The organism is Pseudarthrobacter sp. TRD_SC_9 (assembly GCF_055361265.1).
Genome location: NZ_CM143956.1, coordinates 170,865 through 228,535, shown reverse-complemented (window position 1 = coordinate 228,535; position 57,671 = coordinate 170,865). Strand labels below are relative to the sequence as shown.

Sequence of the window (57,671 nt, the reverse complement as noted above, 5' to 3'; positions counted from 1 at the left end):
CACGGTGGCCACGGCGCATCGCTGCCCCCGGACCACGGGCTGCCACCCGCCCAGGGACGGCATCAAATCAAGCATTGCTGCACTCCTTTTTCTTGGCCGGGAATGCGCTGCGCAGCCGGACATCCGCAACCGGGATTACCGGTGCGGATGTCCGAAAGCGTCGCGCTTGTCCGGCAGCAGCGGTATCAGGCGCCAAGCAGCACGTTGATCGGACCGCGGGCAAAGTAGACCAGGAAGCCAACCGAGACCACCCACATCAACAGATGCACCTTCCGGGCCCGGCCGGAGGCCGCACTGATCACGGTCCAGGCGATGAAGCCGACGCCGATTCCGTTGGCGATCGAGTACGTCAGCGGCATCGTGACGATGCACAGGAACGCGGGCAGCGCCACGGAGAACCGGCTGAACTTAATCTCGCGGATCTGCGCCATCATCATGGCGCCCACCACCACCAGGGCAGAGGCCGCAACCTCCAGCGGAACCACGCTGGTAAGCGGGGTCAGGAACATGGATCCGAGGAACAGCACGCCCGTCACCACCGACGCCAGGCCGGTGCGCGCACCTTCGCCGATTCCCGCCGCGGAATCAATGTAGACGGTGTTGGAGGACCCCGACGTCGCACCGCCGGCCACCGCGCCAATACCTTCCACAATGAAGGCGGACTTCAAGCGGGGAAACGTGCCGTCCTTGTGGGCGAGTCCGGCGCTCTTGGCGAGTCCGGTCATGGTGCCCATGGCGTCGAAGAAGTTGGTGAACACCAGGGTGAAGACCAGCATGGTGGCGGCCAGCGCCCCGATCCTGCCGAACGAGCCGAACATATCGAACTGGCCCACCAGGGACAGATCCGGGATGGACACCAGGTGGTTGGCCAGCACGGGAGTGTTCAGGTGCCAGCCACCCGGGTTATCCGGACCGCCGGGACCGACTTTGAAGACCGCTTCAACGATGACCGCCAGCACTGTGGAGGCGACGATCCCGATCAGCAGCCCGCCCGGAACCTTCCGGGCCACCAGGATGCCCATCACCAGAAGACCGAGCACAAAGACCAGCGTGGGCAGCGTGGTGATGGAGCCATCGGTGCCCAGCTGAACGGGGGGACCACCCGCCGTCGGACGGACAAAGCCGGAATCCACGAACCCGATGAACGCAATGAACAGGCCGATCCCCACCGTGATGGCGGCCTTGAGTTCCTTGGGCACTGCGCGGAAGATTGCGGTCCGTGCGCCCGTGACACCGAACAGGACAATCAGCAGGCCGTTGATCACCACCAGCCCCATGGCTTCGGGCCACGTGACATCCTGGATCACCGAAACAGCAAGGAACGAGTTGATGCCGAGGCCGGCGGCCAGTCCGAACGGCAGGTTGGCCACCAGTCCGAACACGATGGTCATCACCCCGGCAGTGAGGCCGGTGACGGCTCCCACCTGCGCTGCGGACAACCAGTTGCCTGCCACGTCCGTAGGTGCGTTGTCCGGGCCGAAGCCGCCCAGGATCAGCGGGTTGAGGATGACGATGTACGCCATGGTAAAAAAGGTCACGAGCCCGCCGCGGAACTCCCTGGCAAGGGTGGAGCCGCGGGCGGTGATGTGGAAAAAGCTGTCCAGGAACGAGCCGGACGGAGGGGTGGATCCGGGTGTGGGCTCAACTGCAGCCGGATCAGGCTTCAGGAGTGTCATCCCTGCCACCTTCCCTAGTAATCGATCCTGGAGTCGAGCGTGTTCCAGGTGTTGAAGGGTTCCAGGATTTCCGGCGCGTCCTGCGCCGTAAGGTGCAACCGGCCCACCGGCATGAGGGTGTCGCGGTTGCTGTTCTCGAAGTACTCGTAGAACACGGCGTCGTCGAAACCGACCGACGCGGCGTCATGCCGGTCGGCGGCAAAGACCACGCGCTCCACCCGCGCCCAGAGGGCCGAGGACAGGCACATGGGGCACGGTTCACAGCTGGTGTAGAGCGTCGCTCCACTGAGGTCGAAAGTGCCCAGTTCCCTGCATGCTGTGCGGATGGCGGTAACTTCGGCATGCGCGGTGGGGTCATTGCTGGCAGTGACCCGGTTGACGCCGTCGAACGCTGTGCCGTCTGCGGTGACGACGACGGCGCCGAACGGTCCGCCGCTGTTGTGGACGTTGGCGGTGGCGAGTTGGATTGCCCTTGCGAGATACTGCTGGGCCCCTTGGGTTTCCGGCAGTGCTGGTTGCTGGGACGGAATGTGTTGATCCGTGGCGGTCATGATGCGACTCCCTTGAAGTGCGGAAGCTCAGCAAATCCGGACAGGGGCTCACGGAGGAGAACAAGCGGTACGGCATTTACCAGGCTTCAGCATGTGCATTTGAAGGTTCAGTTGCGCCTGGTAGATAGCTTCCCGAAAGATCCGGGCGCCCGCCTTGGCAATCTCGACATTAGCACTTCGATGTGATCTGCGCCATAGTTTTTGGAAGTTTAATTTCGTGATGTGAAATTCTTGTTTCCACTGGTTCACGGCGCGCCAGGGTGCGGTCCCCAATGGGCCCCGCTCATTCCGCTGTGATGAGATTCACTCGCAACAAACCGCATCCAGCTTGAAGCCGCATCATTGCTCTGGGCACCATGGATTCAGGCGGTTCCGCATAGGCGCGGGGCCCTATTTTCATGAATGGAAGCAAAAACGATGACGTTTGAAACTGAAGCCGTGACCCTCAAAATCTGGGACCGGTCAACCATGAACCACACCATTGACTCCCTGGTGAGCGAGCTCTCCGCCCGCCACAACACGGGCAAAGGCAACATCGCAGTCACCTGCAGCGGCCCGAACACTTACACCTTCAGCCTCAACGGCACCCCGAAGTCCGCCTCGCTGGAGGCGGTTAACAGCTGACCCTGGGTACCAGGCCAGCGCCCAAACCGGATTTGCGTGGCATCGCCTGTTGATCCTCGTGTGCCCGTTCAAGGATGGTCCTGAGGGACTGGGACAGGCCACGCCTTGCGTCGCGACCCTGATCAAGATCCTTTCGCAGGTTGTTGCGAAGGAGGGGCCGCGGGGCGGGCGAATGCTCCGAACCAGACGCCGGCCACAACCAGGACGGCACCGAGGGCTGCCGGAACTGTTACTGGTTCGTCGATGAGCAACGCTGCCAGAACCATGGTGCCTACCGGGAACAGGACGAACATGTACGAGCTCGCGGAGGAGGTCCAGGTCCGCACAACCAGGAGCACCAGGACAAACAGAGTGAACGACCCGAGAATCACCAGGTACAGCAACGCGGCTGCCACATCGGGCCGGGCAGGCACTGCCCAAACTTCGTTAACCGAGGCGGACAGTGTGAGCAGCATTCCGGCGCCGATGGTCATGGCCACCGCGTTGGTCATCACGGGGTGGTTGCCGGACAGCTGCTTGCCCACAATGATGGATTGACCAATGGCCAAGGTTGCGCCAATCATGGCGATGACCGCTTCCGGTGGGACGCTGATTCCCCGTGACCCAATGACCATCCACGCGATACCGCCCAGGGCGAGTACGGAGCCTGCCAACGCCCGCACTGAAAATTGCTCGAGTCCCTGGGCCACTGCCAAAAGCAGCGTCGCCAGCGGGACGCCGGCCATGACTACAGCCGCGGAGCCGGCGGTGGCAATCGTCAGGGCCCAGTACATCAGGGCATAGGGAATTGCGAAGGCGAGGGCACCGTAAGCAGCCGTAAGGGCCAGCAACCGGCCACCCGGCCATCGGAGGCGCAGGACAAGGGCCAGAATGATAAACAGCACCGCAGCCAGGCCAAAGCGCAGGGCGGCGCCCCAGAACGGCGCAAGTTCCTGGTTGCTGATCCGGACCGCGACAAAGTTGGCCGACCCAAGGAGGACCGCAGCGATGAAGGCAACCAATGCCAGCGGCGGGACCCTTCGTAAGGTTGCCATCAGTGAACCTGCCGCTTCCTCGTTAGGACAGCGCCCCGGCAGCCCCCGGGAGCGCCGTTATCCGCAAGATCAGGTTCTTTCAGGGTAGCTTTCCGGGACCTCGTTCGCTTAAGGTAACTGACGGTTCACCTGGCTGCTCGCTTTGACCGGTGGGCTCCAACGCCTCTAGGGTGGTCCCCAAGCCGCTGACAATGCACCGGCACCTGGATCAGCAGACAGGTTCACTGAGCTGGCAAGTACACCGCCAACCTCAGAGCAAGGAACCCGATGAACCAGAATTCCGCCTCCCGTCTTTGGATCAGGAACCCGCAGGCCGTCTTCACTGCCAACCAGCTGGACGCTTCCGGCGGCCTGGTGGTCCACGATGGAATAATCGCCGAAGTCCTGGCCGCCGGGCAACAGCCTTCGGCTCCTTGCGACATGATGTTCGACGCCGGTAACCACGTCCTGCTCCCGGGGCTGATCAACACCCATCACCACTTTTACCAAACCCTCACGCGGGCGTGGGGCCCGGTCGCCAACGCCGCGCTGTTCCCTTGGCTGCAGAACCTCTACCCGGTGTGGGCCAGGCTCACGCCCCGGGACCTCGAGCTGGCGAGCACAGTGGCCCTGGCCGAACTTCTCCTCTCCGGCTGCACCACCGCCGCGGACCACCACTATCTGTTCCCGGATGGCCTCGAGAACGCCATCGATGTGGAAGTTGAGGTAGTCCGTCGGCTGGGCATGCGCGCCACCCTGACCCGGGGTTCGATGACCTTGGGAGCGGACGACGGCGGCCTCCCGCCGCAGTCAACAGTGCAGGCTCCGGAAGTGGTTCTCGAGGACAGTGAACGTCTGGTGGGCCAGTACCACGAACGGGGACCGGGGGCGATGATCCAAATCGCTTTGGCGCCGTGTTCGCCATTCTCCGTGACGAAGGAAATCATGGTCGAGAGCGCCCTCCTGGCCGAGCGGCTGGATGTGCGCCTCCACACCCACCTCGCCGAAACCCTGGACGAGGAGGAGTTCTGCCGGAGGATGTTCGGCCTTCGCACAGTGGATTATCTGGACAGTGTGGGCTGGCTGACCGACCGGACCTGGCTGGGCCACGGCATCCACTTCACGGATTCAGAGATCCGCCGGCTGGGAGCGGCGGGCACCGGCGTCGCGCATTGCCCCACCTCCAACATGCGGCTGGCCTCGGGTACGGCGCGCGTCCTGGAACTGGAGGACGCGGGCGTGCCGGTTGGGCTCGGAGTGGACGGATCGGCGTCGAACGATGCCTCCAACATGATCCTGGAGGCAAGGCAGGCACTGTACTTGCAGCGCTTGCGTTACGGCGCAGAGGTCCCGGTGGAACGCGCCCTGGGTTGGGCCACGCGGGGATCGGCTGCGGTTCTTGGGCGTCCGGATTTGGGACAGCTCGCACCGGGGATACAGGCGGACCTGGCGCTGTTCCGGCTCGATGGCCTGCGCTTCTCCGGCAGTCACGATCCTCTCGCCGCGCTTCTGCTTTGCGGCGCCGACCGGGCAGACCGTGTGATGGTGGCAGGTCACTGGCGGGTGCTGGATGGCCAGATCCCGGGACTGGACATTCCCGAACTCATCGCCAGGCACTCCGCCTCGGCGCACCGGCTAGTGAACGGCTAGGCGTGCGGAGCATGGGCGCGGTCTTGCCGGCAGATGCCAATCCGGATCAATTGATACGCGGCCACCGGTCACAATCGGGTTTTTCAGATAGTGATGCACTTCAGCGCCACCGTGGGCTAGGTTAGTGGCTAATTCGTGGCGTACGTCACGGCACCTGGATCAGCAGACAGGTTCACTGAGCTGGCATCAATGGATGCTGGCTCTTTTTTGTTGGGTCGGCGCCACCGGAAACGCGATTGAAATGCGTTCTTAATTTCGGTGATGGAACCTAGGTTCCACTGACCGGAAGTTGAGAACAGACCATGAGCAAACTTCTGCCAAACCGAAACCACCCACCACCTCATCACAGCCACACCCAGTAGCAAACACTGTTAGCCAGACCCCGTTGGCCGGACAATGACGTCTGCCCTGAACCAAGAAAGTCTGCCATGAACATCATGAAGAAATCGGCCGCGGCCGCCGCCGGCAAGAACCAGCAGTCGACCCGGCCGGAGGATCAACGGCTCCCCCTCGGAAGCACCTTCGCCTATGGGTTCCAGCACGTCCTCACCATGTACGGCGGGATCATCGCTCCACCCCTGATCGTCGGCGCCGCGGCCGGCATGTCCTCGCAGGACATTGGCCTGCTGATTGCCGCCTGCCTTTTCGTCGGCGGCCTGGCAACGATCCTGCAGACCATCGGCATTCCGTTCTTTGGTTCCAAACTGCCCCTGGTACAGGGAGTTTCCTTCGCCGGCGTCTCCACCATGGTGGCCATCGTGCATGGCGGCGGCGGCATCCAGGCCGTCTTTGGATCAGTCATCGCTGCGTCGTTGATCGGGCTGTTGATCACGCCGCTCTTCTCCAAGATCATCCGATTCTTTCCACCGGTAGTCACCGGGGTGGTCATCACCACTATCGGCCTGACCCTGATGCCCGTAGCGGCCAACTGGGCCATGGGTGGCAACAGCACGGCTCCCAATTACGGCAGCACGGCGAACATCGGGCTGGCGGCCGCCACCATGGTGATTGTCCTGCTGCTGAGCAAGGTGGGCAGCGCTGCGATCTCGCGCTTGTCGATTCTCCTGGCCATGGTCCTGGGCACCCTCATCGCCTTCGCTTTCGGCATGGCTGATTTCTCCAAAGTCGGCCAGGGCGACATCGTCGCATTCCCTACCCCGTTCGCCTTCGGCGCCCCGGTGTTCGAGATCGCGTCGATTATTTCCATGCTCATCGTCATCCTGGTAACCCTCACCGAAACTTCCGCGGACATCATTGCCGTGGGCGAGATCGTGGACACCAAAGTGGATTCCAAACGCATTGGCGATGGGCTTCGGGCAGACATGCTCTCCAGCGCCATCTCCCCGCTGTTCAACTCCTTCACCCAGAGCGCCTTCGCCCAGAACGTGGGCCTGGTGGCCATCACGGGCGTCAAGAGCCGCTTTGTGGTCAGCGCCGGCGGCCTGATCCTGGTGATCCTGGGCCTGTTGCCCGTTCTTGGCCGGGTGGTCGCGGCGGTACCGACTCCCGTCCTGGGAGGTGCCGGCGTCGTGCTCTTTGGGACGGTTGCGGCCAGCGGTATCCGTACGCTCTCCAAGGTGGAGTACAAGAACAACATGAACCTGATCATCGTGGCGGCGTCCATCGGCTTTGGCATGATCCCCATCGCCGCTCCGAGCTTCTACGACCAGTTCCCGTCCTGGTTCGGCACCATCTTCCACTCCGGCATCAGCTCAGCGGCCGTGATGGCCATCCTGCTGAACCTGCTGTTCAACCACCTGAAGGCCGGCAACTCAGAGAACCAGTCGGTCTTCGTGGCCGGCACCGAGCGGGTACTCCGGGAAGAAGACCTCAAATGCCTTGCCGACGGCGACCGCTACGAAAACGGCAAGCTGATCGACCGCGACGGCAACGAAGTCCCGGTCGCATCCACCAAACCGGAGCACTGACTGCCCACCGGGAATGACCACGAACTGAACCGGAACTAAAAGGTCCGACGGCGGCACTTCGGTAAGTGCCGCCGTCGGACCCTTTCCTGACAATCGCCCAAGGCGGTCAGCGCCAGGATAGTGGGCTGAATGCCACCCAGGGATGAGGCCCCCGGCCGTCCGCTTAGCACTCCAGATGGATGCCCATCCTGCCGAGGCCGCGTAGCTTCGGAGAATGATGAATTTGATTTCCCGCGAACAGCGCCTGCCCCTGGCGTTGATGGCGTTCCTCATCGCTGTGATCCTTACGGTCCCGGTCCCGGGAAGCCTCAGCGTCTCGCTCACCCGGAGCCTTTCGTCGGCCGCAGGAATAGCCGGTATTGGACTTGTTTCCGAGGGAGTTCTTATCCTGCTGGCCGGTGGAACCCTCGCCGCATTAGTCCATTGCTGGCGGACTCATACCGCGCGGCGTGCGGCGATCATCGCTTGCTCAGCGGGGATTTTTCTGGCGTTCGTTCTCTCCGAACTCCTGAAGCTTCTTTTCGCACAACCCCGCCCCTGCCAGCTATGGAACCTCGCGGGCGACTGTCCTGCCCTGGGTGACTGGTCACTTCCTTCAAATCACGCGGTTCTGGCTTTCGGGGCGGCGCTGGTGATTTCCGTCGCAACCCGTCGCGCTCTGGTTACCTGGCTCGCGCTCGGCGCCGCTTCCCTCGTTGCCATCGGAAGAATCCTGCAGGGCGCCCACTACGTACACGATGTAGCTTTAGGCGCAGCGCTCGGATTGGCCGTACCTGCGCTTATGGCCATGCTGGCCCTCCGCATTTTTCCTCTACGACCCCGCCCGTCTAGGCCTGCGGGCGGCTGAAGCCTGGAAGGCCGTGGATCCAGCGCGAGAAGCGCCCGGGAACGTGGACGCGGTCTGCCGGCAGGTGAAAATCAGGATCAGTGCCGCCTCCCAGCGGCAGGTAGAACTCCTGTGCTGCCGCGGTGGCCGACTGGGCCGGTACAACGGTTGCCTTATCGTGCTGGTCCATCATGTCCTCCTTAGTGGCTTCGCTCCCTCGCATTGTTGATTCCGCAATGCGAGAAATAAGTTTTGTAATATGAAATAAGACTAGAACGCTCGGCCGCGGCAGTCAATGGATGCCCGTCCACCGGTCACAATCGGATTTTCCAAATTGTGATGCACTTCACTGTCATCTTGGGCTACGCTAGTTGCTAATTCGTGGCGCACGTCACGTAACCTGGGAGCAGCAGGCAGGGTTGTAATGAGCTGGCATCAATGGATGCCGGCTCTTTTTTGTTGGGTCGGCGCCACCGAAACGCGCTTGAAACGCGCGCTTAATTTCAGTGATGGAGCCTAGGTTCCACTTACCGGAAGTTGGGAACAGACCATGAGCAGCAAGATCATCCTCGGCGACAACCAGTACGGAAAGGCCGAGGTCCGGGTCGTCAAGATCACCCGCGACACCGACCGCCACGAAATCGAAGACCTCAACGTCACCTCGCAGCTGCGGGGAGACTTCGCGGCCGCGCACCTCGAAGGCAACAATGCCCACGTGGTGGCAACCGACACCCAGAAGAACACCGTGTATGCCTTCGCCCGTGAAGGTGTGGGCTCACCCGAAGCGTTCCTGCTCCGACTCGGCGAGCACTTCACGTCCAGCTTCGACTGGGTCACCGGCGGCCGCTGGGAAGCAGAGTCCTACAGCTGGGACCGTATCCAGGCCCAGGGCGCCGGGCACGACCACTCCTTCGTGCGCAACGGCCAGGAAGTCCGCACCGCGGTCCTGGTCCGCGACGGCGCCACCACGCACCTCATCTCCGGGCTCAAGGACCTGACCGTCCTCAAATCCACCCAATCGGGCTTTGTGGGCTACCCCAAGGACAAGTACACAACGCTGCCGGAAACAACCGACCGCATTCTGGCCACCGACGTTTCCGCGCGCTGGCGCTTCAAGACCGGAACAGATTTCAGCACCCTGGACTTCAACAAGAACTACGACGACGTCAAGGGACTCCTGCTCGAAGGCTTCACGGAGAACTACTCCCACGCCCTCCAGCAGACCCTGTTCGACATGGGCACCAAAGTGCTTGAGGCGCACGCCGAGATTGACGAAATCAAGTTCTCCATGCCGAACAAGCACCACTTCCTGGTGGACCTCACGCCGTTCGGCCTGGACAACCCCAATGAGGTCTTCTTCGCGGCGGACCGCCCCTACGGGCTCATCGAAGCAACAGTCCTGCGCGACGACGCCGCCCCCGCCAGCGCCGCCTGGAACGGCATCGCCGGCTTCTGCTAAATCCAACGGTTTCGACAGGCTCAACCACCAGGACGGTGATTGAGCCTGTCGAACTCACCCGGACGGGGATTGAGCCCGTCGAAATCACACCAGCCACACCTGTTAGCCAGACAACGTTAGCCAGACGAAGGCGTCTGCCATGAACCAAGAAAGTCTGCCATGAACATCAAGAAGAAATCGGCTACGGCCGCTGCCGGCAAAGGCCATCAGTCAACCCGCCCGGAAGACGAGCGGTTGCCGCTCGCAAGCACCTTTGCCTACGGATTCCAGCACGTCCTCACCATGTACGGCGGAATCATCGCCGTACCCCTGATCGTTGGCCAGGCAGCCGGTCTTTCCAGCGCTGACATCGGAATCCTGATCGCGGCGGCCCTGTTCATGGGCGGTCTCGCCACTCTCCTCCAGACTATTGGGATCCCGTTTTTCGGTTCCCAGCTGCCACTGGTGCAGGGCGTTTCCTTTGCCAGCGTCGCCACCATGGTGGCCATTGTGAGCGGTGGTGGAGGACTGCCCGCCGTGTTCGGAGCCGTGATCGCTTCCGCGGCCATCGGCCTGCTGATTGCGCCGGTGTTCTCCAAGATTGTCCGGTTTTTCCCGCCGGTAGTTACGGGCACGGTCATCACCACCATCGGCCTGACGCTGATGCCGGTTGCAGCGAACTGGGCCATGGGCGGCAACCGCACCGCGGAGAACTACGGAAGCCTGGCCAACATCGGCCTTGCGGCAATCACCCTGGCCCTGGTGCTGCTGCTGAGCAAGGTTGGCAGCGCTACCATTTCGCGGCTGTCAATCCTGCTGGCCATGATCGTGGGCACGGTCGTCGCTGTCATCACCGGGATGGCCAACTTCTCCAAGGTAGGCGAAGGGCCGATTGTTGCGTTCCCGACTCCGTTCCACCTGGGCGCGCCAACATTCCACGTCGCCGCCATCATCTCGATGACCATCGTGGTGCTGGTAATCCTGACCGAAACCATGGCCGACATCCTGGCCGTCGGCGAGATCGTTGGAACCAAGGTTGATTCCAAGCGGATAGCCGCCGGCTTGCGCGCGGACATGGGCTCCAGCCTGGTAGCCCCGGTCTTCGGTTCGTTCACCCAGAGCGCCTTCGCCCAGAACGTGGGTCTGGTTGCCGTAACGGGTATCCGCAGCCGCTACGTTGTTGCAGCGGGCGGCGTCATCCTGGTGCTGTTGGGCCTGCTGCCGGTGATGGGCCGCATCGTTGCGGCAGTTCCCACGGCCGTCCTGGGCGGCGCGGGCATCGTCCTGTTCGGTACCGTTGCTGCCAGTGGTATCCGTACCCTGGCCAAGGTTGAGTACAAGAACAACATGAACCTGATCATCGTGGCGGCGTCCATCGGCTTCGGCATGATCCCCATCGCCGCCCCAAGCTTCTACGACAAGTTCCCCGACTGGTTCGCCACCATCTTCCATTCGGGCATCAGCTCCGCCGCGGTGATGGCCATCCTCCTGAACCTCCTGTTCAACCACCTCAAGGCCGGGAACTCGGAGAACCAGTCGGTCTTTGTGGCAGGGACCGGCCGCGCCGTGCGCGAGGAGGACCTCAAGTGGCTCGCCGATGGCGACCGCTACGAAAACGGCAAGCTGATCGACTGCGACGGCAACGAAGTCCCCGTCGAATCCACCACCAAATCGGAGCATTGACGCTCCAAGGAATGTGTACGAACTGAACAGGAACTAAAAGTACGACGGCGGCACTTCGGTAAGTGCCGCCGTCGTACCTTTTCCTGTCAATCGCCCAAGCAGCTCAGCGCCAGAATAGCGAGGCGCTGCCATAGCGCTGCGGCAGGGAGCCGTATTCGAGCTGCCGGCCGTCGACCAGCAGCGGCGGCGGGACAAAGGTGAGGCCACCATAATCGCTTCGGCAATTGCGCAGCGAAACGTCCAGGTCCCTCGGCTCCATGCCGGGCGGCGGCGCAGGAAGGCGCATCAACTCCAGGGCGGTGCGCGCCAGGGAGAGGTGCGCGGACCCGCTGATTCCTTTCGCACGGGCGGATGCGAGTGCCATGGCCGCCGCAGCCATTCCCAGGCCGGTGGCATGGTCCAGGGCCTGGACCGGCAGCGCTCCGGGCCGCCAGTCACCGCCTTCGCCGCTGCCGTAAAACTGCGAGATGCCCGTTGCCGCCTGCACAATGCTGTCGAAGCCGCGCCGTCCTGCCCACGGGCCGCGGTCTCCCCAGGCATCAAGGGAAACCACCGCGAGCCCGGGAAAGTCCGCCCGCAGCGACGCGGCATCGAGCCCGTAGCGTGCCAGCGATCCGCCCCGGTAGGCGGTGACCACCACGTCGGCTTCAGCCAGGAGAGACCGCATCCGCTTGAGGGTATCGGGTTGTTTGAGGTCAGCAACAGCGCTGCGTTTGGCGAATCCGGTGTCCACGTACTGCTCAACCAGCTCGGGCAGCTCCGGGGGATCCACTCGCAGGACATCGGCGCCCAGCGCGCCCAGGATCCGGGTGCCGGACGGGCCGGCAATCACGCGGGTCAGGTCCAGCACGCGAACACCATCCAGGACGCCCTTGCCGGTGCGTCCGTTCCCCGGCCGTTGCGGGGCCGGGCCGGTGTCAATCCGGATCCACGGCTCGTCCAGAAGCGACTGGCCGGGGGCGGATCGTGCCCACTCCTCCGGCGACCTGACCACCGCCGCCAGCCCACCCCGTGCGGTTACTGCCTCTTCCACCGCGATGGCAGGACGATCCCGCAAGGCGGCATCGACGTCGTCCGCCCTTGTCACTTCCAGGGCCTGCAGCAGCGCACGTTCATGATGCGGATAGTTGGCGTGCAGCCTGACCCAGCCGTCTGCGGTGCGCCGGAATCCAGACAGCGGCGCGAATCCCACCGGGGCTGCATCGTCAATCCGGAGGTGCACAAAGGAAGCGAAGGCGGCAGCAACGCCCCCGGACACCAGCGAGATGCGGGGGGCTGTTCCTGCCGAAGGCGCCCCTGCCGACACGACCGTGGCCAGCGCCTGGAGCGAGCCCAAGGCCAGGCCCTCAACATCGAGCGGGCCAGCCCACCACCAGCGCGGTCCGGACCATTGCGCAAGCTCAATCCCTGCCGGCAACAGCGGGGCCAGCTCCCGCCAGAGGGCAGGAACCGGCTCGTTGGGGCTGGGACCGTCGGCAGGGACCATAGTCACATTATGGCGGTTTCTCCTGCCCGGGCCAGCGGGTCAGCCCAGGTGGACCTGCGGGCGGTTATCGCCGTCGCTGAACGCCTTTTTGGAGATAGTAATAAGCAGTAGGCCCAGCGGCGCGATCAGGACAGCAGCCACTGCGGCCCACAGGAACACGGCCGCGTAGCCGGCTGTCAGTGCCTCCAGCCTGGGGCCGGCCGTTGCAGCAGTCGCTGCTGCGGCGATGGTGCTGAACAGGGCGATGCCCAGGGAACCGCCAATCTGCTGCGAAGCGTTCACCAAGGCACTGGCCACGCCGGCGTCGTCCTGTTCCACCCCGAAGAGCGCAAGATTCTGCGTAGGAACAAACACCAGCGCAAGCCCGATACCCATGAGGACCAGGGCCGGCAGCATGATGACCGCGTAGCTGCTGTCCGCCCTGACCTGGGTGAGCCACAGCATGGCTGCCGCCAGGAAGAGCGGCCCCACGGCGAGCGGAATCTTTGCTCCCAGTCTGGGCAGGTTCTTGGCCACCACTCCGGCGGTCACAATCAGCACCGCCGTCATGGGCAGGGAAGCCAGCCCGGCCATGAACGGCGCGAAGCCCAGCACGATCTGGATGAAGTAATTGATGAACAGGATGCCGCCGATCAGCACCGCACCGGACAGGAATGCTGCCAGGAAGCCGGCCGCACGGTTGCGTTCCGTCGCTACCCGCAGCGGCAGCAGGGGGTGCTTCACGCGCTTCTCGACGACGACGAACAGCACCATCAGCACCGTGCCGGCGAGGATGAACCCCCAGGCTTCCGGGGCGTCCCAGCCGTGTTCGGCGTTCGTAAAGCCGTAGACCAGAGAGCCCAGTCCTGAAGCAGCCAGTACGACGCCGGGCCAATCGTACTTGGAGGGACCGTCGGCTTTGCTCTCACGCACCTTCGCCCAGACGCCGGCCAAGGCGATGACCGCGATGGGGATGTTCACAAAGAAGCACCACCGCCAGGACACGTAGTCGGTGAGGAACCCGCCGAGCAGCACGCCGATAGCGGCGCCCACTCCGCTGATGGAACCGAAAATAGCGAAGGCGGTGCCGCGATCCTTACCGCCAGGGAAGGCCACCGTCAGGAGCGCCAGTGCCGCCGGTGCCAGCAATGCCGCAAAGAGGCCCTGCAGGGCCCGGGCGCCAATCAGCTCAGAGGTTTGTTGCGCCACGCCGCCGATCAGGGAAGCGACGGCGAAACCGGCCGAAGCAACTAGGAACGTTCGCTTGCGGCCCCAGAAATCTGCAATCCGGCCGCCGAGCAGCAGCAGGGCGCCGAAAGCCAGGGCGTAAGCCGTTACCACCCAGGACCGGGTTGAGTCGCTGATGCCCAGGTCGATTTGCAGGCGCGGCAAGGCCAAGTTCACGATTGTCCCGTCCAGCACCACCATAAATTGGGCCAGGGCCAGGAACACCAGGGCGGTCCACTTGCCTTTCCCGGCTTTGTTGGCTGTGCCGTTGATTCTTTCGGCTGGCCGGGTCTCGGCACTTGCCAGTTGTGTCTCCACGCAGGTCTCCACTTTCAATAGAATTACTTATAAAAGTATAACTATTGATGATGGGGACGCTGACGTGCTTCTGCTCACTCCGGCTCGGACAGGATGGACGCGAGCCGCTCCAATGCCGGAAGCGCCGCAGCCAACTGCTTGCGCTCCGCCGGCAGGAGCCTGGAACCGGCCGAGACTACCGCGCCTTCCCAGGCACCCTCCAGAACCGACTTGATGCGGATCGCCTCGGGAGCGGGATGCAGGGCAACAAAACGCTTGTCCGACTCGCTGCGGGTCCGCGTCACCAGCCCCCGGTCCACCAGTTCCCGCAACTGGGAACTGGTGTTGCTGAGCTGTCGGCCCAACCTTGCAGCCACCTCGGCGACGGTGATTCCCGGATGGCGTTCAATGACGCGGATGACGTCCAGGACGCTTCCGGACAGTGGAAGCACGCCGGTTTCCTCGTGCGATTTCCGCCGCACTTCGAAGGAAATGTCCATGATCGAAACGGCGAGGGCCCGGTGATCAATTGCCTTTGCCGGCTCGCGCGACGCGCCTTCACTTTCCATTCTTCAAGCATAGGCTTGACCGGCACCCGCCCCTCCGTCTTACCTGGGGGCTAAGGGAGGGAGCTAAATTTTTCGGCCAGACTTTTGGTCCCCTGCACGATGATCTGGTCGTCGTCATAGAGAACTGTCTGGGCGGTGGTGTGCCCCCATTTTCCGCCGGCGCGCTTCACAGCCACGATGGTGATGCCGTACTTGTCGCGCATCCCCAGCACTCCCAGCGGCCTGTCCCGCGCCACTGCAGGTGGGCTGCTCCGGACCATCACGAAGTCGTCCTCAAACTCCACATAGTCCAGGATCGATCCGCGGACCAGGTGGGCCACCCTTTTGCCCATGTCATGCTCAGGCCGGATCACATGTTCGACGCCGAGCTGTACCAGGATCTCCGCATGTGGCTCACTGATTGCTTTGGCCCAGATCTGCGGACCGTTGAATTTGAGCAGCCGGGACGTGGTCAGGATGCTGGCCTCGATGTCGGTGCCGATGCCCACCACGGCGCGGTCGAATTCGTGGACGGACAGTTGGCGCAGCACTTCTTCCTTGGTGGAATCAGCACGGACCACGTGGGTGAGCAGCCCGTTGAAGGACTGCACAATGTCCTCCCGGGCGTCGATACCCAGCACTTCCGTGCCCTGCGACTCCAGTTCCAGGGCAAGAGCGCCGCCGAAACGGCCCAGGCCGATGACGACGACGGAATCCGCCTGGGCACCATGCTCAGCAGTGCGGGTGAAAATGTTCCTAGCCAATGAGCGGCCTTTCCTTCGGGTATTCAAAGAGGACGGGACGGGGACGGAGGGCCAGGGCAACCCCAAGGGTTACCGGGCCCAGCCGGCCGATGAACATCAGGAGGATCAGTACAACCTGGCCGGCAGGTGGCAGCGCCGCCGTGATTCCTGTGGAAAGTCCCACTGTTGCAAAGGCCGAAACAACCTCGAACAGGATCCGCTCCTGGCCGAAGTCCGTAATCAGCATCAGGAACATGGTGGAAACTGTCACCAGCGCGATGGCCAGCAGCACCACGGTGATGGCCTGGCGGTGCACGGCCCGGGACAGCCGCTTGCCGAAGATGTTCACCGCGGTGTCGCCGCGGAGTTCGGTGGCCAGAATGAAGAACAGTACGGCGAAGGTGGTGATTTTCAGGCCGCCAGCCGTTCCCGCGGGTCCGCCACCGATGAACATGAGAATGTCCATGCCCATCCAGGACACGGGGTGCATCTGGGAGATGTCGATGCTGTTGAAGCCAGCGGTGCGGGTAATGACAGACTGGAAGAAACCCGCCAGGATGCGTTCGCCGGGCCGGAGGGCGCCCAGGGTTGCAGGATTACTCCATTCCACCAGCGTGATGAACACAGTTCCGCAAAACAGCAGCACGCCCGAACCGGCGAGTACCAGCTTGGTGTTCATGCTCCAGTGGACCGGTTTCCGGTACTGGCGATGCAGTTCGAACAGGACGGGGAAGCCCAGCCCGCCGATGATCACGGCAGCGGCAATCGGCAGGCAAATCCAGGGATCCGTGGCAAAGCCCATCAAGCTATCCGAGTAGAGCGCGAATCCGGCGTTGTTAAAGGCCGAAATCGAGTGGAAGACGCCTCCCCACAGGGCCCGGCCCAGCGGATAGTCGTAACCGGCTATAAAACGGAGGGTCAGGATTATGGCCAGCGCACCCTCGGTCACCAAGCTGAACTTCAGGACTCCCAGCAGGACCCGGCGGACATCGCCGAACCCGGAGCTTTTAGTCTCGGCGGCAGCAGAAACCTTTGAACGGAGGCCAAGCCGCCGGGCAACCAGCACGCCCAACAGCGCACCGAAGGACATCACGCCAAATCCGCCCACCTGGATCAGGGCCAGGATCACCACATCGCCGAAGCCGGTCCAGAACACCGGAGTATCAACGATAACCAGGCCGGTAACGCAGACGGAGGACGTGGCCGTGAAAAGGGCTTCGAGGAACGTTGCCCCTCCCGGCCCCTGTTTGGCGGCCGGCAGCATCAGCAGCCCGGTTCCCACGCCAATTGCGGTCACGAATCCAAGCACAATGATCTGGGCGGGATGCCGCGGTGACAGCGCCTGGAGCGTCCTGCGGACATTGCGGGAAACGGGGTTCAATACGGAGGTGGAGGTCCGTTGTCCTAAAGCGGTCAATACTCGCTTCGAGTCGGACATGAGGTGCATAGCCGTCACGCTACCACCGGCGGCGACCGCCACCTGACGGATCCCGAATGTAGGTAGCAGTAGTTGCCGTTTAGGACACTCTAAACGGCAACTACTGCTACCTAGTTGGGAAGGGGGATCAGCTTTGGTTGAGCTCCTGCGAGATGGTCCGGGCCGCCTCGCGGAGCAGCGGCACGGCTCGGTCCGCGAAGCCCTGGTCCACACGGGACACGGGGCCGGAAACCGAGATTGCCGTGGGCGTGGGGGCGTTGGGCACAGCCATTGCAAAGCAGCGGACGCCGAGCTCCTGCTCTTCCTCGTCAATGGAGTAGCCGCGCTCGCGGATGAGGTTCAGGTCCGCCAGCAGGGTGTCGACGTCGCCAATGCTCTTGTCGGTAGGTGTAGGCATGCCTGCACGGGTCACGATGCCGCGGACAACGTCGTCTTCCAGCTGCGCCAGGATGGCCTTTCCGACGCCGGTTGCATGGGTGTGTGCGCGACGGCCCACTTCCGTGAACATCCGCATCGAGTGCAGTGACGGAACCTGCGCCACGTAGATCACCATGTCCGAATCCAGCACAGCCATATTGGACGTCTCCCCCAGCCGGTCCACCAGGGACTTCAGCTGCGGGCGCGCCAACGCACCCAGCTGCTTGTTGGCGCCTTCGCCCAGCCGGATCAGCCGGGGCCCCAGCGCGTAGCGCCGGTTGGGCAGCTGGCGGATGTAGCCCAGCGAGACCAGGGTGCGCAGCAGCCGGTGGATGGTAGGCAGCGGCAGCTCCGTGGAGGACGAAAGCTCGCTCAGCGTGACGTCTCCGCCGGCGTCGGTAATCAGCTCCAGCAGTTCGAAGACGCGTTCCACTGACTGAACGCCTCCATTGGCTTTCTCGGCCATAAGCGGTTCTCCTGTGCATCAGCCGGGGACGTGGGACGTGGACTCAGGGCGACAAACAATATCCACATCGTGAAAGTCCGTAGAACCCCAACATACCTCAAAGAAGCATGAGGCAGCTATTGCCGCCTGAGCTTGTAATTCCACTACGTAGATAATAATATCCATAATACGAAAACATTCAGTTTCAGCAGGCCGCCCGGCGACGGGTCCTAACCAGGAGGAACATTCAATGGCGAACCCAAATCCCGGAAATTCCATCACCCTGCGCGTAGAAGCCCCGTCCAGCTTCAGCGCCACCAGCGAACTCGCGGCCGCCGTGGGCCAGGCCGGCGCCGCAATCACCGCCCTTGACGTCACCGAATCCCACCACGACACCCTGGTGGTTGATGTCACCTGCAACACTACTGACGACGCCCACGCCGCCCGCGTCAAGGACGCCCTCAACGCGCTCGACGGCGTCACGGTCCAGCATGTCTCGGACCGCACCTTCCTGATGCACCTCGGCGGGAAGCTTGAGGTCGTCCCCAAAGTAGCCCTGCGCAACCGCGACGATCTCTCCCGTGCCTACACTCCCGGCGTCGCCCGCGTTTGCATGGCCATCGCCGAGGATCCCGCCGCGGCCCGCAACCTGACGGTCAAGCGCAACACCATTGCCGTGGTCACCGACGGCTCCGCCGTGCTGGGCCTGGGAAACATCGGCCCCGCCGCTGCCCTGCCCGTCATGGAAGGCAAGGCTGCGCTGTTCAAGCAGTTCGCCGGCGTTGACGCCTGGCCTGTCTGCCTGGACACCCAGGACACCGAAGAAATCATCCGCACCGTCAAGCTCCTGGCTCCGGTCTACGGTGGCGTGAACCTGGAAGACATCGCTGCTCCCCGCTGCTTCGAGATTGAAGCACGCCTGCGCGAAGAACTGGACATCCCGGTGTTCCACGATGATCAGCACGGCACCGCGATCGTCACGCAGGCAGCCCTGGTAAACGCCCTTCGCGTTGTGGACAAGAAGCTCTCCGAGGTCAGGATCGTCGTCTCCGGCGTCGGTGCCGCGGGTTCGGCCATCATCCAGCTTCTCAAGGCCCAGGGCGCGCAGCACATCGTTGCCGCCGGCCGTTCCGGAGCCATCCACTCCGGCGAAAAGTACGATGACGACCACCGCACCTGGATCGCGGCAAATACCAACGAAGAAGGCTTCTCCGGCACCCTGCACGAGGCCCTGAAGGGAGCTGACGTGTTCATTGGCGTCAGCGCACCGAACATCATCGGCGAGGAACAGCTTGCGTCCATGGCCGAAGACGCTATCGTGTTCGCCATGGCCAACCCCACGCCCGAGGTCGATCCCGTCCTCGCGTCCAAGTACGCGGCCGTCGTTGCTACCGGACGTTCGGACTTCCCCAACCAAATCAACAACGTGCTGGCATTCCCCGGATTCTTCCGCGGCCTGCTGGACGCCGGAGCATCAGACATCACTCCGGACATGCTGGTTGCCGCTGCCGAAGCCATTGCCAGCCGTGTAGCGGATGATGAACTCAACGCCAGCTACATCATCCCCAGCGTCTTCGATCCGCACGTGGCCGCCGATGTCGCCACCGCTGTTGCGAACGCGGCACGCGCCAACGCGGCAGCAGCAACAGCAGTAACCGCCTAGACCGCAGCCCTACGAAAGGACCACATCATGGCTCTTACAGTCACCGATCCGCAGCCGATCGAACGGGCAGGGGAGATTCTGACCGCGGAGGCACTGGCCTTCGTCGAGGAGCTGCACCAGCGCTTCGCAGGCACCCGGGCCGAGCTCCTGAAGGCACGCGTTGCCAAGCGCGATGAGGTGGCCCGCACCGGCCGCCTCGACTTCCTGCCGGAGACCCGGGACGTGCGCGACGGCGACTGGAAGGTTGCGCCTGCCCCCGCGGCCTTGCAGGACCGCCGGGTGGAAATGACCGGTCCGGCGGCGCCAGCCAAGATGGCCATCAACGCCCTGAATTCGGGAGCCAAAGTGTGGCTGGCCGATATGGAGGACGCGAGCACCCCCACCTGGGCCAACGTCGTCGAATCGGTGCTGAACCTGCGTGACGCGGCCGCCGGCACTCTTTCGTTTACCTCCCCGGAGGGCAAGGAGTACCGGCTGCGCACGGACGCACCGCTCGCCGTCGTCGTCACCCGCCCCCGCGGCTGGCACATGGCTGAAAAGCACCTGCTGCTCGACGGCGAAACGACCGTGGGTGCGCTGGTGGACTTTGGCCTGCACTTCTTCCACACCGCCAGGCGGCTGCTGGAGAACGGCCACGGCCCGTACTACTACCTGCCCAAGATGGAGAGCCACCTCGAGGCCAGGCTGTGGAACGACGTGTTCGTCTTCGCACAGGATTACCTGGGCATTCCGCAGGGCACCATCCGCGCTACAGTGCTGATCGAGACCATTCCGGCCGCTTTCGAGATGGACGAGATCCTCTACGAGCTCCGCGACCACGCCTCGGGACTGAACGCAGGCCGCTGGGACTACTTGTTCAGCATCATCAAGTACTTCCGTGACGCCGGGGAGCAGTTCCTGCTGCCGGACCGCGCTTCCGTGGTCATGACGGCGCCGTTCATGCGGGCCTACACCGAACTGCTGGTCAAGACCTGCCACGCCCGCGGTGCCTTCGCCATGGGCGGCATGGCAGCCGTGATCCCCAACCGTAAGCAGCCGGACGTAACCGCCGCGGCCTTCGAGAAGGTCCGGGCGGACAAGACCCGTGAAGCCAACGACGGCTTCGATGGCTCCTGGGTGGCTCACCCGGACCTGGTGCCCACCTGCCGGGAAGTGTTTGATGCGGTGCTGGACGGCAGGCCCAACCAGCTGGACAAGCAGCGCCCCGAGGTCAGCGTCACCGCAGACCAGCTGATCGACGTTACCTCCGCAGGCGGCCAGGTCACCGAAGCGGGCCTGCGCGCCAATCTGTATGTGGCCGTGGCGTACACAGCGGTGTGGCTGTCCGGTAACGGCGCCGTGGCCATCCACAACCTGATGGAAGATGCCGCCACCGCGGAGATTTCCCGGTCGCAGGTGTGGCAGCAGCTCCGGAACAAGGCGGTACTGGCGGACACCGGCGCCACCGTCACGCCGGAACTGGTGGAGCAGATCCTGGCCGAGGAGACCGAACGCCTCCGCGGCGAAGTAGGCGAGGAAGCCTTCACCAGCTTCTACGCTCCTGCCTCCCGCCTGATTGCGGACATCTGCCTCTCCGAGGACTACACGGACTTCCTCACCCTTCCCGCCTACGAACTGTTGGGCTGAGTCGTGGCCGGAACTTCCCTGACGCCCACGGACCTCGCCCGGATCGACGCTGCCCTCGAGGCTACGGACCAGCTCCTGGACCGCAACTACCCGGGCGACGACGGCACCCGGCAGCCCATCCACACCGTCTACGTCCCCGCGGACCGGTTCACGCCGTCGTTCGTGGCCGATTGGAGCGCCACAGCGCTGGCGGCGGCAGACGCCTACGGCGGACTCGAGAAACTCGGCACGCTCTTGGGCCAACCAACGGAGCTGGCCTCCGCCGTCGCTGTCCGCGTGGCCCGGAAGCTCGCCGAGGAGCCCATCGAGGATCTCCGCCTGGACTTCGAGGACGGTTACGGGGACCGCGGTGATGAGGCGGAAGACGCCGACGTCGTGGCTGCCGCCCGGGCCGTTGCCGCTGCGGTCGCAGCCGGGACTGCTCCGCCCTTCATCGGCATCCGTTTCAAGTGCTTCGAGGCCGCCACCCGGGCCCGCGGCCTCCGCACCCTGGACCTGTTTGTGTCCACGCTGGCCCGGCTGGGCGAGTTGCCCGCCGGCTTGATCCTCACCCTGCCGAAGGTCACCACAGTGGCGCAGGTACAGGCAATGGACGACGCCGTGACCCGGCTGGAGGAGGTCCTGGGACTCCCAGCGGGCAGGCTCCGCTTCGAGGTCCAGGTGGAAACCCCGCAGCTAATCCTGGGACCGGATGGAACCTCACCGGTGGCCCAGCTGCCGCACGTAGTTCCGGGCCGGATCAGCGCTTTGCATTACGGCACCTACGACTACTCTGCCTCGCTACAAATCTCCGCGGAGTACCAGTCCATGGAGCACCCTGTGGCCGACTTCGCCAAGGAAGTCATGCAGCTGGCGGTTGCCGGGACGGGCATTCGACTTTCCGACGGCTCCACCAACATCATCCCTGTAGGTGAGAACGTGGAGAACGCCTGGAAGCTGCACGGTAGGTTGGTCCGCCGTTCGTTGGAGCGCGGCTACTACCAGGGCTGGGACCTGCACGCAGCGCAGCTTCCCAGCCGGTTCGCCGCTTCCTACGCGTTCTACCGCGAAGGTTTCCCCGCCGCCGCCACCCGGCTTCGGACCTACGTGGAACGAAACAACGCAGACGGCACTGAAGGCGGCGTCATGGATGAACCCGCCACCGCTCGGGCCCTTGCAGGGTTCATCCTGCGCGGCGTCCAGTGCGGAGCCATCGGTTCCGAAGAGGTCCAGGCGATGGCCGGCGTCGAACTTTCCTCCCTGACCGTCCTGGCGCACCCGCGGCTGGCTCAGTCCACCTCCAAGTAAGGATCCACTGATGGGCAATTACTACTACCCGCAGGGCGGCCTGCCGCCGCAGACCCACCTCACCACCGAACGTGCGATTGTCACGGAGGCCTACACGGTCATTCCCAAGGGTGTGATGACGGACATCGTCACCAGCAACCTGCCGGGGTTCACGAACACGCGCTCCTGGATCATTGCCCGCCCCATTTCCGGGTTCGCCACCACGTTCTCGCAGCTGATCGTGGAGATTGCTGCAGGCGGCGGTGCCCCCAAAGCCGAGTTTGAGGCAGGCGTCGAGGGCGTCGTTTTCGTGACCAAGGGCCGGGTCAACCTGACTTTGGACGGTGAGCTGCACCAACTCGAAGAGGGCGGCTACGCGTACCTTGCCGCCGGTTCGGACTGGGGCGTAGAGAACGTCTCCCAGGACATCGTGTCCTTCCACTGGATCCGCAAAGCCTATGAGCGGCTTGAGGGCTACGAGGCCAAGTCCTTCGTGACCAACGAGAAGGATGTAGAGCCCACCGCGATGCCGGACACCGACGGTGTCTGGAAGACCACCCGCTTCACCGACTCCAACGACCTCGCCCATGACATGCAGGTCAACATTGTCACCTTCCAGCCCGGCGGCGTCATCCCCTTCCCGGAAACCCACGTGATGGAGCACGGCCTGTACGTGCTCGAGGGCAAGGCCATGTACCTGCTCAACAACGACTGGGTGGAGGTGGAGGCCGGCGACTTTATGTGGCTGCGCGCCTTCTGCCCGCAGGCCTGCTACGCCGGCGGCCCGGGCCAGTTCCGCTACTTGCTGTACAAGGACATGAACCGCCAGGTACGCCTCACCGGTTCCCCGCTGCCGGGCTGAGCCCCACCAAGACAGACGGAAACGCACGACGACGGGAGGTTCCGACGTCGTGCGTTTCTGTTTTCAAGCGAGGAGCGTTGGAGAAATTTGCTGAAGTGGCAAGAGTTTTTGCCTTTTCGTATATGCGCAGGAAGGCTTGCTGCAGGAGGTTCTCATGCACAAGAACAAGCAAGCTGACATGACCACTGATGGCGGACACGCCGCTGGTGACACCACCCCTGTAAATTTCTGGGAAAACCGCTATCAGGAAGCCGGGACCATCTGGTCCGGGCGGGTAAACGCCACCACGGCCGATGTGGTCAGCGGACTCCAGCCGGGGAAGGTACTGGATCTGGGCTGCGGTGAAGGTGGAGACGCGATCTGGCTCGCGCGGCAAGGGTGGGACGCGCTCGGCCTCGACCTCTCCCGGACCGCCGTTGCCCGGGCGACCGCCGCAGCCGGCGCCGCCGGCCCGATGCCCGGGAACGTTCAGTTCGATGCCGTCGACCTGGAAAACTGGGCCGGCCAGGACGAGTACCACCTGGTGACCGCGTCCTTCTTCCACTCCCCCGTAGCCCTGACCAGGGAAAAGATCCTCCGCAATGGAGCATCCTGCGTGGTTCCCGGCGGCCACCTGTTGATCGTGTCCCACGGAGCCGTTCCGCCCTGGGCGCCCGCTGAGGCCCATCAGAACCACCATTTCCTAACTCCAGAAGAGGAGATCGCCCAGCTGGAACTCGACAGCGAGCTGTGGGAGGTGAGGATCGCGGAGGTTCGTGCCCGTAAAGCCACCGGCCCGGACGGTACGGAAGCCACGCTCGACGACGCCGTGGTGCTTATCCAGCGCCGAGGGACCGCCTAACGCACTGCCTCGGAGAATGGTTCCCTCCGCCGTCGTAGCAGGATGTGAGCCTGCTCTCACTTTGGCACAATCCCTCCCTCCACCGCGTTGTATAGGTGGCGGAGGGAGGCCACTGTGATCATAGTTTTGACCGGAATCGACGGTTCCGGAAAGTCCACTGCGGCACAGGCCGTGGTTGAATCCGCCAGGTCACGGGGCGAGGACGCGCTGCTGCTGGCCAATTACGCCGGCCGCCGCACCATAACCGGATGGAGCGCCAGGACCGGAATCCGCCTGCCGCTCCGGCTCATGGATGCAGTTGAAACCAGCATTCGCGTTTTCAACGTCCTGCTTTCCCACCTGCAGGCTTCCCGGTTCGACGGCCTGGTGGTCATGGACCGGCACCTCCACTGCCAGCTAGCCCTGCGCGGCACCAAAGGCCTTCCGCGCGGATGGTTCCTGCCCTGGCTGCTCCAGGTACTTCCCGCGCCGGATGCCATCCTCCACCTTGACGTCCAGCCCGGCACTGCGTACCAGCGCATTGCTGCCCGCGGAATCGATGAAGAGTCACTGGCGGACCTCACAGCGCTCCGCTCCGCCTACCAGCGGCTGCCCGAATACCGGAACTTCACCGTGATGGACGCCAACGGATCAGCGCACGACGTCGCCACCCGGCTTTCGGAGTTTGTGGCCGAGGCGCAACTCCAGTCCGTCTAGGGTTGCCCTGGGTGCCGCAGGATTTCGCGCGGATTCGCCAATGAACCACTCCATTGAGCGGAATTGCCGCTACCTGGCTCGTCGCGCCTGCCGCACACTGAGGCAAGAAGAAGCAACCGGCTCCGCATTGCGGGCCCCGCAACGAAGCGAGACGAGTTTTGGCACGCAAAGTTTTTTCCACGCAGGTGGCGATTATGGGAGCTGGGCCAGCGGGCCTGATGCTCTCCCACCTGCTGGCAAAGTCCGGCATCGACTCAACCGTGATCGAGGTCCGCAGCCACAAGGAGATCTCCGAAACCGTCCGTGCCGGCATTCTGGAGCACGGGACGGTGAACTTGCTGGTGGATAGCGGCGTCTCTGACCGGGTGTTGCGGGACGGGGACCGGCACGACGGCATCGAGCTGCGCTTCAACGGCGAGAGCCACCGGGTGGACTTCAAGGAGCTTGTAGGAGAGTCGGTGTGGCTTTACCCCCAAACGGACGTGTTCCTGGACCTGGCCGCGCGCAGGAAGGCCGACGGCGGCGACGTCCGCTACAGCGTCACTGACACTTCTGTGCACGACCTGGAGGGCAAGCCGAGAGTTTGGTTCACTGACGCCGACGGAATGGAGTGCGAGATCAGGGCGGACTACCTCGTGGGGGCGGACGGCTCCAGGAGCCAATGCCGGGTACAAATCCCGGAAGTGCGCCGCAAGCGGTACTTCCACCAGTACCCGTTCGCCTGGTTCGGCATCCTGGCCGAGGCTCCGCGCAGTTCGGATGAACTGATTTACGCCAACTCCGCCAAAGGATTCGCCCTGATCAGCCAGCGCACCGAGACGGTCCAGCGGATGTACTTCCAGTGCGATCCCAACGAGAACGTGGCGGAGTGGGACGACGACCGGATATGGACCGAGTTCCGCAGCCGAGTCAACGGAAACGGCTTTGAGCTCAAAGAAGGCCCGGTCATCGAAAAGATGGTGCTGCCGTTCCGCAGCTTCGTCCAGACCCCCATGCGCTACGGCAACCTCTTCCTGGCCGGCGACGCCGCACACACCGTGCCGCCCACCGGCGCCAAGGGCCTCAATCTGGCGATTAACGACGTCAAGGTCCTCTTCGAAGGGCTGGACAGCCATTACAACTCCGGCTCCAACCTACTGCTGGAGACCTACAGCGACCGAGCCCTCGAGCGGGTGTGGAAGGCACAGCAGTTCTCCTACTGGATGACCACCATGCTGCACACCCGGGCTGACGCCGATGACTTCTCCCGCGCCCGCCAACTGGGCGAGCTTAACTCTGTGGTCTCCTCCAGAAACGGAATGGCTTACCTCGCCGAGGCGTACACCGGCTGGCCCGGCGCGTAACTGCGCGCCACCTTGTTCCGGGACTCCCTTGGGATTCACGTTAGCCTGCCGTGAGTGCCGTCCCTGGGCCGGGGACGGCACTCACCGTGATTCATCCCGCCGTCGTTGTAGACACAGGCACCCCGTTTGCAGGGGATTCAGCTTCTCTGTAGGGGCGCAGCCGGAGCAGCGCTACAGCGGCGAGAAGGACCACCACGGCTACGCCGATGTAGAGCTGCAGGGGCTTCCATCCGTTGTCGAGCAGGGCGCCGACGGCGATCGGAGCGAGAATTGCCCCAACCCTTCCGACGCCGATACCCCAGCCCACACCTGTTGTGCGGACACCGGGCTCATAGGTCACGGGAGCCACGGTGTAGAGCCCGGCGATGCAGCCGTTGACGAGCATCCCCACCACTACGCCGGAGGAGAAGGCCAGCAGGGGCAGGGGCGTGGTCGTGATGAACAAGACCAGAGTCACGGAGGAGAGCACCGTGAAGGCTATCAGGGTCTGCCGTGCGTCCCAGCGGGTGGTAAGCGCGCCGTAGAGCAGCGAGCCGAGGGTACCGCCCATGGTGAGCATGAGGCCGCCGATAATGCCCTGCTGCTCTGTCATCCCCGATTCCACCAATAGGCGCGGCGTCCAGGAGTTGGCGAAGTAGAAGCCGAACATGAGGACGAAGAAGGAGATCCACAGCAGGATGGTGGCTGTGCGGTACCGGGGGCTTAGGAGTTTAGCTACGCTGCCTTGCTGCTTTCCAGAGCTGACGGGTGCGGGACCGAGTTCCACGTGGCCCTCCAGGCGCAGGCGCCGGGCAATGCGCTGGAGTTTCTGGACGGCATCCCGGGGACGCCGGGCGCGAAGGTAGTCAACGGACTCCGGCAGAAGGACTACAACGAGGGCTATCCCCACAAGGGTCAACAGGCCGCCGACCAGAAACACGGAGCGCCATCCGAAGGCCGGGATGAGCTGGGTGGCTCCCATGCCGCCCAGGGTGGCGCCCACGCCATAGCCGGCGGTGAAGATACTAACGGCCAAGCCGCGGCGGCGGGCGTTTGCGTACTCGCTCGTGATCACCGTGGCAGAAGCGAGGATCCCCCCTACGCCCAGCCCGGTGATGACCCGCCACAGTCCGAGCTCAAAGGCGGAATGTGCCGTGGTCGATAGGAAGAGGCCCAAGGCATTGATGGCCAACGCGACAATGAGGATCTTACGCCGGCCGTAACGATCCGCGAGAGGACTGAGGACGAGCGAGCCAACAGCCATGCCGATGAGGCCCGCGCTGAGCAGCCAGCCGAGCTGCGCGCCGGATAGCCCGAACTCCTTCGTGACTGACGTCGCTGTGAACGCCATGGCCAGCACGTCATAGCCGTCGAGGGCGTTGAGGAATGTGGTCACTGCAATGATGAACCACTGGTACGACGACATTCTGGATGCGTCGATCTGCTTTCGGATGTCCATGGTACTGATGCCTCTCAGGGGACGTCGATGGTGAGAACAGCGGGGCGGTGAGCCGTATTTGCGCCCGGCTCGTTGGCAACCACGCGTGAAACGCAGCAGCACATCTTTGTGTTGGGTTCCTTTTGCCGATCGGAGTAGAAAACATCGCGATGGTCGATCCGCCCGGCGAGCTCAAGAACCTTGACCTGGCACAGGCCGCACTCGCCTTTGCGGCAATCAGACATCATGTCCACGCCCTGGCGTTGGAGGGCCTCGAGCACGGATTCGTCCGAGCCAACAGAGGCCTCCACCCCCAGCCGTGGTATCCGGACGGTAAACGGTTCAGCCTGGTACCAGCCACTGTTACCGAAGGTTTCGTAGCGTAGGCTCGTTGGCTCGAGTTCCCGTTCCATCCAGGCGCGGCGCACGGCATCCATGAGCCGGATGGGCCCACACATGTAGAGCTCGGCATCCTCGGACGCTGAGCCTACAAGGGCCTGCACATCTAGAGAGGTACCCTCCGCATCAATGTGCGCTTCGAGGCGGTCCCCGTGCAGGGCCGCGAGGTCATCGAGGTAGGCCATGGACTCACGGGAACGGGCCACGTAGACCAGGCGGTAGTCCGTGCCCAAGCGCCGCAGGAGTGCGGCCATACCGGCAATAGCGGTGATGCCGATGCCGCCGGCAAGGAGGATGTAGGAGGGCGCCCCGATCCGCAGCGGAAAGTTCTGCAGCGGCTGGGTGACTTCGAGAAGCTGCCCGGGCTGGAGTGTGTGCATGAACACTGACCCTCCGCGGGACGTCGGTGTCTTGAAGACGCTGAGGGCCAGATGCGTGCCGTCTTCCTCAGCATCGACTACGGAGTAGGAGCGGACGTGTTGCCCGCCGCCGATGGTCGTGCGTACGTCTATATGCTCGCCCGGCCGCACAGGCATAGGGAGCTCCGGACGCAGGACGACACGGCGGATGTTTTCGGCAACGTCGGACACGGAGTCGACGACGGCCTGCTGCCAGAGAATGTGGTGGGAATCAGCCACGATGTGCCTCCTTCAGCTCAGGCGGTCGGCAGGGTGGCGAGACGGCCCTCGGCTTCGAGTGCACGCTCCAGGAGCCGACGCACCCACAGGCCGCCCATGTCGATGTTGAGGTTGTAAAACTCGTAGTCCGGGTTGGCGTCGATGGCAGCCTGCTGTGCCTGAAGCATGGCTTCGTCTTCCCCGAAGACTCCGTGCACCCCGTTACGCAGCTGCGTGGTGATGAGCTGGCTCTCGAGCCGGTAATTGCGCATGAAGGCCCAGAAGTAATGGCAGGAGCGGTCGGTTTCAGGAGTGATTGTGTTCATCACGTAACCGTTGACTCCGCGCGAGCGGTCGCCCTCAGGCGCCCCGGTCCCGGCCTCCGCAACCCCGACGTCGATGCAGATCGTGGACGGGAAGTAGTAGTGGATGATCTGCCAGCGATCCACTTTGCCCTCAAAGCCCGGGAACTTGTCCCTCATGTTTTTCAGCCAGAACGGCGGCGCATCGATGTTGCGCATCCAGCGGGTCACCGTCACCGATGACTCGTCATGGGTTACCTCGAACTCGGACTCGGACAGCTCCTCTTGCCCGATCGATGAACTGTGCACAAATTCCTCGTGCGTGAGATCCATGAGGTTGTCCAGGACAAGCTGGTAGTTGCACGGGGCGTGGATGGTCTCGCCATCCCCCGCCCACTCCGGGCTATCCATCTGGTGCATATCCGGCAGAAGGCCCGGGTCGGCTTTAGTCGGATCGCCCAGCCACACCCACACGTAGCGGTACCGCTCGACCACCGGGAAGGACGGCACGGTAGCGGAGGGGTTCAGGGTTTCCTGGGCTGGCATTGAAGTGCAGCGGCCAGCGGCGTTGTAGCGCAAGCCGTGGTACGGGCACTGAATTTCGTCGCGGCCTACAAGCTTGCCTTGCGACAACGGGGCCAGGCGGTGCCAGCACGCATCGGCCAACGCGACAGGCCTGCCATCCGCAGTGCGGTACAGAGCCAGGGGGCGGCCGGCGATGGTGCGGGCGAGGATGCCCTTGGCAGTAAGCTCGTGGTCCCATCCCGCCGCGAACCAGGCATTGAGCGGATAGGACAGAAGCTTTGCAGTACTAGTGGTTTTCGTGGCCGAGACGGTCATGAACGGTCCTTCGTCGTTGAGGGGGCCGGGCGGTCAGCAAATAGCTATCCAGATAGCTATTTAGTGGTGTGCACCACAGACTACCTATGTAGATAGTGGTTCGCAACTGTGGCCGTAGGTAAAGCTAGGCTGGGAGGCAACGCATACTTCGATGTGAAGGACTTTCCCGTGACCCTGCGCTCGGCACTGCTGGCCTTACTGTCCTCAGGTCCGCTGACGGGTTACGACGTCGTTAAGCAGTTCGGCTCCTCAGTGGGCCACGTCTGGCATGCACCCGACTCGCAGATTTACCCCGAACTGCGAAAGATGCACAAAGAGGGCCTGCTCTCGAGCCGGCCCGTGCCATGGGGCACAAGGGGGGCCACCAAAACGGAGTACGCGCTCACTCCAGCCGGGGAGCAAGCTCTAAGGCAGTGGCAAGATGCGCCACTGACCTACGTCCAGGAACGGGATCCTGCCCGCCTCAAGGCCGCCTACTTTGAGTGGGCGCCCCCTGGAGCGGCGGCGACTCAATTGCATGCCCATATTGCGCATTACGAGCAGCAGCGCCTCCAGACTCTCGAGATGATCGACTCTCTCGAAAAACGCGAACATCCCACGCTTGCCAGGCGCCTCGCCCGATACGCCAAGGAGGAACAGGAGCAGATCGTCCGCTTCAAAATCTACGCCTATGAAGGCCAACTGGCCCGCGCCGAGCAGGAAATTGCCTGGGCGAAACGCGGTTTGCAAATACTTGGGGAAATGTAAGAAACGGCTCAACCCGATCCGGAGACAGTGACTTTTACTCGACCGGGCAGTCCCGGTGCCAGCTCCTAACGCTGCCGCCCGCATCCCATCATTAGCGCCAGTGGACAACAGTCTTCCAACCATTGGAAACCGGGTTAGTACTCACCTCCACCACGCGGAATGATGAAGGTCACATTCCGGCGTGGCCGGACGACCTGGAAAGAAGGAAGCATGTCCCTCAACGTGGAGGAAATGAACCAGCAACTGCCGGTTGCCAACACCCTGCCGGGCGAAGCGGTGCCCTACTACATGGCATCCGGCGAGGGTGCCCGGTACGAAATCAACGGCCAGCTCGTCACCGTCATTGCGCGCGCCGCGGACACCGGCGGAATCTTCAGCGCCGCTTTCATCTCCGGCGGCATGGGTGCCGAGTCGCCCTTCATCAGCCACAAGGTGGAACACAAAACCCTCTACGTTTTCGACGGCATCCTGCACGTGTGGCTCCCCGGCGAGAGCCGGATCCTCACACCGGGTGATTCCGTGGTAATTCCCCCGGGAACACCCCATGCCTACCGCATGGCCAGCCACTACACCCGCTTCCTGAACTGGATGACGCCCGGCGGAGCAGAGGACTATTACCAGCGTGTGGGCACGCCCATCGATTCCCACGTCCCGCCCGTGCGCGCCGGCCACACGGCAAGCCTTCGTGAGCAGGCCGAAGTCGGAGCCGAGTTCGGAATTACGTTCCCCGATGTGAAACGGGTAGAACCGTCGTTTAAGCGCGATGCCGTCCTGCCGGCCGTCCAGAGCCCCTACTTCCTGAGTGCGCATGAGGGCGAGCGCCTGGTCAGCTACCAGACCATGTTTACCTACCTGTCCCGGCCGGCCAACACCGGCTCGAACTACTTCGCGGTGCACACCAAGGGAGCCAAGACACCTTACATACCGCTGCACTTCCACTCCCTGCATACGGAGGTTTTCCTCGTTACTGAAGGTCGGATGTGGCTTTACGCCAACGGGCGCGAGATGCTCCTGACCAAGGGCGACTTTCTGCATGCCCCGGCCGGCACGGTCCACTCCTTTTCGCTGGACTCGCACAATACCCAGATGGTGGGGTTCCTTACGCCGTCCGTCTTCAACGGCTTCTTCGAGTACTTCAACAAGCCCACCGAGGACCACATGTACACCGAAGGGGGCGAGCCCTTCATGGATATGGAAGGCTTCGGCCGGGCCCAGGCCGAGATGGACCTGACCGTGGTGGGACCGCCGCCACAGCGCCGCGTAGGGCTGGACATCTAGACAGCGCGCGTACCCGGCAGCACAGCATACAAAGGGCCCGGACTTTCGAGAGGAAGTCCGGGCCCTTTGCTTCGTCGCCTTCAGCCGCTGTTGTCACCTTCAGCCGAGGAACGGACAGGCTAACCGCCGTCGAGCGCCTGCCTCACCAACTCCCGGCCGTAGTCGTTCCCGTTCGGGGTTCGCACGACAGTATGCATATGGAACGGTGCCGGCTCGTCGTTGCTGAGGAATACCCCGGTGTGGTGGTCAAGTTCAAGCACCACCACTGGGCTCTGCAGCCTGAAGTAGAACGCCTCCTGGCCGTCCCAGCCGCCAATCCAGCTGAAGAAACTTTCCCGGTAGTACTCCTGGATTTCGCGCCGGCGTGACGCGCGGGGCCCTTCCGGCAGGTACGCGATGAAATCATCCACCACGGCGTCCAGTACCGCGCGGGCTTCGGCGGGCATGTGGGCCACGGGGATGCCCTCGTACGGGATCACCCTGTTGTCCTGGAAGCAACCGCCCAGATGCCGCTCGTCACCCGGATGCATCCGGCCTTCGGGCATTGCCGTGTCCACCATCGCCCGGTACACCGTTGCCTGCTCGCGCAACCCGGCCGGCAGCGCAGCCATCAGCTCCCTGGCCAGGATGATGCGTTCCTTGAACACCTTGACCCCCTGGTAGGGGCCTTCATCAATCATGTCCGGCTCCGCGCCCATAAACACGGGCGAGACGACCATCCGGGTTCCGGCCACCAGGCAATTCAGCGCCGCATGATGACCAAAAATCTGCCACCCCCACGGCTCCGTCCCGGAGGGCTCGCCGTACAGGGCAAAGTTGTAGCTGTACTCGTTCATCAGCAACGGCAGTTCCACCAGGTCGCCCAGGAATCCGTTGATCCGCATGAGGTTCCGGACAAGCTCATAACCGGCCGGACTCAGGCTCGCCTCGATGACGGCCAGCGCCGCGTCGCGGACAGGGGGATCAACTTCGTCCAGCCTTAGCCCTGTGTCGTGCTGCATGAACTCGGGGTTCGCCCAGCTCTGCCACTCGGGCGCGTCCACGGCATAGCGCAGCGTGCGTTCCTGTTCGGGCGTCGCCACGCCCAGCAGCTTTTCCGCGGCAGCCGTCATCTCTGCCGTGGGCGCTTCCTCCCCTGCCCGGGCAGGGACCAGGGAGTACAGCGAAGGACGGAGGACGCCGTCGTTGGTTATGCCCACGAACGGTTGCGGGTACAGCTTCTTCCAGCCCTCGATCATGGGCCCCGCAAAGGAGTCAGTCTTGGCCGCTTCGGCATACTCGCGGGCAGTTAGGCCCCGGATTCCGGCCACTCGGGGATGGTCCGGGGTGAAAAGGAAGTCACGGAAGGACGGCGTCGACATGGGTGCTCCTGATCTGTTCTTGGGATGCAGGCGCCCAACCTGCGGCAACGGACAGGGCTGTGGCGGCAGCGTCTGCGGAACTGCCGCGCCAGGCCACGTGCTGGTCCGGGCGCACCAGCACGGCATCGGCAGCCCAAACTTCGGACAGCGGAATTCCGTCCTCGGAAGGCCCGACGGCGGCAACGGTCACCGGGATGCCCTGCCGGGCACCGGCCTCCAGCACTGCGTGAAAAGCCGCAGCAGCCGGCACCCCGTTCAGCACGCCGTCGTCAACCAGCAGCGTGAAGCCCTGACCTAGCCGGCTGTACACCGAGGTGGAGTCTTCCAGCCAGGCGTGCGGCATCAGTGCACCGGGACTGGCGGAGGGAACATAACGAACCGACTCGCCGGCCGGAACGGGCGCGCCGTCCGGAACTATCACGGGAGAATCCGGGTAGGCGTAACCCAGCACCAACCCCAGGGAATCGAACTCGCTCTGCTTTATGGCCAGCGCATCGTGGGCATTCTGCCGTGCCCGCTCGCCTGCGCTGCCGGCGGAACGAAGGGCTGGGTCCGCAAAATGGTAAGCCAGGGCCTTGCCGTTGGTTGCCGCATCCCGAATAGTGCGGGCAGCAACCGGCCGCCGCTCCTGCCCGAAGCTTGCCAAGAGCTTAGGACCGCCCCAACCCCGGAGGGTGGCAGCAAGCTTCCACGCGAGGTTCGCGGCATCACCGATGCACGTGTTGAAGCCGTGGCCACCCCATGGCGGATTGAGGTGCGCTGCGTCGCCAACGAGGAAGATGTTGCCGCTGCTGTACTCGGGGGCAAGCAACATGCGCGCGGTCCAAGGGTCCGTTGCCAGGACTTCTAGGTCAACCTCCGCGCCCACCAGCGAACGCACCAGAGAGCCCGCATCCCCCGTACTGACGGCTTTGTCAGGAGCGACGCCCTGGATGATGGCCCACCACATGTCCCCCGTATCCATGGGTCCCACCATTCCTGACACGTCCGTCCCCACCACCCAGTACTGGACGGCAGGATCCAGGGTCACCGCGGAGGCGAGTTCCGTGGACCGGAAGAGGATACTGATGTTGGACAGCGCAGCGGATCCTCCTTCCAGGCGCATGCCGAGGCTGCGTCGCACGGCGGAGGACCCGCCGTCGGCCCCGATCAGGTAGTCAGCCCTGATGGTTCGGTTGTCGCCTGCAGCATTGGAAACAACGACGGCGTACGGAATCTGTAGAACGTCAGCCTCGCGAATGCCGCGAACCTCCCGGACTGACCAGCCCGTGACAAACGTGACCAGCGGATGATCGGCCACAGCGGCGCGAAGCACCACTTCCAGTACCGGCTGCGGAACCTGCTGCCCGCATTCGGGTTGGGGGCCATAGCGGCCGGGAACCAGCTGGAACGCGTTCCGGAACCGGCGCAACTCATAAGCTGCGGAGCCTGTGAGGCCGGTGCAGAAGATGACGTCCTGCGCGTAGTCGACCGGGAGCGGCGCGGCGGAACGCAGCACATCCGCGAGGCCCAGCCGCCACAGGTGCGTCATGGTCCGCGCGTTGGTCGTCTTGGCCCGGGGGCGGGTGTGGTCCACGGCGTCCCGCGGCTCGATGACCGTACTGGGGATGCCGCGGCCGGCCAGGTCCAGCGCCAGGAACAACCCGCTGGGCCCGCCGCCCGCAATGAGGACCTGGGCCTCTTCCGGAATCTCCTGCCCGGACGCCAGCTGGAGGGAGACCATCAGGCACGGCTCCGGTGGGTCACGTCGCCAACCGGGGTGGTCAACGTGCCGAGCTTTTCGATTTCCACCTCGACGGTATCCCCCGGCTGAAGCAGCCACTGCGGAGTCCGCGCGTAACCGACACCCTCAGGAGTTCCGGTGGCAATAACATCGCCGGGGTGCAGGGTGAAGGTCTGGCTGATCAACGAGATGATGGACGGAACATCGAAAATCATGTCCCGGGTGTTGCCGTTCTGGGCCTCAATGCCGTTCACGCGGGTGCGTACCTGGAGGCCGTCGCGGAGGTCGCCCACCTCGTCCCGGCTGACCAGGGGTCCAGCCGGGCCGCTGAAGTCACCGTTTTTACCGAGGGTCCATTGCGAGGTGAGCTTCTGTGCCGTACGGGAGGTGATGTCGTTGAAGGTGGAATAGCCGAAGACTGATCCTTCAGCCTCGGATTCGTCCGCCGATTCAACCCGCCGGGAGATGTACGCTGCGACTTCGCCTTCCCAGTCCAGACCCGCTTCGCCCGCAGGCACGGGAACCGGGACGTTACCCACGGACAGGGATGCAGTCCACCGCCCAAAAAGGGTGGGGTACGGCGGCAGTTCCTGGTCCTTGTAGCTGCCTTCCGCAGCATGCGCTTTGTAGTTAAGCCCCACGCAGATGACCCTTGCCGAGGCAGGTACAAGCGGCACTTCGGTGACGCTGCCCCGCACCAACCCCGTCCCGACGTCGGCGGTCAACGTGACGGCCTTGTCCTGCCAGCCGGCGGGATCGGTCCAAAACTCAGTTACGGCTGCCAGTGGAAAGAGGTGCGCGTCCACCAGAGCTGCGACCCAGGATTCGCCGTGGTGGTTGATGCCTACAAACTGCATGAGGGGCCTTTCAGTTCTTGCCCGCGCACAATCCGTGCGGCGGGATGTTCAAAGTCAGGGTTTCTGCGCCTGACGGCGAAAAAAGTTGATGGTGGCGCTGGTGGCCTGCTGTGCGGCGGCCGGGCTTTTGTCCGGCAACAGCCACATGTGGTCCGCATCCTCAATAAGGAGAAGCTCCACGTCTGCACCGGCGCCTTCCAGTGCTTCGGCGAGGGAGACCGATTGGGTCACCGGCACGAAGCGGTCATGGGAGCCATGGACCAGGAAAAAGGGCGGGGCGTGCCCGCCCACATAGGTGAGGGGGCTGGCTGCTGCGGCTTTGTCCGGTGCATCAGCAGGCTGGGCCCCGATGAGCAGCGACTCACGCGAGCCTGGATCGTCAGCTGTTGCGACGGCGTCGGGCCGGGCTTGTGCACCCATCCTCACGAGGTCGGTAGGCGGGTACCAGGCAGCGACCGCCGCAACGGCGTCGTCTGTTGTGTCTGTGGGGTCGTAAAAGTCTTTTGACCCGCCCGTGAGGCCCGCCAGGCTGGCGAGGTGGCCGCCGGCGGAATCACCCCAGGCATAGATCCGGCCAGGGTCCACGCCGTACTCTGCCGCGTGGGACCGAAGCCACCGGATGGCAGCTTTCGCGTCCAGCACTTGAGCCGGAAAAGTTGCCTCGGTGCTGAGGCGATAGTCGGCGGAGGCGACGACAAAACCTGCGTCCACCAACTGCTCAATGGGGCTAAGGCCAGTGGCATCGACCGTTGGTCCGAGAGAAGAGCGCTCCCCCGTCCGCCATCCGCCGCCGTGGAAGTGAACTACAGCAGGAAAGCCGGTGCCGGTAGGCATCTGTAGGGGGGCATACAGGTCCAGCAGCAACGTGCTGGCACCTTCATGACGAGCAAATTCGATCCCCTTCAGGACCCGCCCTGCCGTCGTCGTCGACTCCATGTGTACCGCGCCGTTCCTGTCATGCGCGGTCCTGTGTTGTGGACCACGTCGTGATTCAACATTGCGGCATGGCAGGAAGGGGGTGCGCCGCGGGTTTCACTGAATGAAAAGGCTTCGAAAGCGCTTTGGGACCCTTACCCTTCGAAAGAGATAACGACTTTTCACTGATTGAAATTGCCCTTTGGGGGGCGTTCCGGTTCGATGACTCTTGAGGAAGCTGTCCAAAGACTTCTCACCCATGCAAAGGCGCACGTCATGAATCTTCCGAGCTCCACCGCCCAAGAAAGCTCCTCCGTTCCGGCCGGGGCACTCCTGCCAACACAAACCGTCCGCCCCTGCGTTGCCGGGTCGATGCCACCGGCGAATTCACCGCCGCGGGGGCGGTGAAAGGTTAACCATGGCGTCCAGACAGGAAGACCGCACAACCATGCCATTCCCCACTGACCGCGTGCTTTTCGGCGCTGCGTACTATCACGAATACCAGCCGACCGACAGGCTCGACGCCGACATGGATCTGATGAAGGAGGCCCATTTCACCGTCATCAGGGTGGGTGAATCCGTCTGGTCCACCTGGGAGCCGGAGAATGGCCTCTTCGATCTTGACTGGCTCCAGCCCGTCCTGGACGCGGCGCACCAGCGCGGCATCCAGGTGATCCTGGGAACTCCCACGTATGCAGCGCCTCCGTGGCTTGCCCGCACGTATCCGGAAATCAACGTCCATCGAGCCACCGGCCAGCCGATGGGCTGGGGCGTCCGCCAGGAGATCGATTTCACCCACCCCGCGTTCCTCTTCCACGCTGAACGGATCATCCGCAAGATCATCGCCCGTTACGTTGGCCACCCTGCCGTGATCGGATTCCAGGTGGACAACGAACCCGGCAACGAAATCTTCCACAACCCGGGTGTCTTTCAACGCTTCGTCGAACACCTGCGTAAGCAGTACGGAACCGTGGAAAAAATCAACAGCGAGTGGGGCCTGACCTATTGGTCCCACAAGCTTTCCGACTGGGCGGACCTGTGGACGCCGGACTCCAACGCACAGCCGCAGTATGCACTGGCTTGGCGGCGCTTCCAGGCGGGACTGACCACGTCGTTCATCCACTGGCAGGCCGATGTTGTCCGCGAGTACGCCCGCGCTGACCAGTTCGTCACCACCTGCATCTCCTATGAACGCCGCACCCTCCGGGACGACGCCCTGACAGCCGGACTCGATGTCACTGCGGGCAACCCGTACTACCGCATGCAGGACCACCTGGCCCTTCCGGCCGCCGGCCCCACCACCCAGGGCTGGACCACAGAAGGTACCTGGTCCCTGTATGCGACGGCGGACCGGATGTTCTCCTCCAAGCAGGCGCCGTTCCTGATCACCGAGACCAACGCCCAGGCCATCGGGCACGCCCACCAGAACGAGCCCGCCTATGACGGACAGTGGCGGCAGGCTGCCTGGGCGTTGATCTCCCGCGGCGCGAGCATGATCGAGTACTGGCACTGGCACACCCTGCACTTCGGCGCCGAGACGTTCTGGGGCGGGGTGCTGCCGCACAGCCTCGAGCCGGGCCGGACGTACCAGCAAATAAAGGAACTGGGTGCCGAGTTCGCCGCAGCCGGGGACCTCGTCACCGGCCTCACGCCCGACGCCGACGTCGTCCTGGTCTATTCAAGTGACACCAAGTGGTCCTTCCAGGAAGCCCCGCAGCTCTCCCTGGAAGATCGGCCAGATCCGCGCTCCTACGAAACCATCTTTGATGCCTTCTACCGCGGCGCGTTCGAAGCCGGCCTGCAGTCACGGCTGCTGCATCCTGGCCAGATGACCGCGCTGGACCCGGCAGCGTATGCCGCCGCCCAGCCGGTGCTGGTGGCCGCCGGCTTTGCCATCGCTACTGACCAGGAACTGCAGTGGCTGCGCTCCTACGCACAGGCCGGCGGGCATCTCATCCTGGGCATCCGCACCGGATACCAGGACGAAGAGGCCCGCGCCCGGCTGGAGCGTAAGCCCGCCCACCTCGCCGAGGCGGCCGGCTTGTTCTATGACGAGTTCAGCACGCTGTCCACGCCGGTGCAGGTAACGGCACCCCAAGGAGTTGCCGGAGGAAAGGAAACAGGTTTTGCCTTGAGCCCAGGCGCGGCAGGCACCCGCTGGATCGACGGTGTCCAGCTCCAGGGAGCGCAGGTGCTGGCTTCCTACAACCACGTGCACTTCGGCCGCTGGCCTGCGCTGACCACCAACGCCCACGGAAAAGGCCACATCACCTACGTGGGCACAGTTCCCAACGAGGCTATGGCCACCGACATTTTGCAGTGGGCAGCGCAGGGCAACGGCGATTGGCGGCCGCTCACGGACTCACAAACTGTCACCGGAGCCACGGCCAGGAACGGACGCCGCCTGCACTTTGTGCACAACTGGTCCTGGACACCGAGTAGTTTCAAGCTCCCCGCGGCAGTCCGCGACATCATCTCCGGAGAAGAGTTCAGCTATGGGGATGTACTCGAGTTATCCGCATGGGATGTCAAAGTTCTGGTCGAGACCAGTTGAGGGCTTGGGGTGCCGGTGCGCCGGTAATTAGGCGCCCCTCACCAGTGGTGCCAGACCGGTTACCCCACCGAGCGCAGCTCCCCCGCAAGGTAATCCAGGGCGGGCTTTCCCTCGGGCAGGCCCGCTGTGTGGTGCAGGTGTCCGTGCACCCCGCCTTCGGCGAGGAAGTAACTGACGGGTACGCCGGCTCGTTCCAAAGTAGAGGCGAAAAGCTCGGTTGATCCGCGGGCGTCGTCATATTCGCACGCGATCAGTGCGGTGGGCGGAAGGCCCGCGGGATCGGCGTAGCCGGGCATGGCATAGGACGACGCTATGCTCACCGGCCCACCCACGTAGTTCTCCGCGGTCCGGAGGCAGTCCTCCATGGTGAACCGCAGGCTCCGCGGAAGTCCGGCCATCACGTCCTCATCAAGGCCCTTAGCCGGTGCCGGCAGTTCGGCATGCAGGAACGGGTAGGCCAGCAGGAGCTTTGCCGGCAACGGCTTTCCGGCGTCGATCAGGTACAGGGCGGCACCTACCGCGAGGTTTCCACCGGCGCCGGCACCACCAAGGCACAGGAGCTCCGGGTCCAGGCCCAGGGACTCCGCGTTCTTCCGCGCCCAGAACCATCCAGTGAGAGCGTCGTCGTGTGGAATGGGAAAACTGACGCCGTCGCGGGCCAGCCGGTAATCCACGGAGAAGACCGGCGTGCCGGCGTCCGCCAGCACGCGCGCCAGGTAGTCCGACTCGAGTATGTCCAGGCTCCCGCTGACAAAACCCCCGCCGTGCAGCCAAACCAGTCCAGGGCCACCCGACTGTCTTGCCTCCCCGTAAATCCGGACCGGGACAGGACCGTGCCGGCCGGCCGCATCTACGTTGCGGATGGGAACGTCCGGTCCCGGAGAACGGACGGCATCAGGGTTCAGGACCCGCGGTCCTGCAGGAGAGGCCAGGTATTCGGCAAAACCGGCGTCCGGGGCCACTCCGGAGTCCGTTTCAGGAGCGGTGCGCTCCGTCCCGCGGTCTGTCATTGCCCCAGTTTTTCCGAAAAGAAGGAAACGGCGCTTGCGAGGATGGTATCCATCTGATCCTCGGCGCCGAAAAAGCAGTGGTCGCCACCCTTGATGGTCACCACCTCATGCTCCACTCCGGCCCCTGCCAGCGCAGCGGCAAGAAGGTCGGTTTGAGAATGGGGCACCAAGCCGTCACGATCGCCATGGACCAGCAGGAACGGCGGCGCCCCCGCTCCCACATAGCTGAGGGGGCTGGCGGCGGCCAGCAACGCGGGGTCATCCGAACCCCCAATGAGCATGCGATTGGGTTGCAGGGACATTCCCGGCGGAACGGCGGCAGTCAGGGCAGCAGAAAACAGTCCTGCAGGGGTTTCCATAGGTGGGACGTCGCTAAGGGAGGAGACACCATAGAAGTCGACGACGGCGCTGATGGCACTGGAGTGCCCCTGCGCACCCAGACCGCCATGCATGTCTTCCCGGTTTCCAGTCAGCCCCAGCATCGCGACGAGGTGCCCGCCAGCGGATTCACCCCACGCTCCGAACCGGTCCGGGTTGAGGTTCAGTACCGCGGCAAACTCCCGAAGGTAACGGACGGCGGCTTTAAGGTCATGCAATTGCGCCGGGAAGGGCGCTTCCAGGGAATGCCGGTAATCCACTGTGGCGCACGCGATGCCCGCCTCGTTGAGCAGGCGGAAAACCGAGTCCGGCGCGAACGTTGGCGGCAGCTCCCGCCGGTCCCCCAGCTGAAATGCACCTCCGTGCACCCAAAGGACCAGCGGGACGGGGCCGGAGGACTGACGGGGCAACCAGACGTCCATCTTCAGCGGCCGGAATCCGATGGCCTTGGCATACGTGATCTCCTGGTGCACAAACGATACGTCCGAGACCGGCCGGGCCTGCCCTGGTGCGTCAAAAACCGGTATGGCCGGTATAGCCAGGGCTGTCGTCGCCGTATCCTGCAACGGAAAATCAAGTACGTCGTTGTCCTCATGCACTGTCAAAGTATGCTCCTCGATAGCTCGTGTTGCAGAGCGCCCCGCCCGCGGTGGGGGCTCGGAATTGTCCAAGGCCCACGCCGGATGGTTTGGGGCTCATGCGGGAGCTTTATGAACTTGGGTGCTCCAGGTTTCCAGCTTCCGCCTCCTCACTTCCCCGCAAATACTTTGATTCCATTGGTTGAAATAGTATTGTCAGGTAGCTCACATCCCACGATTCGTCACTTACAGGCTCCAGGAAGTTCTCTATGACCGCCCCCATCGAAACAGATGCCCCTCCCGTGCGCGGCAAGCGGCCCAAGCAGGGCGAACCGGTCATCGATCGTGCCCTGAGCCTGCTCGCGGTCTTCTCAGAACGTCGTCGGGCCTTGACACTCTCAGAACTGGCCCGTCACGCCGGTATCCCCGCGCCCACAGCGCTGCGGCTGATTGGCAGGCTCGTGGCCTGGGGCGCACTTGAAAGACTCGACGACGGCCGGTACGTCGTCGGCGTGCGCTTGTGGGAAGTGGCGTCCTTGTCACCGCGGGGCCATGGGGTGCGTGAGATTGCGCTGCCTTATCTTGAAGACCTCTTTGAGGTGACCCGCCACCACGTCCTGCTCGCAGTCCGGGACAATGAGCATGCGGTGCTTATAGAGCGGTTGTCCTCGAAGGACGCCACCGAAGCGGCGTACCGGGCGGGTGGCCGAGCGCCTTTGCGTAGCACCGCCGTGGGGCTGGTGCTGCTGGCCGGCGCGGACCAGCAGTTTCAGGAAGCCACGCTGCAAAGGCCACCGGAGAACGAAATCGGCGTGGAATTCATGCCGGCGGGCCAGCTTCGCCGGACCCTTTCGGACGTCCGACGCACTGGAATCGCCATGATCCGCCGCACCTACCCCTCAAAGACCGTATCGGTAGCCTCCCCGGTCTTTGACGCGCAAGGTGCCGTTGTGGCGGCCCTGTCCGTTGTGGTCCCGGACGGTGCCACACCGCCCAACGTGCTGGCCCCGGCCGTTCGGGCTACAGCTCGCGCCGTGTCCCGAAACCTGGGCCACCATGCGCAGGTCAGCCTGGACGTACGGATTGATTCCCAGGGGTGAGTGGGCACCGAGGGTTACGTGTGCCCACGCATCCTCAGTCGCGCAAAAAAGTCGGAGACTATCAGCCTGGTGTCTATATATGTGTACATTCTCCGGTCCGGCGTGACGCTGGTTGCAGTGTAGGTGCAGGTGATGTCGTCAAGCGCCGTTACGACGAGGGGGGCGCTGTCTCCAAGGCACCATACTGGGCCGAACTTCACGAAGTCGGGCACTACAAGGCTATTGAACCGCTTCCATAACCAAGCGCCTCCAGTTCCCGCTTCCCTTAGCGAGTAGTCAAGCTCGCCCACCGATATGACGACCTTCCGGTAAGTCTCGGACGGAAACTGCCACACCGGGAGTTGTTGATTTCCAAGAACGAAACGCGCGGCGGCCGGGTCCGTGTAGTAGTTGTACTCGTCCTCGTCCTCGCCCGCAGCTGACCCCCCAACCCAGGCAAGGGTGATCGAGCCCGCTATGTCAGGCTGAAGGAGGAGTGCATCCGCTACATTCGTCAGAGGTCCGGCACACACGAGGATTAGAGGCACATCCCCGGCTGTTCCGGCGGCTTCAATAATGGCCTGCGCAGCAGCTGTCTGCCGAGGTTGCCCGCTGAAGGGAGTGTCCGGACCAGAGCGGACACTGGCGAGCTCCGGGCGTTTCAGAACAAGGAGCAGAGCCTCAGCGAGGTCTGCTCCAACCCGTGCCATGCCCTCCACAGGGCCGAACATCGGGTTGGTCAGTGAGCTGGTGATGGCCACGATTTCGTTGGCGGGTGACAAAGCATGGTGCGCCAACCCGAGTAGTCCATCGGGATCGCCCGCCCAGTCATTGTCGAGGATGACGCGACAACGCGGCGCTATCCGGATCATATTCGTTGCCAGTTCGGTGCCATTCAATTCTTCCTCTTCCGCAGGCGACGCCTGATTGCCTCGTCATTGGTCCCAGCTGGTGTGCCGCCGGTAGCCGCGTGCTTATCACGTGCTTTGCCGCCGTCGAACCTTGATTCCACAACCTGCGCTGACTGTTCAGCCCGTTACCGGGGCAGCGCTCTGGAGAACCGAGCTGAAGCGGTGCGTGCCGCCGCCCACGGTTCGGAACTCACCCGGAAGCACGACGTCGGCCTCTACCCCGTCCGGTACCGTCGCCTCTAGGTGGAAGGCGCCGTCGTCGAGCCGCCACTGCACCCGAACGGTTCCGTGCGGAGTCTTGAGGGACGTTTTGGCCCAGTCGATGTCTCCGCCGGGAACCGGTGCGATCCGTACCTTGCTGTAGCCCGGGGCTGCCGGGCTGATGCCGCCGACGGCCTCATGCAGCCATCCGGCTACGGCGCCCAGGGCGTAGTGGTTGAAGCTGGTCATCTCACCAGGGTTGATGGTGCCGTCAGGCAACATGGAGTCCCAGCGCTCCCATACCGTGGTGGCACCCATGGTCACCGGGTAGAGCCAGGAAGGGCAGCCTTCTTCGAGGAGCAGGCGGTAGGCCTCTTCGCTGTGGCCTGTGTCCGTGAGGGCTCCGGTGATGAACGGGGTACCCGCGAACCCGGTGGAGACGCGGTAGTTGTTTTTACGGACGAGTTCGGCAAGGCGGTCACCGGCGAACTCCCGCAGGGCCGGCGTCTGCAGCACATCGAAGGAAATCGCCAGGGCGTACACCGTGGTGCAGTCGCTGTGGATAGTTCCGTCTGCCGCCACGTAGTGCTCCGCGAAGGACGCCCGGACCCGGGCTGCCAGCTGTTCGAAGTACGCGGCGTCGTCAATCATTCCAAGGAGCCGGGCAGCTTGGGCGGTAAGGGATGCGGTGCGGAACATGCAGGCGGTGGCGACGACGCCGGTATCTGCCTTGGCGGCCCACGGCTGGTCCGGTGCGGCGTCGGGATCCAGCCAGTCACCAAACTGGAAACCCTGGTCCCACAGCCCGGTGGGTGAAAGCAGGGTTTCCACCCGGCGCGTGTGCGCGGTCATGGACTCGTACTGGTCTTGCAGCACGCTGATGTCCCCGTAGGCTTCCCATAGCGCCCACGGCACCCAGACGGACGCCTCGCTCCACAGCGCGGATGACTCCGGTGAAGGGAACTCGGCAGGCTGGGGGCAGTACTTCAGCGCATCCGGAACGGTGATGGGCACCAAGCCGTCGGCGGCCTTCTGCTCGACGGCAAGATCCAGCAGCCAGTCCTGCAGGAAGCCTTTGACGTCGTAGAGGAACGCAGCGGTGGGAGCGAAGACCGCGATATCACCGGTCCACCCGAGCCTCTCGTCGCGCTGCGGGCAGTCGGTGGGCAGGTCCAGGAAGTTGCCACGCAGGCCCCAGACGATGTTGCGGTGCAGTTGGTTGACCAGTTCGTTGGAGCACTCAAAGGTTCCGGTGCGCTCCAGGTCAGAGTGCACCACTACCGCCTCAAGTGATTCCGCGGTGGGCGTGCCCGGCCAGCCGGTGATCTCGGCATAGCGGAAGCCGTGGAAGGTCTTGGTGGGTTCGAAGACGTCCTGCCCGCCGGAGAGAATAAAAGTGTCTGTGGCCTTGGCCGAGCGCAGTGGTCGGGTGCCGAGCTCGCTGTCCTCCAGCACCTCGGCGTGCCGCAGGGTGATGACGGAACCGGCCTCCCCCTGCACTGTGAACCGAAGCCAGCCCACCAAGTTCTGGCCGAAGTCCACCAGCGTTTTGCCGGTGGGCGAGGTGGTGATCTCCACCGGCTTGATGACGTCGGCACGCACCACGGGCGGGCTGACGGGCTCTGCCAGACGGTCGACGTCGAACTCCAGTTTTTGCACGCCCGTCCAGGTGCCGGCATCGAAGCCCGGCTTGGCCCAGCCGGACTGGTTCCGGCGCGCATCAATGGTCTGCCCGTCGTAGAGGTCGTTGGATGTAGTGGCGGACGGGCCGGACTGCCAGGAGGTATCCGACGCTACCGATTGGACGTGTCCGTCTGCGAACTCGATGTCCAGCTGGCCAAAGAAACCGAGGTTGTTTCCGTAAAGGTTGGATTTGCCGTGCCAGGCGAGCCGGCCCCGGTACCAGCCGTTCCCCAGTTCCACGCCCAGCACAGTGGACGGGGCAACCAGGGCGGTCACGTCGTAGGTGCGGTAGCGGAGCCGCCATTCGTAGGAGCTCCAGCCCGGGCTCAGGACATCTTCACCTACCGGTACACCGTTGATGAAAGCCTCGTAGACACCAAAGGCGGTTGCCCGGAGGGTGGCTTTGGCCACGGCGCCGTGCCCCTCCGCCAGCCGGAACTCCTGACGCAGGCGCGGGGCGCCGTCGAAGTCCTGCTCAGGGGTGATCATCGCTGCGAGCCAGGGGGTCTGCGTCATGTGAAGGGGTGTCCGATCTGCTGGGCCGTCGGTGCCGGCGGCGGGGGAGGTCAAGTTATCGAAAGGGAACTGGTCAGGAGGCGTAGTGGCAGGCGACTTCAGAGGCGCCCACCAGCCGGAGGGCCGGACGTTCTGTCGCGCACAAGTCCGTTGCAAGCGGGCAACGGAGCCGGAAGGGGCACCCGCCCGGGGCGGGAGTAGCAGCGGCGCCTGTTCGAACGCCCAGGGATTCACGGGCCTCGCGGCGGGCGGCCTGCTCGGCGGGCCGCGGCACCGGGGAAGCTGCAACGAGTGCCTGGGTGAACGGGTGCCTGGGATTCTCGGTGACGGCGGCGGCAGGTCCGCTTTCCATCACCTGGCCTCGGTAAAGCACCACCACACGCTGGGCGAGGAACTGCACCACGGCGATGTCGTGGGCGATAAACAGGTAACCGAGGCCGCGTTCCTCACGGAGATCGGCCAGAAGGTTCAGTACCTGCGCCTGCGTGGAGAGGTCCAGGGCGCTGACAGCTTCATCGCAGACCACCAGCTGGGGATCGCAGATGAGCGCCCGTGCCACGGAAATCCGCTGCCTTTGCCCGCCGGAGAACTGGCTGGGGTACCGGTCTACGGCATCGCGGGGCAGCCCCACACGTTCCAGCATGTCCTCGGCGCGCTGACGGGCCTCGGCCGCGTTCACGCCGCGGAGCCGGAGGGGTTCAGCGAGCGAGGAGCCCACCGTGTTCCGGGGGTTCAGCGAGGAGTTGGGGTCCTGGAAGACAGCGCGGAGTTCCCCGCCCAAAGCCCTCCGCTGGGACGCGCCCGCGGAAGTAATGTCCTTGCCCTGGTAGGTGATGGTTCCGGCAGTAACCTTCTGCAAACCCAAGATCGCCTTGCCGATGGTTGACTTGCCAGAGCCGGACTCCCCCACCAGGCCCACGGTTTCACCGGGGGCGATGCTGAAGCTGACGCCGTCAACAGCAGCCGGGGTGCCGGCCGCCTTTCGGCCGCGTCCGTACCGGACCACCAGGTCCTTGACTTCGAGCAGCGGCTGGGCGGCGGCGGGCCGTGCCGATTCAGGGCGGATCGACGTTGCGGTGCTCATAAGTGATCCTTTTCAACAGTCCGGTGTTCCGGTCCGGCGGGAATTGTGGCCGGTCCGGGAGGAGCAGTTCCTGCGTCGACCAGCTTCAGAACGTGGTGGGCGGGTACGTCAGTGGCCACCCAGTCCAGGCCTTCGACGGCGAGTTCATCTGCTTTGACGCAGCGCACCAGGCCGTCCCCGGTTCCGGAGGGCAACAGCGGGATGGGAACCATGCAGGCCGAGCCGGCGAACTGGCAGCGGGCAGCGAAGCGGCAGGTACTGGGCCAGTCCTTTGGCTGGGGCACCTGGCCTTCGATGGTGGCCAGCCGTTCGGGCATGTCCGTCGCGTGGTTGGCGTGCGGGTCGGCAGCCAGCAGGGCCAGCGTGTAGGGGTGGCGGGGATTGTCCAGAATGCTGTCCGACCGGCCGTTCTCGACCACCTCGCCTGCATACATGACAGCTACCTGGTCGCACAGGTCGGCCACCACACCGAGATCGTGGGTGACTATCACCACTGACATGCCGGTGTCCTTCACCAGGCTGCGGAGCAGCGACAGGATCTCGGCCTGCACGGTGACGTCCAGCGCCGTGGTGGGCTCGTCCGCTACCAGCAGGCGCGGCCGGCCCGAGAGTGCCAGGGCGATCGCCACGCGTTGGGCCATACCGCCGCTGATCTGGTGCGGGTAGGTTTTGAGGATGCGGGCGGCGTCAACGATGCCCACCTTTTCCAGCAGGTTCAGGGCCTCTGCCTTCGCGTCAGCCCTGCCCATGGCCCTAAGACGCCGGATGGCCGCGGTCAGCTGGTAGCCCACAGTGAACATCGGGTCCAGGGCTCGCATGGGTTCCTGCGAGATGAGCGCGATCCCGCGGCCGCGGACGCCTTCCATGTCCTTGTCCGTCGCGGCGGTCAGGTTCTTGCCGTTCCAGAGGATCTGACCGCCGGTCACGGACACCCCGGACGGCAGCAGCCCCAACAGCGACAACGCGGTCATGGTCTTTCCGCAGCCGGATTCGCCCACCAGGCCCAGGACGGTGCCCGGTGCCACATCGAAGGAGACGTCAGTGACAAGGGGGACACCATTGTCCACCCCTACAGAGAGGTTGCGGACCATCAGCGTATCCTTCCCGGCAACATCGCTTCCGCTGCCGGAGCCTGCTGCAGCAGCACGTGCCGCGGCCGCTTTCACGGACTTCGTCCGCTGGCGCCGGGCGGCCGCCGAAGGCAGGTGGGAGGCTACGGAGTTTGGCGCCTTCCCGAGAGCGTTGCCGATGGCGTTGGCAGACAGGACCGTCAAAGCAAGCACGGCGCCCGTGGGAACCATAAGCCAGGGTGCGTTGTAGAGGTTCTGGGACGCGCTTTGGATCATGCCGCCCCAGCTCGGTTCGGGAATGGGCGGGCCGAACCCGATAAAGGCCAGACCGGCCTGGATGAGCATTCCGACGGCGAAAATCAGGGCCGCCTGGACCACGATGGTGTTGGTCAGGCCAGGCAGCACGTGGCGGAGGCTGATCCCCACGGTGCTGACGCCGTCCACCTTGGCGGCGTCGACGTACAGCTGGGACTGCAGGGACTTTGCCTGACCCAGCATCACGCGGTAGATACCGGCCGAGATGAGGATGCCCAAAATGGCCATGACCAATGGGATGTTGGTGCCCACCACGCCGATGACAGCCAGGATGATGACCGTGCCGGGCAGTGACATCAGGATTTCGGTGACCCTGCTGATGACGTTCTCCACCCGTTCGCCCGCTGCGGCGGCCAGCATGGCCAGCAACGTGCCGAGACCGATGGCGACAATCACCGTAATCATGGACGTCCCCAGGGTGCCGGCAGCGGCAGCGAAAATGCGGCTCAGGATATCCCGTCCCAGCTCGTCCGTTCCGAGCCAATGGGCGGCGGTCGGTCCGGAAAGGACAGCCGTGAAGTCCTGGTCCTGGATTTTGTAGGGCAGCCAAAGCGGTGCCGTCAGGGAGGCGACCACAATCGCGGCCAGCCAGACTACTCCGGCGATGCTACCCGGTGCAGAAAAGAGCTTGTTGGCCGAGAGGCGCTGAACGGCCCGGCGGCCGGGAGTCCTCGGAAGAACGGTGGTGGCCGGTTCCTGCGAATCGGCCTGGGTGGGGGCAAGGTTGGGAATCATGAGGTACGCAACTTCGGGTCGAGGAACTTGGTGGCCAGTTCAAGCACCAGGTTCACGGCAACCACCACCACTGTGGCAATCACCACCACCCCCTGCACCGAAGGGGCGTCGTGGGTGCTGACGGAGGTCTGGACAGCCTGGCCCAAGCCAGGCATGGCGAAGAGCTGCTCGGCGATGACGGATCCGCCGAACAAACCGATGAACTGCAGTGCGATACCTGCCACGATTGGCAGGCTGGCATAGCGCAGGGCGTGGACGTACAGGATTTTCCAGGTGGGGGTGGCCGTGGCCCGGAGGGTCCGGATGTGTTCCTGCTGCAACGCCTCAAGCATGGAAGCCCTGGTTTGTCGTGCAATGAACGCCGCGCCGCCCACGGCCAGGGTCAGCACAGGCAGCGCAAGGGACAGCGCCCAGTCCCGGGGGGAAACCTCAAACGGGACGTAGCCGGTGGCCGGGAAGAGGGAGGCTTGCACCGCAAACACGTACACGAAGATGATGCCCACCCAGAAGTTGGGAAGAGCCACACCCAGGCCGCAGACACCGCCGATGATCCGCTCGGCAGCGCCGCCGCGGACGGCCGCAGTCACGCCCATCGCGATGCCCAGGATTGCGCTGAGCAGGGTTGCACCGGCAGCAAGGGACGCCGTGACCGGAAGCCTGCTTGCCAGGTCACCGCTGACTGATCGTCCGTCGATGAGCGAGATCCCGAAGTCACCCTGGACCGCGGCACCGAGCCAGTTGAAGAACTGGACCAGGAGGGGATCATTCCAACCGAGCCGCTGGTTGACCTCCGCAATGGCATCCTGTGTAGCACCGGAGCCCAGTGATACCGCTCCCGGGCTGCCCGGCGTTGCGTGCACCAGAAGGAAAGCCAGAACAGCAACCACAAACACGGTGGCCAGCGCCATCAGCAGGCGCTTGGTGATGAATAGTGCCATGGTGACCTCCATCGGTCAGGCCCTGCCGGGCGGACGCTCCTGTTTGATGAGGAGCGTCCGCCGGCCATGGGCCGGTATCAGTTGGCGGGTTTGTAGGACGAGAGGAGCGGGTAGGCGTTGGCGCCGGCGAATTCCACGGGCGCGATCTTCTCGGGGTTGTAGCCCTGGTTGGTGAGGATTTCGTAGATGGGAATGACCCAGCCGGACTCCACCAGGCGCTTGTTGAGCTTGGTCAGCGCTGCTTTGCGGGCTGCGTCGTCTTTGGCTGCGGCAGCCTCGCCGGTGGCGGCGCTGAGTTGTTCGTCGGTGGCTTTGTGCACGTTGGTGAAGCCGTTCAGGATGGCGCCGTACATCAGGCCCACCGGGTTGTCCCAGCCCAGAGGGGGGTATCCCATGGGCGTGGTGGAAACGGAGGCAAAGAGCTCGTCCGTGGAAGAAGGAACCTTGATGTTCATGGTGATGCCTACGGCGGCGAGGTCTTTCTGGATGACCGGCATATCGGTAACGGTCGCTGCGGTCACCATAGTGAATTCGAAGCCGTTCGGGTAGCCGGCCTCGGCCAGGAGTGCCTTGGCCTTTTCGGGGTTGTAGGCGTATTCCGTTTCCAACTCCTCGGTGAAGCCAAGTGAGTCCTTGGGCAAGGCGTTCCAGGACGGGGCGTCACCCTTGTGGAGTGCTTCCACCAGGGCTTCCCGGTTGATGGCGTACTGGAAGGCCCGGCGGACCTTTTCCTCCGCGAAGGCCGGGGTGGTCGCGCCTGTCTTGTCGAACGCGATTAGGGACTGCATGGTGCCGCCCACACGGGAGACCCCCATCTTCTTGGATTCGGCAAACTCCACCGTGGATGAGGTGAGTTGGGCAACATCAGCCTGGCCGGACACCAGCGCGTTGGCCCGGGCCTGGGGGTCAAGAACCACGCTGAAGATCACCTTGTCAAAGGCATACTTCGCAGCGTCCGGGTAGTCGGCCTTCTTCACCATCACGTATTTGTTGCCCTTCACGGTGGAAGGGTCGATCGTGTAGGGGCCGGATCCGGCGGGGGTGGCTGCCAGGCTTGCCGTGTCAGTAACACCTGCCTTGCCCACAATCATGCCGGTGGGGGAGGCCAGGTTTTTTTCGAAGCCGGGCTGCGGCTTGGCGAAGGTCAGGGCCACCTGGGTGGGGCTGACGACGTCTACGGAAGTGATCTCCTGGGCGCCGCCCGGTGCGATAGCGGAGTAGGCGCTCAAGGCAGCATCGGAGCGGCGGTCAAGGTTGCCCTTCACCAGCTCAGCGTCGAGGGTGGAGCCGTCAGTGAAGGTAACGCCCTCTTTAAGGGTCAAGGTAAGGACCGTGTTGTCTGTGTTGTATTCGAAGGCAGTAGCCAGCCCGGGACCTGCAGAGCCGTCTTCCTGCAGAGTCATCAGGCTCTCGTACAGGCCCTCGAAGAACGGGCGCTGTGCTGCGGCGACGCGCAGCGGATCGTAGCCAAATGACCCGGAGTCAAACTCGACTGCATAGGTCAGGGTGCTGGTGTCAGCCTTTCCGGCAGTTGGGGCCGAGCCGCCGCCACAGGCGGTCAGCGTCCCCAACAGGAGCGCCCCGGCCAGAACGGCAGAGCTCGCACGGGCAGTGGAGTTCAGAAGTTTCATGAAGTGCGCCTTTGCATTGATGTGACAACGGAGGAAAACAGCTTGGGGGGCTGGCAGCTCGCCGGCTCCTTCCAAGCATCGACCGGGGGCGTTTCGTGCTCACATGAGAATGTCATTCAATGAAAAAGTATTGTGGCCCCGGTCACTAAGCGGGCAAGGATGGAAGCCAGGGCAGCGAAGCCCGGAGCGTCCCAGCCGGGCGCTGAACCGAAAGGATCCATATGACCGCCGCATCACCATTCCCTCAGGACTTTCTTTGGGGCGTCGCGAGCGCAGGGCACCAGGTGGAAGGAAACAACGTCAACAGCGACATCTGGTTCCTGGAGCACCTCCCGGGCACCATGTTTTCCGAGCCATCCCTCGACGCGGTGGACCACTACCACCGCTACCGTGAGGACATCGCCCTCATCGCCAGCCTCGGATTTACCACGTACCGGTTTTCGCTGGAGTGGGCACGCATCGAGCCGGAAGAGGGATTCTTCTCCCAGGCTGAGCTGAATCATTACCGCCGCGTCCTTGAGGCCTGCCACGAGCACGGCCTTACCCCTGTAGTGACGTTCCACCACTTCAGCTCCCCCCTGTGGCTCCTCGCCCGAGGTGGCTGGGAGAATCCGCGCACGGCTGAGCTCTTTGCGCGCTACTGCGACAGGGTAATGACGCATCTGGGTGACCTCATCGGCGTCGCCTGCACCTTGAACGAACCCAACCTGCCGTTTCTGCTCACGGAATTGGGGGTTCCTGGCGGCTCCAAGGAGTCCCGTGCAAAGCTCCCGATGTTCGCTTCCGCGGCACAGCGGCTGAACCTGGAGCCGCAGCAGGTGGCATCTTTCCAGTTCGCCACAACCCTGGAATCCTACGATGTCCGCTTGGGCGCGCACCGAGCCGGCCGCGATGCGATCAAGGCCTACCGGCCTGACCTTCCGGTGGGATGGACGCTGGCCAACACGGACATCCAGTTCGTCGAGGGCGGCGAGGAGCGCGCAGACAGAGTACGGCGCGACGTCAACGAACGTTTCCTCAAAGCTTCCCGGGGCGATGACTTCGTGGGTATCCAGACGTATGGCCGTACGGTTTTCACTGCAGACGGCCTGGCGCCGGCACCTGCCGGAGCGAAACTCAACCAGTCAGGTGAGGAAATTTACCCGCAGGCCCTGGAAGCAACCATCCGGGAAGCCCACCGGATTGCCGGCATTCCGGTGATCGTCACGGAAAACGGCTTGGCCACGGAGGATGACACGCAACGGGTGGAGTTCCTGCGTGCCGCGGTGGATTGCGTGGCTGCATGCCTGGCGGACGGCATCGACGTCCGCGGCTACATTGCATGGACCGCTTTCGACAACTTCGAATGGATATTTGGCTACGGACCCAAGTTCGGCCTCATCGGTGTGAACCGGGAAACCCAGGAACGGACGCCAAAGGAAAGCGCCCACTTCCTGGGCAACCTCGCCCGCGAACATGCATCCGGAAACAAAACATCGCAGGACAGCGCAGCCGAGGACGACACAGCCACTAAGGCACCCCAGCCCGCCTGACCGCCGTCGTTCTTCTTCCTGCAAAGCTCTCGAAAGGCCCTGCTCCATGCCCGGACCACTGGACGGCATCACCGTCGTCGACCTCACCCGCGCCCTGGCCGGACCCCACGCCACCATGATGATGGCTGACTTGGGGGCCCGCGTCATCAAGGTCGAAACCCCTGAGGGCGGCGATGACACCCGTGGCTGGGGGCCGCCCTTTGTGGGTGATGCTGATGACCGCCAGTCCACGTATTTCCTGTCCTGCAACCGGAACAAGGAATCCATCACCGTGGATTTGAAGAGCGACGGCGGTGCGGACACTTTGCGCCGGCTCATCCGTATGGCGGACGTGCTGGTGGAAAACTTCCGCCCGGGAACCCTGGACCGCCTCGGCTTCAGCCCCCAGACCATTGGGGAGCTCAACCCGCGGATGGTGGTCCTGTCCATCTCCGGGTTTGGCCACGACGGGCCGGAAGGCGGGCGGGCCGGGTACGACCAGATTGCCCAGGGGGAGAGCGGGCTAATGTCACTCACCGGGTCCGGCCCGGACGATCCGCAGCGGGTGGGCGTTCCCATCGGAGACCTGCTGGCCGGGATCTACGGGGCCTACGGGGTGCTGGCCGCGCTGCTCGAGCGGGAAAGCACGGGGCGTGGGCAGGTGGTGCGGACCTCACTGCTCGCGTCCCTCGTTGGCGTCCACGCGTTTCAGGGAACCCGCTGGACAGTGGCAGGCGAAACCGGGCTGGCCCAGGGAAACCATCACCCTTCCATCGCCCCGTACGGCCTGTTCCGGTGTGCGGACGGAGCGGTGCAGATTGCCGTTGGGTCCGAGGGCCTGTGGTTCCGTTTCGCGGCCTTTGCAGGTCTGGATCCTGCGGATCCGGCATTTGCCTCCAACGCAGGGAGAGTGGCCAATCACGCTGAGCTGGTTGCCGGGATTGAGAGTTATTTCTCCGCGCACAAGGCTGAGGACCTGCTCGCGGCCTTGAAAGCTGCGGGGATACCCGCGGGGAAAGTCCGGACGGTGAAGGAAGTCTATGAATGGGAGCAAACCAGGTCACAGGGACTGGTGGTGGAGGTGGATCATCCAACGCTGGGCCCGATTGAGCTTCCGGGTCCGCCCCTGCGGTTCTTCGAGCACGGCGGAGTTGAAACCACCCGTCATGAGCACGCCGCTCCGCCCCTGCTGGGGCAGCACAGCCTTTTGGTTGCCCGGTGGCTGGACCAGACGGTACCTGCATGACCGCCCTCCTCCCGCCCGCACGGATCGCCTCGCAGGAGCTACTTGCCCTGACCCTGGACAACGGAAGCTTTCTGTCCTGGGATCGGCCCCTCCCCCGGCTGGCCATCGAAGAGGGCTACGCGGAAGAGCTGGCCGCCGCCCGGAGAAAGTCCGGCCACGACGAATCGATTATCACTGGTGAGGGGACAATTGCGGGCAGCAGGGTGGCGGTTGTCCTAAGCGAGTTCGCTTTCCTCGGTGGTTCCATTGGCATCAGTGCCGCAACGCGGATCACCGAGGCCATCCAACGGGCCACTTACGAAGGCCTGCCGCTACTGGCCTCTCCGGTCTCCGGCGGGACCAGAATGCAGGAAGGCACACCGGCGTTTGTCCAAATGGCCCGGATCACCGCCGCCGTCAACGCCCACAAACAAGCCCGCCTGCCGTACCTGGTCTACCTTCGGCACCCCACCACGGGCGGGGTATTTGCGTCATGGGGGTCACTGGGCCACATCACCGCAGCCCAGCCCTTGGCCACGATCGGTTTCCTCGGGCCGAAGGTCTACAAAGCGCTTCGCGGCACATGTTTTCCTGTCGGCGTCCAGCAGTCCGAGAACCTTCACGCGCACGGGATCGTGGACGCCGTGATCGAGCCCCGGCACCTGCGCCCGTTCATCATTCGCACCCTCAACGTGGTTCACGCCCGTCCTTCGGCAAGCGGGTACGACGTGCCCGCGTGGGTTGACCGGGGCACCGGTGAAATCGACGCGTGGTCCTCAGTAACCCTGTCGAGGCTTCCGCAGCGACCCGGCCTGCGGAGTTTCCTAAGCCAAACCGCAGCTGATGTCGTCCCGTTGGGAGGAAGTGCCAGGAATTCGCGAGGTACTGTTTCGCTGGCACTGGCGAGGCTGGGCAACCAGGGAGTTGTCGTCGTCGGGCTTGACCGAAAAGCGGCCGACGACGGCGCTCCTCTTGGTGCCACGGCGTTGCGGGAGGCGCGGCGCGGGATGGACCTTGCCGAGGGCCTGGGACTGCCTGTGCTCACCGTCATCGACACTCCGGGCGCGGACCTTTCAAGGGAGGCCGAGGAGGCCGGCCTGGGCCGTGAGATCGCTTTGACGCTTGCCCGCCTGCTGGAGCTGCGCGTCCCCACCATCACGCTGCTCCTGGGCCAGGGCGCCGGGGGCGGCGCGTTGGCACTCTTTCCGTCGGACAGAATTATCGCCCTTGGCAGCAGCTGGCTGGCGCCGCTCCTCCCCGAGGGAGCCAGCGCCATCATGTACGGGGACACCAGCCATGCCGCGTTGATGGCGCGGCGGCAACGCGTGGGCGCCGCCGCCATGTTGCAGGACGGCCTGGTCGATGAAGTGGTGGCAGAATCCGCCGGCCCACCTGCCCACACGCCTGATTTTTGCCTGCATGCGGCTTCCGCGGTAGCGCGGCATCTAGTCGAGCTTGCGACCGTGGACCCGGATGTTCTCGTGAGGAAGCGCTCACGGCGCTACTCCACAGGAGCAGCCTTCTCCCCTGCACGCATCGATGCACGCGCGCTGTAGAACCAGGAAAGTTCGACGGCGGCACCCAACCGTCCCGCCGTCCACCGGATAGCCTAAGTCCCATGCCTACCTCAGTTTCCCTCATCCGGTCCGGGGACCTCGCCGGTTCGGTGCAGTACGCGTACGCCGCCACGGCACCCAAAGACGCGCGCCTGATCTTCCTGGCCGGAGCCTGCCCTCTGGAGCAGGATGGCTCGGTCGCTGGTTTGGGCAATTTTGCTGCGCAGGCCGCCAAGGCGATGGAAAACCTCAGGGTTGCGCTGGCGGCCGCCGGAGCCGGTCTCGAGGACGTGGTGAACACGCGCGTGCTGGTGGCATCAACGTCCCGGCCGGACCTGGTGACGGCATGGAACGTTGTCCGCGCGGCCTTCGGGAACCACGACGCCCCCAGCACACTGCTCGGGGTTACCGTCCTTGGCTACCCTGGCCAGTTGGTCGAGATCGAGGCGGTTGCCGCCGTCGTCGACTGACGACTACCGGAGCGCGGCTGCCCCGGCCGGCACCTCCGCTGCGGGAGAAACGCCGCCCGGAGCCGCCGTCGGACCTTCAGTGGTGTCCTCCCCCGCGAAGGCCCGGAGCATCGCGTCGCGGTTGAACTGGCCTTCCCATTTGGCGACGACGAACGTGGCCACACAGTTGCCCAGGAGGTTCACCACCACGCGCATCGAATCCATCAGCCGGTCAGCTCCCAGAAGGAGCGCGACGCCGGCCACCGGGAAGATCCCGAGCGCCCCTGCCGTTGCGGACAGTGCGAGGAAGGCCGAGCCGGGTACGCCGGCCATGCCCTTGGACGTCAGCATCAGGATTCCCAGGGCGGCCAGCTGCTGGCCAAGATCCAGGTTGTAACCAAAAGCTTGCGCCAGGAAGAGCAGCGATATCGAGAGGTACAGCGCGGCGCCGTCCAGATTGAACGAATAACCCGTGGGGATGACCAGCCCCGTGGTCGCCCGGGAGCAGCCTGCATTGGTCAGTTTGGTCATGATGCGGGGCAGTACGGACTCCGTGGAAGCGGTCCCCAGTGCCAACAGAAACTCCTCCCGGGTGTACTTCATGAACTGCCACAGCGGCACCCGCGGGTACACCCAGGCCACAACAAACAGGAGGCCGATGAACACAAGCGCGGCGCCGTAGCAGGCACCGATCAACAGGGCATAGGTACTGAGCGTGCCGAGCCCATACTGGCCGATGATGAACGCCATTGCTCCGAAAGCGCCAACCGGGGCAATACGCATCACCCAGGACATGATTTTGAAGAACAGTTCCAGGACGGTATCCATAAGGTTCAGCACCGGGCGGCAGCGTTCACGGCCGACGACTACGATCGCCGCACCGAAGAACACCGCGAAGCACAGAACCTGCAGGAGGCTGTTGCTGGCAAAGGCACCGATGACGCTGGTGGGGATGACACCAAGCAGGAACTGCCCGACGTTTTCAGGCGGCGCGGTGGTTGTCTTGGCCGCCAGCGCATCCTGGGACAATGAAGCCGGGTCGATATTGAGGCTCGCACCGGGCTGGACCACGTTCCCCACAATCAGTCCGAAAACCAAGGCAAACAGTGTGGCGCCGGTGAAATAAATGAGAGCCTTCACTCCGACACGACCCACGGCTTTAACGTCACTGATGGCGGCGATACCTGTGACAATCACGAGGAAAATCAGCGGCGCGATAATCATCTTAATGAGGGCTATGAAGCCGTCCCCGAGGGGCTTTAGGGCGGAACCAATGGTTGGCCAGAAGTGCCCGATCAGCACACCCGCCACGACGGCTATCAGGAGCTGGAAGAAGAGTGAGGAATACAGCGGCTTCCTCTTAGGAGAAGTTGCGAGGACGGGCGTGGCGGAATTCATGGGCGTGCCTATCGGTTCCTGGATGACGGTGCGGCCGGTCCGCATGTCCGTTCACCAAGGTAGGGCTCCGTTGTTTCCGGAAGGATTCGTCCAGGATGCGGAATTGTTTAAGGAGTAGTGGGCTTTG

The 57,671-nt window shown here is 63.9% G+C and carries 49 protein-coding genes (2 of these 49 cut by a window edge); 21 read left to right on the top strand and 28 right to left on the bottom strand.

All coding sequences use genetic code 11. The features are described from left to right. From ACWA13_RS01040 to ACWA13_RS01030, 3 genes are all read right to left on the bottom strand, one after another. Nucleotides 1-75, bottom strand: the start of a protein-coding gene (locus tag ACWA13_RS01040; protein ID WP_463936167.1) for an XdhC family protein. It extends 1,131 nt beyond the left edge of the window; the window shows 75 of its 1,206 coding nt (coding positions 1-75); its start codon is at nt 73-75; its stop codon lies beyond the left edge, outside the window. Between the two features lie 110 nt (nt 76-185). Continuing rightward, entirely contained in the window at nt 186-1,676 is a 1,491-nt protein-coding gene (locus ACWA13_RS01035; protein WP_463936165.1) for an NCS2 family permease, read from the bottom strand. A gap of 14 nt (nt 1,677-1,690) precedes the next feature. After that, complete coding sequence (locus ACWA13_RS01030; protein WP_463936163.1) at nt 1,691-2,227, bottom strand: nucleoside deaminase; 537 nt, start codon at nt 2,225-2,227, stop codon at nt 1,691-1,693. Nucleotides 2,228-2,644: 417 nt separating this feature from the next. On the opposite strand from ACWA13_RS01030, the gene ACWA13_RS01025 reads away from it, so the two are divergent. Next, on the top strand, nt 2,645-2,851 hold the full coding sequence (locus ACWA13_RS01025) for a hypothetical protein (protein WP_463936162.1): 207 nt from the start codon (nt 2,645-2,647) through the stop codon (nt 2,849-2,851). A 122-nt stretch (nt 2,852-2,973) separates the two neighbouring features. Here ACWA13_RS01025 and ACWA13_RS01020 read toward each other — a convergent pair whose 3' ends face one another. Continuing rightward, nucleotides 2,974-3,885, bottom strand: coding sequence for a DMT family transporter (locus ACWA13_RS01020; RefSeq protein WP_463936161.1), 912 nt, complete (start codon nt 3,883-3,885; stop codon nt 2,974-2,976). A 267-nt stretch (nt 3,886-4,152) separates the two neighbouring features. On the opposite strand from ACWA13_RS01020, the gene ACWA13_RS01015 reads away from it, so the two are divergent. The 3 genes from ACWA13_RS01015 to ACWA13_RS01005 all read left to right on the top strand — a co-directional run bounded on the left by ACWA13_RS01015 (nt 4,153) and on the right by ACWA13_RS01005 (nt 8,289). Continuing rightward, the gene (locus ACWA13_RS01015; protein WP_463936159.1) at nt 4,153-5,514 is read left to right on the top strand and encodes an 8-oxoguanine deaminase; all 1,362 of its coding nucleotides are present in this window, start codon (nt 4,153-4,155) and stop codon (nt 5,512-5,514) included. Nucleotides 5,515-5,942: 428 nt separating this feature from the next. Next, a complete protein-coding gene (locus ACWA13_RS01010; RefSeq protein ID WP_463936157.1) occupies nt 5,943-7,442 on the top strand; it encodes a nucleobase:cation symporter-2 family protein in 1,500 nt (499 codons plus the stop codon). Between the two features lie 214 nt (nt 7,443-7,656). Continuing rightward, complete coding sequence (locus ACWA13_RS01005; protein ID WP_463936156.1) at nt 7,657-8,289, top strand: phosphatase PAP2 family protein; 633 nt, start codon at nt 7,657-7,659, stop codon at nt 8,287-8,289. On the opposite strand, the gene ACWA13_RS01000 is transcribed toward ACWA13_RS01005, so the two are convergent. Next, entirely contained in the window at nt 8,270-8,458 is a 189-nt protein-coding gene (locus ACWA13_RS01000; protein ID WP_463936155.1) for a hypothetical protein, read from the bottom strand. The two genes, ACWA13_RS01005 and ACWA13_RS01000, sit on opposite strands and share 20 nt — an antisense overlap. Nucleotides 8,459-8,818: 360 nt before the next feature. On the opposite strand from ACWA13_RS01000, the gene pucL reads away from it, so the two are divergent. Together pucL and ACWA13_RS00990 are read left to right on the top strand one after the other, a co-directional pair. After that, nucleotides 8,819-9,727 (top strand): factor-independent urate hydroxylase, encoded by a 909-nt coding sequence (gene pucL, locus ACWA13_RS00995; RefSeq protein WP_463936153.1) that lies wholly within the window; start codon nt 8,819-8,821, stop codon nt 9,725-9,727. A 159-nt stretch (nt 9,728-9,886) separates the two neighbouring features. Next, nucleotides 9,887-11,389 (top strand): nucleobase:cation symporter-2 family protein, encoded by a 1,503-nt coding sequence (locus ACWA13_RS00990; RefSeq protein WP_463936151.1) that lies wholly within the window; start codon nt 9,887-9,889, stop codon nt 11,387-11,389. A 103-nt stretch (nt 11,390-11,492) separates the two neighbouring features. On the opposite strand, the gene ACWA13_RS00985 is transcribed toward ACWA13_RS00990, so the two are convergent. The 6 genes from ACWA13_RS00985 to ACWA13_RS00960 all read right to left on the bottom strand — a co-directional run bounded on the left by ACWA13_RS00985 (nt 11,493) and on the right by ACWA13_RS00960 (nt 17,990). Beyond that, complete coding sequence (locus tag ACWA13_RS00985) at nt 11,493-12,875, bottom strand: CoA transferase (protein WP_463936149.1); 1,383 nt, start codon at nt 12,873-12,875, stop codon at nt 11,493-11,495. A 39-nt stretch (nt 12,876-12,914) separates the two neighbouring features. Then, the gene (locus ACWA13_RS00980; protein ID WP_463936147.1) at nt 12,915-14,399 is read right to left on the bottom strand and encodes an MFS transporter; all 1,485 of its coding nucleotides are present in this window, start codon (nt 14,397-14,399) and stop codon (nt 12,915-12,917) included. A gap of 74 nt (nt 14,400-14,473) precedes the next feature. Next, nucleotides 14,474-14,947: a MarR family winged helix-turn-helix transcriptional regulator gene (locus tag ACWA13_RS00975; RefSeq protein ID WP_463936145.1), complete on the bottom strand. Its 474-nt coding sequence runs from the start codon at nt 14,945-14,947 to the stop codon at nt 14,474-14,476. A 50-nt stretch (nt 14,948-14,997) separates the two neighbouring features. Then, on the bottom strand, nt 14,998-15,690 hold the full coding sequence (locus ACWA13_RS00970; protein ID WP_463936143.1) for a potassium channel family protein: 693 nt from the start codon (nt 15,688-15,690) through the stop codon (nt 14,998-15,000). Continuing rightward, a complete protein-coding gene (locus ACWA13_RS00965) occupies nt 15,683-17,116 on the bottom strand; it encodes a TrkH family potassium uptake protein (protein WP_463937983.1) in 1,434 nt (477 codons plus the stop codon). Before ACWA13_RS00965 ends, ACWA13_RS00970 begins: the two co-directional genes overlap by 8 nt. A 118-nt stretch (nt 17,117-17,234) precedes the next feature. After that, a complete protein-coding gene (locus ACWA13_RS00960; protein ID WP_463936141.1) occupies nt 17,235-17,990 on the bottom strand; it encodes an IclR family transcriptional regulator in 756 nt (251 codons plus the stop codon). 229 nt (nt 17,991-18,219) lie between these two features. On the opposite strand from ACWA13_RS00960, the gene ACWA13_RS00955 reads away from it, so the two are divergent. The 7 genes from ACWA13_RS00955 (at nt 18,220) to ACWA13_RS00925 (ending at nt 26,266) form a co-directional block, all read left to right on the top strand. Then, nucleotides 18,220-19,632, top strand: coding sequence for an NAD-dependent malic enzyme (locus ACWA13_RS00955; RefSeq protein WP_463936139.1), 1,413 nt, complete (start codon nt 18,220-18,222; stop codon nt 19,630-19,632). A gap of 27 nt (nt 19,633-19,659) precedes the next feature. Beyond that, nucleotides 19,660-21,258: a malate synthase A gene (gene aceB, locus ACWA13_RS00950; RefSeq protein ID WP_463936137.1), complete on the top strand. Its 1,599-nt coding sequence runs from the start codon at nt 19,660-19,662 to the stop codon at nt 21,256-21,258. Nucleotides 21,259-21,261: 3 nt separating this feature from the next. Then, nucleotides 21,262-22,545 (top strand): DUF6986 family protein, encoded by a 1,284-nt coding sequence (locus ACWA13_RS00945; protein WP_463936135.1) that lies wholly within the window; start codon nt 21,262-21,264, stop codon nt 22,543-22,545. A gap of 10 nt (nt 22,546-22,555) precedes the next feature. Then, nucleotides 22,556-23,386, top strand: coding sequence for a bifunctional allantoicase/(S)-ureidoglycine aminohydrolase (locus ACWA13_RS00940; RefSeq protein ID WP_463936133.1), 831 nt, complete (start codon nt 22,556-22,558; stop codon nt 23,384-23,386). Between the two features lie 154 nt (nt 23,387-23,540). Further along, nucleotides 23,541-24,227 (top strand): class I SAM-dependent methyltransferase, encoded by a 687-nt coding sequence (locus ACWA13_RS00935; RefSeq protein ID WP_463936131.1) that lies wholly within the window; start codon nt 23,541-23,543, stop codon nt 24,225-24,227. A gap of 114 nt (nt 24,228-24,341) precedes the next feature. Continuing rightward, the gene (locus ACWA13_RS00930) at nt 24,342-24,923 is read left to right on the top strand and encodes a nucleoside/nucleotide kinase family protein (RefSeq protein WP_463936129.1); all 582 of its coding nucleotides are present in this window, start codon (nt 24,342-24,344) and stop codon (nt 24,921-24,923) included. Nucleotides 24,924-25,081: 158 nt separating this feature from the next. Continuing rightward, nucleotides 25,082-26,266, top strand: a complete 1,185-nt coding sequence (locus ACWA13_RS00925) for a 4-hydroxybenzoate 3-monooxygenase (protein WP_463936127.1) — start codon at nt 25,082-25,084, stop codon at nt 26,264-26,266. A gap of 91 nt (nt 26,267-26,357) precedes the next feature. Here ACWA13_RS00925 and ACWA13_RS00920 read toward each other — a convergent pair whose 3' ends face one another. The 3 genes from ACWA13_RS00920 to ACWA13_RS00910 are packed head-to-tail and all read right to left on the bottom strand — an operon-like array spanning nt 26,358 to nt 29,841. Further along, entirely contained in the window at nt 26,358-27,704 is a 1,347-nt protein-coding gene (locus ACWA13_RS00920; RefSeq protein ID WP_463936126.1) for an MFS transporter, read from the bottom strand. Between the two features lie 14 nt (nt 27,705-27,718). Continuing rightward, nucleotides 27,719-28,720, bottom strand: coding sequence for a PDR/VanB family oxidoreductase (locus ACWA13_RS00915; RefSeq protein ID WP_463936124.1), 1,002 nt, complete (start codon nt 28,718-28,720; stop codon nt 27,719-27,721). 17 nt (nt 28,721-28,737) lie between these two features. Continuing rightward, the gene (locus tag ACWA13_RS00910; RefSeq protein ID WP_463936122.1) at nt 28,738-29,841 is read right to left on the bottom strand and encodes an aromatic ring-hydroxylating dioxygenase subunit alpha; all 1,104 of its coding nucleotides are present in this window, start codon (nt 29,839-29,841) and stop codon (nt 28,738-28,740) included. Between the two features lie 168 nt (nt 29,842-30,009). Here ACWA13_RS00910 and ACWA13_RS00905 point away from each other — a divergent pair, with 168 nt between their 5' ends. Together ACWA13_RS00905 and ACWA13_RS00900 are read left to right on the top strand one after the other, a co-directional pair. Further along, nucleotides 30,010-30,588, top strand: a complete 579-nt coding sequence (locus tag ACWA13_RS00905; protein WP_463936121.1) for a PadR family transcriptional regulator — start codon at nt 30,010-30,012, stop codon at nt 30,586-30,588. 210 nt (nt 30,589-30,798) lie between these two features. Then, the gene (locus tag ACWA13_RS00900; protein ID WP_463936119.1) at nt 30,799-31,866 is read left to right on the top strand and encodes a quercetin 2,3-dioxygenase; all 1,068 of its coding nucleotides are present in this window, start codon (nt 30,799-30,801) and stop codon (nt 31,864-31,866) included. A 119-nt stretch (nt 31,867-31,985) separates the two neighbouring features. On the opposite strand, the gene ACWA13_RS00895 is transcribed toward ACWA13_RS00900, so the two are convergent. From ACWA13_RS00895 to ACWA13_RS00880, 4 genes are read right to left on the bottom strand one after another with little or no spacing between them, the layout of a single operon-like run. After that, a complete protein-coding gene (locus ACWA13_RS00895; protein ID WP_463936118.1) occupies nt 31,986-33,227 on the bottom strand; it encodes a DUF3500 domain-containing protein in 1,242 nt (413 codons plus the stop codon). Then, nucleotides 33,205-34,950 (bottom strand): FAD-dependent monooxygenase, encoded by a 1,746-nt coding sequence (locus ACWA13_RS00890; protein ID WP_463936117.1) that lies wholly within the window; start codon nt 34,948-34,950, stop codon nt 33,205-33,207. Before ACWA13_RS00890 ends, ACWA13_RS00895 begins: the two co-directional genes overlap by 23 nt. Then, nucleotides 34,950-35,807 (bottom strand): fumarylacetoacetate hydrolase family protein, encoded by an 858-nt coding sequence (locus ACWA13_RS00885; RefSeq protein ID WP_463936116.1) that lies wholly within the window; start codon nt 35,805-35,807, stop codon nt 34,950-34,952. Before ACWA13_RS00885 ends, ACWA13_RS00890 begins: the two co-directional genes overlap by 1 nt. A gap of 54 nt (nt 35,808-35,861) precedes the next feature. Next, complete coding sequence (locus ACWA13_RS00880) at nt 35,862-36,743, bottom strand: alpha/beta hydrolase fold domain-containing protein (protein WP_463936115.1); 882 nt, start codon at nt 36,741-36,743, stop codon at nt 35,862-35,864. 397 nt (nt 36,744-37,140) lie between these two features. Between ACWA13_RS00880 and ACWA13_RS00875 the strand changes: the two genes are divergently transcribed. After that, complete coding sequence (locus tag ACWA13_RS00875; RefSeq protein WP_463936113.1) at nt 37,141-39,276, top strand: beta-galactosidase; 2,136 nt, start codon at nt 37,141-37,143, stop codon at nt 39,274-39,276. 59 nt (nt 39,277-39,335) lie between these two features. Here the strand turns inward: ACWA13_RS00875 and ACWA13_RS00870 are convergent, their stop codons facing one another. Continuing rightward, a complete protein-coding gene (locus ACWA13_RS00870) occupies nt 39,336-40,286 on the bottom strand; it encodes an alpha/beta hydrolase (protein ID WP_463936112.1) in 951 nt (316 codons plus the stop codon). After that, nucleotides 40,283-41,230: an alpha/beta hydrolase fold domain-containing protein gene (locus tag ACWA13_RS00865; protein ID WP_463937982.1), complete on the bottom strand. Its 948-nt coding sequence runs from the start codon at nt 41,228-41,230 to the stop codon at nt 40,283-40,285. The genes ACWA13_RS00870 and ACWA13_RS00865 overlap by 4 nt, the downstream gene beginning before the upstream one ends. A 281-nt stretch (nt 41,231-41,511) precedes the next feature. On the opposite strand from ACWA13_RS00865, the gene ACWA13_RS00860 reads away from it, so the two are divergent. Further along, the gene (locus ACWA13_RS00860; protein ID WP_463936110.1) at nt 41,512-42,342 is read left to right on the top strand and encodes an IclR family transcriptional regulator; all 831 of its coding nucleotides are present in this window, start codon (nt 41,512-41,514) and stop codon (nt 42,340-42,342) included. 14 nt (nt 42,343-42,356) lie between these two features. Here the strand turns inward: ACWA13_RS00860 and ACWA13_RS00855 are convergent, their stop codons facing one another. The 6 genes from ACWA13_RS00855 to ACWA13_RS00830 all read right to left on the bottom strand — a co-directional run bounded on the left by ACWA13_RS00855 (nt 42,357) and on the right by ACWA13_RS00830 (nt 51,405). Further along, complete coding sequence (locus tag ACWA13_RS00855) at nt 42,357-43,220, bottom strand: nucleoside hydrolase (RefSeq protein ID WP_463936109.1); 864 nt, start codon at nt 43,218-43,220, stop codon at nt 42,357-42,359. A gap of 129 nt (nt 43,221-43,349) precedes the next feature. Then, nucleotides 43,350-45,632: a family 78 glycoside hydrolase catalytic domain gene (locus ACWA13_RS00850; protein ID WP_463936108.1), complete on the bottom strand. Its 2,283-nt coding sequence runs from the start codon at nt 45,630-45,632 to the stop codon at nt 43,350-43,352. Nucleotides 45,633-45,705: 73 nt separating this feature from the next. Next, nucleotides 45,706-46,716 carry an ABC transporter ATP-binding protein gene (locus ACWA13_RS00845; RefSeq protein ID WP_463936107.1) on the bottom strand — a complete coding sequence of 337 codons (1,011 nt, stop codon included), beginning with the start codon at nt 46,714-46,716 and terminating at the stop codon, nt 45,706-45,708. Continuing rightward, the gene (locus ACWA13_RS00840) at nt 46,713-48,836 is read right to left on the bottom strand and encodes a dipeptide/oligopeptide/nickel ABC transporter permease/ATP-binding protein (RefSeq protein ID WP_463936106.1); all 2,124 of its coding nucleotides are present in this window, start codon (nt 48,834-48,836) and stop codon (nt 46,713-46,715) included. Before ACWA13_RS00840 ends, ACWA13_RS00845 begins: the two co-directional genes overlap by 4 nt. Further along, nucleotides 48,833-49,786 (bottom strand): ABC transporter permease, encoded by a 954-nt coding sequence (locus tag ACWA13_RS00835; RefSeq protein ID WP_463936104.1) that lies wholly within the window; start codon nt 49,784-49,786, stop codon nt 48,833-48,835. Before ACWA13_RS00835 ends, ACWA13_RS00840 begins: the two co-directional genes overlap by 4 nt. 65 nt (nt 49,787-49,851) lie before the next feature. After that, nucleotides 49,852-51,405: an ABC transporter substrate-binding protein gene (locus ACWA13_RS00830; protein ID WP_463936103.1), complete on the bottom strand. Its 1,554-nt coding sequence runs from the start codon at nt 51,403-51,405 to the stop codon at nt 49,852-49,854. 221 nt (nt 51,406-51,626) lie between these two features. Between ACWA13_RS00830 and ACWA13_RS00825 the strand changes: the two genes are divergently transcribed. The 4 genes from ACWA13_RS00825 to ACWA13_RS00810 all read left to right on the top strand — a co-directional run bounded on the left by ACWA13_RS00825 (nt 51,627) and on the right by ACWA13_RS00810 (nt 56,167). Next, nucleotides 51,627-52,937 (top strand): glycoside hydrolase family 1 protein, encoded by a 1,311-nt coding sequence (locus tag ACWA13_RS00825; protein WP_463936102.1) that lies wholly within the window; start codon nt 51,627-51,629, stop codon nt 52,935-52,937. Nucleotides 52,938-52,983: 46 nt separating this feature from the next. Further along, the gene (locus ACWA13_RS00820; RefSeq protein WP_463936101.1) at nt 52,984-54,162 is read left to right on the top strand and encodes a CaiB/BaiF CoA transferase family protein; all 1,179 of its coding nucleotides are present in this window, start codon (nt 52,984-52,986) and stop codon (nt 54,160-54,162) included. Continuing rightward, the gene (locus ACWA13_RS00815; protein WP_463936099.1) at nt 54,159-55,697 is read left to right on the top strand and encodes a carboxyl transferase domain-containing protein; all 1,539 of its coding nucleotides are present in this window, start codon (nt 54,159-54,161) and stop codon (nt 55,695-55,697) included. Before ACWA13_RS00820 ends, ACWA13_RS00815 begins: the two co-directional genes overlap by 4 nt. A 62-nt stretch (nt 55,698-55,759) precedes the next feature. Then, entirely contained in the window at nt 55,760-56,167 is a 408-nt protein-coding gene (locus ACWA13_RS00810) for a RidA family protein (protein WP_463936098.1), read from the top strand. Nucleotides 56,168-56,170: 3 nt separating this feature from the next. Here ACWA13_RS00810 and ACWA13_RS00805 read toward each other — a convergent pair whose 3' ends face one another. Both ACWA13_RS00805 and ACWA13_RS00800 read right to left on the bottom strand, forming a co-directional pair. Continuing rightward, nucleotides 56,171-57,544 carry a cation:dicarboxylate symporter family transporter gene (locus ACWA13_RS00805; protein ID WP_463936096.1) on the bottom strand — a complete coding sequence of 458 codons (1,374 nt, stop codon included), beginning with the start codon at nt 57,542-57,544 and terminating at the stop codon, nt 56,171-56,173. A 107-nt stretch (nt 57,545-57,651) separates the two neighbouring features. Next, nucleotides 57,652-57,671, bottom strand: partial view of a GNAT family N-acetyltransferase gene (locus ACWA13_RS00800; RefSeq protein WP_463936094.1) — the end only. The gene runs 565 nt beyond the window's last position; only the last 20 of its 585 coding nucleotides appear in the window; the start codon falls outside the window, past its right edge; its stop codon occupies nt 57,652-57,654.

Bases quoted from the DNA above. Each gene is read 5' to 3' on its own strand.
- ACWA13_RS01035 (WP_463936165.1), bottom strand. From the start codon at position 1,676: ATGACACTCCTGAAGCCTGATCCGGCTGCAGTTGAGCCCACACCCGGA.
- ACWA13_RS01030 (WP_463936163.1), bottom strand. From the start codon at position 2,227: ATGACCGCCACGGATCAACACATTCCGTCCCAGCAACCAGCACTGCCG.
- ACWA13_RS01025 (WP_463936162.1), top strand. From the start codon at position 2,645: ATGACGTTTGAAACTGAAGCCGTGACCCTCAAAATCTGGGACCGGTCA.
- ACWA13_RS01020 (WP_463936161.1), bottom strand. From the start codon at position 3,885: ATGGCAACCTTACGAAGGGTCCCGCCGCTGGCATTGGTTGCCTTCATC.
- ACWA13_RS01015 (WP_463936159.1), top strand. From the start codon at position 4,153: ATGAACCAGAATTCCGCCTCCCGTCTTTGGATCAGGAACCCGCAGGCC.
- ACWA13_RS01010 (WP_463936157.1), top strand. From the start codon at position 5,943: ATGAACATCATGAAGAAATCGGCCGCGGCCGCCGCCGGCAAGAACCAG.
- ACWA13_RS01005 (WP_463936156.1), top strand. From the start codon at position 7,657: ATGATGAATTTGATTTCCCGCGAACAGCGCCTGCCCCTGGCGTTGATG.
- ACWA13_RS01000 (WP_463936155.1), bottom strand. From the start codon at position 8,458: ATGGACCAGCACGATAAGGCAACCGTTGTACCGGCCCAGTCGGCCACC.
- pucL (WP_463936153.1), top strand. From the start codon at position 8,819: ATGAGCAGCAAGATCATCCTCGGCGACAACCAGTACGGAAAGGCCGAG.
- ACWA13_RS00990 (WP_463936151.1), top strand. From the start codon at position 9,887: ATGAACATCAAGAAGAAATCGGCTACGGCCGCTGCCGGCAAAGGCCAT.
- ACWA13_RS00985 (WP_463936149.1), bottom strand. From the start codon at position 12,875: ATGGTCCCTGCCGACGGTCCCAGCCCCAACGAGCCGGTTCCTGCCCTC.
- ACWA13_RS00975 (WP_463936145.1), bottom strand. From the start codon at position 14,947: ATGGAAAGTGAAGGCGCGTCGCGCGAGCCGGCAAAGGCAATTGATCAC.
- ACWA13_RS00965 (WP_463937983.1), bottom strand. From the start codon at position 17,116: ATGCACCTCATGTCCGACTCGAAGCGAGTATTGACCGCTTTAGGACAA.
- ACWA13_RS00960 (WP_463936141.1), bottom strand. From the start codon at position 17,990: ATGGCCGAGAAAGCCAATGGAGGCGTTCAGTCAGTGGAACGCGTCTTC.
- ACWA13_RS00955 (WP_463936139.1), top strand. From the start codon at position 18,220: ATGGCGAACCCAAATCCCGGAAATTCCATCACCCTGCGCGTAGAAGCC.
- aceB (WP_463936137.1), top strand. From the start codon at position 19,660: ATGGCTCTTACAGTCACCGATCCGCAGCCGATCGAACGGGCAGGGGAG.
- ACWA13_RS00940 (WP_463936133.1), top strand. From the start codon at position 22,556: ATGGGCAATTACTACTACCCGCAGGGCGGCCTGCCGCCGCAGACCCAC.
- ACWA13_RS00935 (WP_463936131.1), top strand. From the start codon at position 23,541: ATGCACAAGAACAAGCAAGCTGACATGACCACTGATGGCGGACACGCC.
- ACWA13_RS00920 (WP_463936126.1), bottom strand. From the start codon at position 27,704: ATGGACATCCGAAAGCAGATCGACGCATCCAGAATGTCGTCGTACCAG.
- ACWA13_RS00910 (WP_463936122.1), bottom strand. From the start codon at position 29,841: ATGACCGTCTCGGCCACGAAAACCACTAGTACTGCAAAGCTTCTGTCC.
- ACWA13_RS00900 (WP_463936119.1), top strand. From the start codon at position 30,799: ATGTCCCTCAACGTGGAGGAAATGAACCAGCAACTGCCGGTTGCCAAC.
- ACWA13_RS00895 (WP_463936118.1), bottom strand. From the start codon at position 33,227: ATGTCGACGCCGTCCTTCCGTGACTTCCTTTTCACCCCGGACCATCCC.
- ACWA13_RS00890 (WP_463936117.1), bottom strand. From the start codon at position 34,950: ATGGTCTCCCTCCAGCTGGCGTCCGGGCAGGAGATTCCGGAAGAGGCC.
- ACWA13_RS00885 (WP_463936116.1), bottom strand. From the start codon at position 35,807: ATGCAGTTTGTAGGCATCAACCACCACGGCGAATCCTGGGTCGCAGCT.
- ACWA13_RS00880 (WP_463936115.1), bottom strand. From the start codon at position 36,743: ATGGAGTCGACGACGACGGCAGGGCGGGTCCTGAAGGGGATCGAATTT.
- ACWA13_RS00875 (WP_463936113.1), top strand. From the start codon at position 37,141: ATGGCGTCCAGACAGGAAGACCGCACAACCATGCCATTCCCCACTGAC.
- ACWA13_RS00870 (WP_463936112.1), bottom strand. From the start codon at position 40,286: ATGACAGACCGCGGGACGGAGCGCACCGCTCCTGAAACGGACTCCGGA.
- ACWA13_RS00860 (WP_463936110.1), top strand. From the start codon at position 41,512: ATGACCGCCCCCATCGAAACAGATGCCCCTCCCGTGCGCGGCAAGCGG.
- ACWA13_RS00850 (WP_463936108.1), bottom strand. From the start codon at position 45,632: ATGACGCAGACCCCCTGGCTCGCAGCGATGATCACCCCTGAGCAGGAC.
- ACWA13_RS00845 (WP_463936107.1), bottom strand. From the start codon at position 46,716: ATGAGCACCGCAACGTCGATCCGCCCTGAATCGGCACGGCCCGCCGCC.
- ACWA13_RS00840 (WP_463936106.1), bottom strand. From the start codon at position 48,836: ATGATTCCCAACCTTGCCCCCACCCAGGCCGATTCGCAGGAACCGGCC.
- ACWA13_RS00835 (WP_463936104.1), bottom strand. From the start codon at position 49,786: ATGGAGGTCACCATGGCACTATTCATCACCAAGCGCCTGCTGATGGCG.
- ACWA13_RS00830 (WP_463936103.1), bottom strand. From the start codon at position 51,405: ATGAAACTTCTGAACTCCACTGCCCGTGCGAGCTCTGCCGTTCTGGCC.
- ACWA13_RS00825 (WP_463936102.1), top strand. From the start codon at position 51,627: ATGACCGCCGCATCACCATTCCCTCAGGACTTTCTTTGGGGCGTCGCG.
- ACWA13_RS00820 (WP_463936101.1), top strand. From the start codon at position 52,984: ATGCCCGGACCACTGGACGGCATCACCGTCGTCGACCTCACCCGCGCC.
- ACWA13_RS00815 (WP_463936099.1), top strand. From the start codon at position 54,159: ATGACCGCCCTCCTCCCGCCCGCACGGATCGCCTCGCAGGAGCTACTT.
- ACWA13_RS00810 (WP_463936098.1), top strand. From the start codon at position 55,760: ATGCCTACCTCAGTTTCCCTCATCCGGTCCGGGGACCTCGCCGGTTCG.
- ACWA13_RS00805 (WP_463936096.1), bottom strand. From the start codon at position 57,544: ATGAATTCCGCCACGCCCGTCCTCGCAACTTCTCCTAAGAGGAAGCCG.